We start from the raw sequence: 55,337 nt of genomic DNA on the forward strand, positions 1-55,337 counted from the left end.
TCACCTTTCCGCCCTTACGGCGGGTCACTTTTTGTCAAACGCGACAAAAAGTAACCAAAAAACGCTGGCTCCTATCATCCGGCCCCTACGCTACGCTCCGGGGTTCCCTCGCTACGGGCCTGCTCCCGGGAGTACGCGCTGCAGGCCCCATCCATGGGGCCTCAGCGCTTGACGGGCATCCATGCCCGTCACCTCCCTCCGCAGTCCCTCCGCTCGGCCTCCTGAAGTCGCAATCGGCAGCGCCTGAACTACCGCGCGCTTAAAAGCAAAAGCCCAAGCAAGAGCAAGAGCAAGAGCAAGAGCAAGAGCAAGAGCAAGAACAGCCAGGTTATGGCTGGGAGGCAATGGCCTTTTCAATGGCAGCCCGGAACGCTGGATCATCCGGCTTGGTCAGGCTGGAGAAATTGCCGATCACCTTGCCCTTGCGATCCACCACGTACTTGTAGAAATTCCACTTCGGCGCACTGCTCTGGCTGGCCAGCTCCGCGAACAGCGGTATCGCATCCGCGCCCCGAACCGCCTGTGTCTTGGTCATGGTAAAGGTCACGCCATAGTTGGCATAACAGACCTTGGCAGTCTTTTCGCTGTCAGCGTCCTCCTGCTTGAAGTCATTGGACGGCACACCAAGCATTTCCAGGCCTTGCTCGTGATATTCCTTGTATGTCGCCTCAAGCCCCTCGAACTGCGGCGCAAAACCGCAGTAACTGGCCGTGTTGACCACCACCAGCGGCTTGCCGGCAAAGCGCTCGCACAGGTCCACCTGCCCCTTGCCCCGCAACTCTGGAAGGCTACCCTGCAACAACGCTGGGCAATCGGCAGCCCAGCTCGATGCGCTGGCAAGCAGGGCCAGCACCGGCACCGTCAACCAATGTGCACGCATGACTCGTTTCTCCCGCAAGACAATTCCTGAACTTGCAGGGTAGCGTCTAACAAACACTCATGCCCAATTGCATCAACGCCATCCCGCCCTTGTGCCAACCCCACCAAACCAGCGCCAGCAGCAACAGGGCGGCAACGGCCAGTAGACCACGCGCCACGTAGCGGTTCATGCAGCCTGAGCCTGAAGCCGGGCAACCGGGCGTTCGCGCACGGGCCAGTTGAGGGCGGCAGCCAGAAGGCTGAGCAAGATAGAAATCTGCCAGACCAGGTCGTAGCTGCCAGTGCGGTCATACACCACCCCACCCAACCAGCCACCCAGGAAGGCGCCCAGCTGGTGGAACAGGAAGACGATACCGCCAAGCATTGACAGGTTGCGCACGCCGAACACCGTAGCCACGGTGCCGTTGGTCAGTGGCACCGTGGACAGCCATAGCAGGCCCATGGCAATACCGAACAGGTAAGCACTGAATTCAGTCACCGGCGCCCAGAGGAACAGCACGATCACTACCGCACGCAGCAGGTATAACCCGGTCAGCAGGCGCGGCTTGGACATGCGCCCGCCCAGCCAGCCAGCGGTGAAGGTACCGACGATATTGAACAGGCCTACCAGCGCCAGCACTGTTGTGCCGGTGGTCGCGGCCAAGTGTTGGTCGACCAGGTAGGCTGGCAGGTGCACGCCAATGAACACCACTTGAAAACCACAAACGAAAAAGCCCAGCGCCAGCAACCAGAAGCCGGAGTGCGAGCACGCCTCGCGCAAGGCCTGGCCCAGGGTCTGTTCGGCACCGTGAGTCGGCAGCGGCCGGTCGCGCAGCAGGCCGACGAAGGGCACGATCAGCGCCACCATCAGGCCGAGCACCAGCAACGCAGCGGACCAGCCCAGCCACTGGATCAGGCCGAGGGTGCCCGGCAACATGGCGAACTGGCCGAAAGAACCGGCAGCGCTGGCAATGCCCATGGCCATGCTGCGCTTTTCAGCCGGCACGGCACGCCCAACCACGCCGAGGATGACGGAGAACGAGGTGCCGGACAGACCGATGCCGATCAGCAAGCCGGCACTCAGCGACAACGACCAGGCCGAGTCGGCCATGCCCATCAGCACCAACCCGGCAGCGTAGAGAATACCGCCAATGATCACCACCCGCGCCGCGCCCATGCGGTCGGCCAGGGCGCCGGCGAACGGCTGCGCAAGCCCCCAGATCAAGTTCTGCAAGGCAATGGCGAAGGCGAACACCTCACGCCCCCAGCCGAAGTCCGCGCTCATCGGCGCCAGGAACAGGCCAAAGCCGTGCCGTACACCCAGGGATAGTGCCAGAATCAGCGCTGCCCCCACCAATACCCACCCGCTGGTTCGCCACACCGAAGTCATTGTCGTTATCTCCAGCACATCGCAAGGTTTTACGGGTATATACCCGCTTATAGTCGTATCAATTCAAGCCAGCTGGTTCAGCAAACGCACCAGTTCATCCCGCTGCCCTGCCCCCAGCCGCTCCACCAGTTCGGCCTGTGCCTGTTCCCAGGCTGGGTGGGCAGCGTGCAGCAGCTGGGTACCGGCCTCGGTCAGCAGCACCACACGGTTGCGCTGATCGTCACCATCGGCCAAGGCCACCAGCCCTTCAGCCTCCAGCACCCGCAGGTTGCGGCCCAGGGTACTACGCTCCAGGCCCATGGCCTCTGCCAACGTGGTGATACTAGGGCGATCGAGCCGCTGCAAATGACGCAACAGGGAAAACTGGGCGACATTGACCCCGAAGCCGGCAAGGGCCTCGTCGTAATGCCGGCTCACCCCACGGGCGGCACGACGCAGATGGGTGCAGATGCATTCACTGGTCAACATGAATACGTGTATATACCCGCGTCATGTGTGTTGCAAGAGATTTCACTATGTCCCTCTGCCCTAATGCCTGCCACATCGCATTAAGGGGGCTGCTACGCAGCCCATCGCCGGCAAGCCAGCTCCCACAGGTAAAGCGTTGCTCTCGAGGTTGTCGCTCTACCTGGGGAGCTGGCTTGCCGGCGATGGGCCGTAAAGCGGCCCCAATTACTCAACCAGGTTCAAGCGACGGCGAATCGGCTCGAACTCTACTGTAGCCTTGCGCGCCAGCGGGTCTGGAGCGCCCTGCTCGATTGCCTGCCAGTAGCGCCACGGCACCTTGGCCGAGCCCAGTTCGTAGTCCATGCCGTCCCAGTTATCTTCTCGGAAGCTGTAGAAGGCCCAGTGCAACCGGTGGCGATCCAGCACGCTGAGCACGTCTTCCAGGTATTGCCGGCAGCCCGGCAGCCTGCGCATACAGCCGAACTCGCCCACCACCAACCGCGAGCGGGGCACGTTCATGGACTCGGCCCAGTTCAGCGGATGGCGCAGGTATTGCGCCACACGCTGGCCATCCCACTGCTGCGTCTGCCCCGCGAACGGTGCCGGGCCGGGATAGGCGATGGGTTGCTTGCGCGTCATGTTCGGTGCACTGGTCACCAGATAGGGCTCGTACATGTGCACGCTGTACAGCACCCGCAGGTCTTCCAGAGGTGCCGGCCAGTAACCGAAGGCGTCGGCGGCGGCGAACCAGCCGGCATCGAGCATAACCGGCGTATCCGCGTCCTCTTCACGAATGGCCGCTATCAACTGCCGATACAGGGCTGGCAGATCACGCGCACTGCCCTGCCGCCGTGCATACCACTGCTGCATTTGCCCTGGGTCGGCATGCTCGGCCAGGCCACCTTGCTTCTCCGGGGCGGGCTCGTTGACCAGGTTGTAGGCGGCGATAGCCGGGTGATCTTTCAGCTCACGGGCCAGATCCCGCCAGAAGGCCGCAGCCTGCAACCAGTAGCGTTTGTCCTGCCAAAGGCGGTCGTCGAACTGGCCCTGGTTGTTTTGCGACCAGCGCATGCCGGGTAGCGAGAGCGGTGCGATGACCACCTTGAGGCCGGCCTGATGGGCGCGATCGAGGGTGGCTCGCAGCGTGGCTAGGTCGGCCGCAGACAGGCCTTGATAGGCGTCGGCATCGCCGAGGAGGAAGTCGCGTTCCGCCGGCTGCCATTTGTCGTAGGACAGCCGCACCCAGGTCGCGCCGTAGCCGCTCAAGGCGTCGAAGTAGGCTTGATCAGGTGGCAGCCGGTTGAAGCTGTTGCCACCGTGGCGGGGGGTGTTCCAGAAAGCCATGAGATCGGCTGCCATGGCAGCAGGCCCCATGGCCAACAAAAACGCAGCGAGAATGACATGACGCATGGTGCCGACACTCCTCGACAGTTTGCGGGAGGGGCAAGCATACGCCAGTGAAAAGATGCCGGTTCTTGCTGATTTTTTCAGGAATTTACCGACACGTTAGGCTCAGAAACGCCCTACAGAAACATCCTGCTTGCGCGGTCACTTGCAGAAGCAAGGCTCAGAGGCCCAACGCCAACCCCAGCAACACGGCCAGCTCGAGCAACTCCAGCATTGCACCAGCGGTATCGCCGGTAGTCCCGCCCAGGCGCCGGCACATCAGTTGTCGCAACCAGGCAAACACCGCCAACGCCAGCACCACGACCCACCCGCCCAGGACCAGGCAAAAAAGCACACAGCCCAGCAGCACCCAGCCGGCCGCATGCCGGGGCAGGTGCTCGGCCAGCGCTTGCCCCAAACCACCCTGCCGTACATACGGCGTACTCAGGAACAACCCAAGCATCGCCGCCCGCCCGATCAACGGTGCCAGTAGCAACTGCGCGCCAGTACCCTGCTCGACCAGCACCCACAACGCGCAGAACTTCAGCAACAGCACCAGCACCAGCGTAACCACGGCAATCGGCCCGCTACGCGGGTCCTTCATGATCAGCAGGGTGCGTTCGCGGTCACCGAAACCACCCAGCCAGGCGTCGGCGCTGTCCGCCAGGCCATCCAGATGCAACGCGCCACTGAGCAACACCCACAAAGTCAGCAGCAGGGCCGCGTGCAGCGGCGTCGGTGTGCCCTGCAGCAGGTGGCTGGCCAGCCACAGCAACAGGCCGAACAGCAACCCGACCAGCGGGTAGCAGAGCAGCGAGCGCCCCACCTCACGCGGCGCCGGCATGCCCGGCAGACTCACCGGCAGGCTGCTGAGAAACTGCAAGGCAATCCACAACGGCAACATTTCAGCGCCCCTCGACCAACTGGCCGTCGTCACCCGAAACCAATCGCATCAGCGCAGCGTGGCCGACTTCGACCTGCAGCAACTGTGCCCTGGGCAAGCCACGAGCACGGGCCAGTAACAGCCGCATCACGCCGCCATGGGTGACCAGCAGCACACGCTTGCCAGCATGCTGACGGCTCAGGCGCTCGACTGCCGCCAGTACACGTTCGGCGAACGCCTCGACCGGCTCGCCATTGGGCGGTGTAAACGCGTAAGGGTCCGCCCAGAAGCGCCCCAGCGCGTCCGCCTGGTCTTCCATGATCTGCGCCGCGCTACGGCCCTCCCAGTCGCCAAAATGCAGCTCCTGCAACGCCGCTTCGCGCTGTACCGGCAGGTTCAGCCGCTCGCCCAGCTCCTCGGCAAAACGTGCGCAGCGCTGCAGCGGAGAACTGACCAACACCTCCCAAGGCCCGGCCTCGGCCACGGCGCCACGCATCTGCGCCCAGCCCTTGTCGGTCAAGGCATCATCAAGGCTGCCACGCAAGCCGCCCTGTTCCGTTTCGCCATGGCGCAGCAAGTCGAGGATCATGCCGGGCGGTCCGCCACTGCAGCCTCGGCGAAGGTCGCCATCTGCCCATGCAACGCACAGGCCAGGCGCAACAGCGGTACGGCCAGGGCAGCCCCACTGCCCTCGCCCAGACGCAGGCCCAGGGCCAGCAACGGCTCGGCCTGCAACGCGTCGAGCACAGCTTTGTGCCCAGGCTCTGCGCCTTGGTGGGCGAACAGCAGCCAGGCCCGGCACTGCGGGTTGAGGCGCACCGCCAGCAGCGCGGCGACGCTGCAAATGAAGCCGTCCACCAGCACCGCGACACCCGCCTGCGCACAACCAATGTAGGCACCGGCAAGGGCCGCGATCTCGAAACCACCGACACAGCCCAGTGCCTGCAATGGATCGTTGGCGTTCAGGCCATGCAGGCTCAGCGCCCGTTCGATGACCTCGGCCTTGTGCCGCACCCCGGCGTGGTCCAGGCCGGTACCCGGGCCACTCAACTCAGCCGGCGGGCAACCCAGCAAGACGCTGGCCAGGGCAGCGGCAGCCGTGGTGTTGCCAATACCCATCTCGCCACCGATGAACAGCTGCGCGCCCTGTTCGGCGGCGCGCAGGGCACTATCGCGGCCAGCCTGCAGGGCGGCCTGCAGCTGCCCCCCGGTCATCGCTGGCTGGCGGGCGAAGTTGGCGGTACCGGCACCCAGGCGCAGATGGCGCACGCCAGGCAGTTCCAGGTGCGGGTCGATGGTGCCCAGGTCGACCACTTCCAGGCTTGCCTGCAGCTGGCGCGCCAGCACGCTGATGGCCGCGCCACCACCGACGAAGTTGCGCAGCATCTGCCCGGTCACCGCTTGCGGGTAGGCCGAGATACCTTCCTCGACCACACCGTGGTCACCGGCAAAGATGCTGATTGCGGCGTGATCCAAGGTCGGCCTTTCACACCCCTGCAGGCCGGCCAGTTGTATGGCCAAACCTTCAAGCTGGCCGAGCGAACCGGCAGGTTTGGTCAGCTGCTGCTGACGGGCGCGGGCCTGGTCCATGGCGGCGTTGTCGAGGGGTTGGCAGGCGTCACGCCACCAGGCTTGGGTCATAGTGCAGGTCCTTTGAGCATTAGGGGCAGGCCGGCCACGGTCAGCACCACACGCTGACAGCGTTCGGCCACGGCCTGGTGCAGCCAGCCAGCCAGGTCGACATAGCGCCGGGTCAGCTCGCCCATGGGCACGACGCCCAGGCCGGTTTCGTTACTGACCAGAATGACCGTGCCCGGCAACTGTTCCAGGCAGGCCAGCAGCGCATCGCGCTCCTCGGCCAGGCGCTGGTCGTCTTCGAGCATCAGCAGGTTGGTCAGCCACAGGGTCAGGCAATCCACCAGAAGGCAGCGCCCTTCGGCCGCTTCGCCGCGCAGTGCCGCGGCCAGGGCCAGAGGTTCTTCGATCAACCCCCAGTCATCGGGGCGACGCTGGCGGTGCAGCAGCACGCGTTCGTTCATTTCACCATCCAGCGGCTGGCTGGTGGCGATGTAGGTCACCGGCAGGCCACTGGCGCTGGCCAACTGTTCGGCCAGGCGGCTCTTGCCCGAGCGGGCGCCGCCGAGGATCAGGTTGAGCATGTCAGGCCACCCCACAGAGCTGGCGCAGGCGCGCGGTGTCCAGGTGCTTTTCCACCAGGTCGGCCAGGCGCTCGATATCGCGTTCGCGCAGGGCCTGGTAATCGACGGCCTGCACATCCTCCAGACCCGCCCAGCGCAGCAGCGCCGCACACGACTGGCTGCCTTCGAACAGGCCGTGCAGGTAGGTAGCAAGTATCTGGCCATCAGCGCTGACAGCACCATCGCAACGGCCATCGGCAAGTTGCACGGCTGGCTGCTCCAGGGCAGGCCCGGTGGTGACGCCGGCATGAATTTCATACCCGGCAACCGGGGCTGCTTCCAGGTTCAGCGTGCCGGCAACGTTGCGCAGTTGCTTCTCGGCTTCGAGCACCGTGGCGTAATCGAGCAGGCCAAGCCCCGGGCTGGAGCCGGCGGCCCCTTCGAGACCAAGCGGGTCATGTACTTCGCGGCCCAGCATCTGCAGGCCACCGCAGATCCCGATCAGCTTGCCGCCATAGCGCAGGTGCCGGTCGATGGCCTTGTCCCAACCGCGCTCACGAAGTTGCGCCAGGTCGCCGCGCACACTCTTGGACCCGGGCAGGATGATCAGGTCGGCGGCCGGTATCGGCTGGCCCGGGCCAATGAACTGCAGGTCCACCTGGGGGTGCAGGCGCAGTGGGTCGAAGTCGGTATGGTTGCTGATACGCGGCAGCACCGGGACGATCACCTTGAGCACGCGCTCGGCCTTTGCCCCCTGGCGTGCGTCGATGCCGTCTTCGGCTTCCAGATGCAGGTCGTTAACATACGGCAGCACGCCCAGTACCGGCTTGCCGGTGCGCTGCTCCAGCCAGTCCAGCCCCGGCTGCAGCAAGGCGATGTCGCCGCGGAAGCGGTTGATGACAAAGCCCTTTACCCGCGCCTGCTCACTGGGTGACAGCAGTTCCAGAGTGCCGACCAGATGGGCGAAAACACCACCACGATTGATGTCGGCAACCAGGATCACCGGGCAGTCCACCGCTTCGGCAAAGCCCATGTTGGCAATGTCCCCGGCACGCAGGTTGATCTCCGCTGGCGAGCCCGCACCTTCGACCATGACCACCGGCCAGGCAGCACTCAGGCGCTGGTGGGAAGCCAGCACCGCCTGCATGGCGATAGCCTTGTAGTCGTGGTAGGCCACCGCGTTCATGCTAGTGACGGCGCGGCCATGGATGATCACCTGGGCGCCGGTATCGCTGTTGGGCTTGAGCAGCACCGGGTTCATGTCGGTATGCGGTTGCAGGCGGCAGGCCTGGGCCTGCACCGCCTGGGCCCGGCCGATTTCACCGCCGTCGGCGGTCACCGCGCTGTTCAGCGCCATGTTCTGCGGCTTGAACGGCACCACGCCAACGCCCTGGCGCAACAGCCAGCGGCACAGCGCGGTCACCAGCGTGCTTTTGCCGGCGTCGGAGGTGGTGCCTTGCACCATGAGGGTGGTCATGCCATTTCCTTCTGATAGGCCGCCAGGGCCTGGGCCAGGCGCTGTTCGTCGGCCGCACAGGCTGGCAGCCCCAGGCGTATTGCCGGCGGGTGCTCGAACAGCCGCACCAGGATGCCGTGGCGGGCGAGAAAGTCATGCAGTTGCGCAGCCTGCTCGCTGCGCACGTACTGGAACAGGTCGCAACCGCCGCTGGGCGCCAGGCCGGCGCTACGCAACAGCACCGCCAGCCGCCGGCTGGCTGCAGCGCAGCGTTCGACCTGCACACGCTGGGCGTCGTGGTCGGCCAGGCTGGCCTGGGCCAGCACTCGGGTCGGGCCATTGACGGTCCACGGCCCAAGCAACTCGGCCAGGTGCAGCAGCAGGCTGCGTTCGGCGGCAACGAACCCCAGGCGCACGCCGGCCAGGCCGAAGAACTTGCCGAACGAGCGCAGCACTATCAGCCCCGGGCGCTCGGCACAATCGACCACGCTTTGCGCCGGGGTGTTGTCCATGAACGCTTCGTCGACCAGCAGCCAACCACCGCGGGCTGCCAGGCGGGCGTGCCAATCCAGCAGGCGTTCACGCGGCACCCGGCGGCCGGTGGGGTTGTTGGGGTTGACCAGCACCAGTACGTCGAGGCTGTCGAGCGTCGCCTCGACTTGCGCTTCGTCCAGCTCCAGCAACTGATGCCCCGCCCGTTGCCAGGCGTATGGGTGCTCGGCATAGCAAGGTGTCAACACCCCTACCCGGCCGGCTGCGCGCAACAGCGGCAAGGCCTGGATCGCGGCCTGGGAACCGGCCACTGCCAGCAATTGGCGTGCGCCGTAATACGCACGCGCGGCGTCCTCCAGGCCGTCCTCGGTCTCCGGCAGGCGCGCCCAGGCCTCCATGGGAATCGGTGGAATCGGGAAAGGCCATGGCGCAATGCCGCTGGACAGGTCGAGCCACTGCTCGCGAGCGATGCCGTATTGCCGTACCGCCCGCAGCAGGCGGCCTCCGTGTTCAAGCATTGATATAGGCCCCCAGGCAGATCACCAGCAGCCACAGCCATACGCCGCGCTGCACCAGGCCCCAACCGCGTTCGATGGCGTCGGCGTCGGCCATTGGCCCGTCACCCAGGCGTGGCCGCTCATGCAGTTCGCCGTGGTACACCGCCGGGCCACCGAGTTCCACACCTAACGCACCAGCACCGGCGGCCATCACCGGCCCGGCATTGGGGCTGTCCCACAGCGGGCCCTGCTTGCGCCAGCAGGCCAGGGCCAGGCGGGTCTTGCCCAGCAGCGCGTAGGTCAACGCCACCAGCCTGGCAGGAATATAGTTGAGCACATCGTCGACGCGCGCCGCGCACCAGCCGAAGCGTTCGAAGCGCTCGTTGCGATAGCCCCACATGGCATCCAGGGTGTTGCTCAGGCGGTACAGCACCACGCCCGGCGCGCCTGCGACCACGAACCAGAACAGCGCGGCGAATACCGCATCGCTGCCATTCTCCAGCACCGATTCGGTGGCCGCCCGGGCCACCGCAGGTTCGTCCAGTTCGCGGGTTTCGCGGCTGACCAGGTAGCCCACACGGCGCCGTGCTTCTTGCAAGTCACCCTGGCGCAAGGCACTGGCCACCGGCAACACGTGCTCGCCCAGGCTGCGCAGCCCGACGGCGCAGTACAGCGCCAGCACGTCGACCAGCCAGCCGATGTACGGCAGCCAAGACAGGATCAGTGCCACCAGGGTAAGCGGCACCACGGCCAGGAACCATGCGCTTACCCCGTGGCTGCGCCAGCCGCGCCCTCCGGCATTCAGGCGGCGCTCGAGGTTACCGGCCATGTTGCCGAAGGCCACCAGCGGGTGGCGCCGCTGCGGTTCGCCCAGCAGGGCATCCAGGGCCACCCCTGCCACGGTCAGCAAGGCCACGCTCATTGGCGCTCTCCCCATTGGTTCTCAAAGAGCATTTCACTCAAGGGCCGTTCCTCGGCCCAGTTTTCCAGCACCAGCATCGGTGCCGGGTAGAACTCGGTCACCGGCCCCAGGCACAGCACCGCGACCGGCTTGGCCCCGGTCGGCATTCCCAGCAGCGTCGCCAGCGCCTGCGGGTCGAACAGCGACACCCAGCCCATGCCCAGGCCTTCGCCACGGGCTGCCAGCCACAGGTTCTGGATGGCGCAGGCCAGCGAGGCCAGGTCCATTTCCGGCAGGGTGCGGCGGCCGAAGATATGCGGCTCGCGGTTGTCCATCAGGGCGGCCACCAGCAGCTCGGCGCAGTCGTTGATGCCTTCCACCTTCAGCTTCATGAAGGCGTCGGAACGTTCGCCCAAAGCTTCGGCGGTAAGCACCCGCTCTGCTTCCACCAAGGCCTGGATGCGCGCACGCAGGTCGCGCCGGGTGATGCGGATGAAACGCCAGGGCTGCATCAGCCCGACGCTGGGCGCCTGGTGCGCGGCAGCCAACAGGCGGCCCAGCACTTCCGGGGCCACTTCGCCACCGGCGAAATGGCGCATGTCACGGCGTTCGCCGATGGCCCGGTAGATCGCGGCGCGCTCGGCGTCGCTGTAGGCGTGTTCGCTCATGGTCGCAATAGCGCCGCCGCCGCGTCCGGGTTGGAGGGGAAGTAGAAGTGCACGTAGGACGCCGTCAGCCGACCCAGGCGGTAAACCGCTTCGTTGCCACGCCCGCCGTTGGGGCTCAGGCCACGCGCAATCGGCTGCAGTGCGGTATTGGTCAGCGAATGGTGATAGGTGTGCCCGCGCAAGGTGCCTTCCGGCAGCTCCACCGCCTGCAGGGCCAAGGCAGCCAGGCGCTTCTGCATGGTTGCCTCGCCAGGCAGCAGGCCAAGCAGTTCGGCACGCTCGCCGGCCACGTCGGTCAGGGCATCGAGCAGGTACAACATGCCGCCGCACTCGGCCAGCAACGGTTTGCCCTGGGCGTGGTGGGCGCGTATAGCCTCGCTCATCGGCGCATTGGCGGCCAGGGCGTGGTGGTGCAGCTCGGGATAACCGCCCGGCAGATACAGGCTGTCCACTGCCGGCAGTTCGCGGTCGTGCAGCGGCGAGAAGAACTCGAGCTGTGCGCCCAGGTTGCGCAGCAGGTCGAGGTTGGCGCCATAGGTGAAGGCGAAGGCCTCGTCCCGCGCCACGCCAATGCGCACACCGGCCAACGAGGCAGTACTGGCTTGCGGCTCGGGTTCGGCAAAGCTCACTGGCGGCGGCAAGGCAGCATCGCAACTGGCGCCAAGCGCCTCGGCAGCGGCATCCAGGCGCATGTCCAGGTCGTTCAGCTCGCTGGCCTGGACCAGCCCCAGGTGGCGGCTGGGCAGCTCTATACCACGCTCGCGGGACAAGCCGCCGTACCAGCGCAGGCCCTCGGTCAGGCTACCTTCCAGCAGTTGCGCGTGGCGCAGGCTACCCACCCGGTTGGCCAGCACACCGGCAAACGGCAGGTCAGCCTGGTAACGTGCCAGGCCCAGGGCCAGGGCGCCGAATGTCTGGGCCATGGCCGTGCCGTCGATCACCGCCAGCACCGGCACCCCGAAGTGGCGCGCCAGGTCGGCGCTGGACGGCGTGCCGTCGAACAGCCCCATCACCCCTTCGATCAGGATCAGGTCGGCCTCGCCGGCGGCTTCCCACAGCAGGCGGCGGCTTTCCTCGGCGCCGATCATCCACAGGTCGAGCTGGTACACCGGCGCGCCGCTGGCCCGCTCGAGGATCATCGGGTCGAGAAAGTCGGGCCCGCACTTGAACACCCGCACCTTGCGCCCGAGGTTGCGGTGCAGGCGGGCCAGGGCGGCGGTGACGGTGGTCTTGCCCTGGCCAGAGGCCGGTGCCGCGATCAGCACGGCGGGGCAATGGCGCTGACTCACAGTTCCACGCCCTTCTGTGCACGGATGCCAGCCTGGAACGCGTGCTTGAGCATGCCCATCTCGGTCACGGTGTCGGCCAGTTCGATCATCTCGGGTTTCGCGGCACGGCCAGTGACGATCACATGCTGCATTGGTGGGCGGGCCTGGATGTCCGACAGCACCTGGTCAAGGTCGAGGTAGCCGTGCTTGAGGGCGATGTTCAGTTCATCGAGCACCACGAACTGCACGCTCGGGTCTTGTAGCAACTGGCGCGACACGGCCCAGGCAGCTTCGGCGGCAGCGATATCGCGCTGGCGGTCCTGGGTTTCCCAGGTAAAGCCCTCGCCCATCACGTGGTAGCGCACCTGCTCGGGGAAGCGGCGGAAGAACAGCTCCTCGCCGGTGCTGTTGCGGCCTTTGATGAACTGCACCACACCGCACTGCATGCCATGGCCCAGGGCGCGTGCGAGCATACCGAAAGCCGAGCTGCTCTTGCCCTTGCCATTGCCGGTCAGCACCAGCAGCAGGCCGCATTCGTTTGGGGAATTGGCGATGCGTTCGTCGATGATCGCCTTCTTGCGCTGCATGCGCGCCAGGTGGCGTTCGTCGCGTTCGGTGGATTCGCTCATCAGGGTTCTCCGCTGGCTGGCGCCACGGCAACGCGCGGCGACAGGTAAAAGGCGGGCACACGGAGAACGCGCAGGGGCCGTGGCCGTACGCCACGGTGCACCGCGCATCACCCTCCGTGATGCCGTTGGCAGTATCAGGCCGGTCTCCGGGCTTGTGAGCGGGTCTTGGCCCAAGCCTGCGCGCCTTCCCGGGTGCTGACACCCAGTGGCCCTGCGCGGCCGCGACTCACCTACCGTTGCGGGGGCAGCGCCGGAATCGCGCCATGCTGGCACCCACCGGCTTCCCAGTTTCACCCTGCCCAGTCGGGGCTGGCAGGGCACCTGAAACACGCGCGAAGGTTAGAGGGTTGCACCGGGAGCGTCAATCGAAGCAGGCCGCTTTGCAGTCGAACAGGCACGGCCTGGGTAATGGCCAATTCACCTGGTTGTGCCACACTTGAGACAGTGATATCACATAGCCATCATTTTCGGCTGAACGCGATTACAACGATAACAGGAGAGCGCAGCATGCGAGGCCAGATCATCAACAACCCGCGCCTGGAGTTTCTCGCCCCGGTGCTGGAGCGCTGGGGCGACTGCATCGACCGCTTCAACCGGTTTGCTGGCGATGCGGAAGCACCTTACTGGCATGGCGCCGCCGCCAATACCGGGCTGCTTGCCGCAGCGGCGTGGCAGGCTGAACTGGCGGCGCTGCAGCAGTTTGCCGGCAAGAAGCAGCGCGACGAAGGCGAACACGAAGGGCGCTGCGATCTGTCGATCAGCAGTGCCGATGAAGCGCTGTACCTCAGTGTCAGCCAGCGCTGGCCAAAAATCGCCCGGCTGGACATGGCCGAAGCCCTGCAGCAGACCGCTGCCCTCGCGCGCCAGGTGGCCTACCCCAGCCAGTTGAAGGCCGGGGCGCTGTTCATCAGCCCGTGGAAGGCTGGCCAGCATGCCAGCCCAGAGGAACTGCAGGACCTGGTCGACGATCTGCAAAAACATACCGCCTGTGCCATCGCCTGGTACTTCCCGTATGCCTATCGCAAGTTGCACAACGAGCTGGGGCAGTATTTCCCGGGGGTGGCGTTGTTGCTCAAGCAGGCTTGAATCAACTCCGGCTCGGGCCGGGCGACGTGGCTTCTGTGGGAGCGGGCGTGCCCGCGAAGAATCCAGCGCGGTGGCTGGCACCGGCTGCGCCGGTGTTCGCGGGCGCGCCCGCTCCCACAGAGCCCCATTTAAGTTTCCTGTCGTAGTGAAGCGAGCCACCGCAGGTGCCCCACCCACAGCCATCATGAGGAGTCAATCCCGATTACTGGTATTACACGGCTGCGGTTTCTGACGATTTTTGCTCTCGCACTTGCTCTTGCTCTTGATCTTGATCTTCGCGACTTCAGGAGGCCGAGCAGAGGTCTTGCGGAGGGAGGTGACGGGCATGGATGCCCGTCAAGCGCTGAGGCCCCATGGATGGGGCCTGCAGCGCGTACTCCCGGGAGCAAGACCGGCGCGAGGGAACCCCGGAGCGCAGCGGAGGGGCCGGATGATGGGAGCGCAGCGTTTTTTGGTTACTTTTTGTCGCGTTTGACAAAAAGTGACTCGCCGTAAGGGCGAAAAGGTGAGTAAGCGTCGCCATCGTAAATGGACTATGCGCGAGATCAAAACCAGCACTTTCCGCTCTTCGCTCTTCGCTCTTCGCTTTCAAGCGTGGGCATCAACAACAGGGTCAACATTCATTTTCGAAGGTGGCGCTTATTCACCTTTCCGCCCTTACGGCGGGTCACTTTTTGTCAAACGCGACAAAAAGTAACCAAAAAACGCTGGCTCCTATCATCCGGCCCCTACGCTACGCTCCGGGGTTCCCTCGCTACGAGCCTGCTCCCGGGAGTACGCGCTGCAGGCCCCATCCATGGGGCCTCAGCGCTTGACGGGCATCCATGCCCGTCACCTCCCTCCGCAGGCCCTCCGCTCGGCCTCCTGAAGTCGCAATCGGCGGCGCCTGAACTATTGCGCGCTTAAAAGCAAAAGCAAAAGCAACGGCAAGGCAAGGCAAGGCAAGGCAAGGCAAGGCAAGGCAAGACAGTTGGATGGTTCCGGGAACCTGGCGAATGTCACCGACCTCTCAATTCATAGGCCCTGTTAGGAGGTCGCCGCCCATGAAACACCTGACGCCTTGGTTATTGGCCGCCAGCCTGACGGCCTGCGGCGAAACCGCACTGCTGAATGTACTCGAAGGCAGTGGTCCAACGCCCCAGTTGCCCGCTCCAGTCAAGACCACCCTCCCAACGGTGAATATCGCCCCAGCAGTGGGCTGGCCCAAGGACGTCAAGCCCGAAGCAGCACCAGGCACTGAGGTGAAAGCGTTCGCCAGCGGGCTCGACCACCCTCGCTGGCTATACCTGCTACCCAACGGCGACGTACTGGTGGCCGAAACCAATGCCCCGCCCAAGCCCGAAGATGGCAAGGGCCTGCGCGGTTGGGTAATGAAGAAGGTGATGAAGCGGGCAGGTGCAAGCGTGCCCAGCGCCAACCGCATTACCCTGCTGCGTGATGCCGACCACGACGGCGTCGCCGAAATCCGAACGACCTTCATCGAAGAGCTCAACTCACCGTTCGGCATGGCCCTGGTCGGCAAGGACCTCTACGTGGCCAACACCGACAGGTTGCTGCGCTTTCACTATGAGCCCGGTGCCATGCAAATTCGCAATGAAGGCCAACCGGTGGTCGAGTTGCCAGGCGGGCCGCTCAATCACCACTGGACCAAGAACGTGATCGCCAGCCCTGATGGCAGGAAGCTTTTCGTGACAGTAGGCTCCAACAGCAACGTAGGCGAAAACGGTATGGACAAGGAACAGGGACGCGCCGCGATCTGGGAAGTGGACCCCGCCAGCGGCCAGCACCGCCTGTTCGCCACCGGCCTGCGCAACCCTAACGGCCTGGCCTGGGAGCCGCACAGCGGTGCGTTGTGGACGGCAGTCAACGAGCGTGACGAGATCGGCAGCGATCTGGTACCGGATTACATCACTTCCGTCAAGGACGGCGGTTTCTATGGCTGGCCCTACAGCTACTATGGCAGCCACGTGGACGAGCGAGTGCAACCGCCAGCGCCTGAAAAAGTGGCCCAGGCGCTGGTGCCCGACTACGCAGTGGGTCCACACACGGCATCGCTGGGGCTGGCATTCGCCGAACCGAACGGGCTACCACCGCCCTTCGAACAAGGGGCATTCGTGGGCCAGCACGGGTCGTGGAACCGCAAGCCACACAGTGGCTACAAGGTGATTTTCGTACCGTTCGACCCGTCAGGAAAACCCTCGGGCAAGCCGGTGGACCTGCTTACCGGGTTTCTTGATGAGCATGGCAAGGCCCAAGGGCGCCCGGTCGGCGTAATCACCGACGGGCGTGGCGGCGTGCTGGTGGCCGATGATGTCGGCAATGTGGTCTGGCGAGTGAGCAAAGCCCCGCCTGTCCTCAGGGGTTCTGCGCCAGATGCCCTTGCGGAATGACGCGCTTGGCCTGCAGGTAAGCCCTGGCCCAGTAGCTGTTGGACAGGTAGTCCAGGCGCACCGTGCCACCGCTGGAAGGTGCATGCACGAAGCGCCCCTCCCCCACATATATGCCGGCATGGCTGACCTGCGAGCCGCCATTGGTGGCGAAGAACACCAGGTCGCCGGACTGCAGCGACTTGGCATCCACGGTTGGCGCGCGCATGACGATCATCTCACGCGTAGAACGCGGCAGGCTTATGCCCGCAGCATCACGGTAGACGTACTTGATCAAGCCACTGCAATCGAAACCGGAATCCGGCGTGTTGCCGCCCCAGCGATAAGGCGTACCCACCAGGCCGATAGCACGCATCAGCACGTCATCGGCAATCGGCGAAGGGCTGGGCTGGCTATAGGTTACCTGCGGCTGTACCACAGGGGCCGGCGCAGGCGCACGGCTGGAGCAGGCAGCCAGCAAGGCTGCCAAGGAGAGAAATGCGAAGCGCGCCATCTTTACCATGGCCAGAACATCCTGTCTGAGTCCGCTGGGCCGCAGCCGAAAAGAATTGAGAATTTAGATTAGACGCTTTCTATAAATGCGCACGGCGGCGAGCTTTTTTCAAAGCATCGCCGCCGCGGCAGGATATATCATTTTGCTATCAGTTGCGCGCGATATTGGTGGTCGGCGCCATGGCCAAGGCACGCTTGGCTTCGATGAAGGTCTTGCTCCAGTAGCGGTCACCGAGGCTGTCGATACGCACGCCACCACTGCGGCGGCTGCTGGAGTGGATGAACTGGTTGTCACCCAGGTAGATACCGGCATGGCTGACGCGGCCGCGCCCGTTGGTGCTGAAGAACAGCAGGTCACCCGGCTTGAGCTTGTTGCGGGCCACCTTCGGGGCATCGACGTTGATCATTTCACGCGTGGAACGCGGCAGGGTAACGCCCGCCTCTTCGCGGAACAGGTAGCCGATGAAACCACTGCAGTCGAAGCCGGACTTCTCCGAGGTACCACCGAAGCGGTAGCGGGTACCGATAAGCGACATGCCGCGCTCGAGAATGCTGTCAGCCAGCGCTGGCAGTTGGTAAGGCTTGCTGCTGGAGAAGGCCTCCAGGTCATCTTCGGTGGCCAGTTCTTCCGGCTCGCCGAATACCGACGAGGAAGAGGCTTTGGCCTTGAACGCCGATTGTGCGGCGATCGGGGTGTGATCCTGGGACTGCGCCTCTGGATTAGAAGCTGGGCCTTGGGCCGCGCAGCCAAAAAGCAGGGTCACGAGTGCGAGTGGCACGAGGGGTGCGAAGCGCTTCAGCATGGGCACGACCGTGTCTGTAATCCTTTAGAAGGGTGAAACTATGCCCTCTATCATGGCCATTTGCAAATTTTATCGAAAAAGATGTGACTTTTTTGTTTTGCCGCTCTGGCCCAGCGTTTTCGGGGTTACCAGCCCAGGGTTTCCTTGAGGAAAGGGATGGTGAGCTTGCGTTGTGCCTGCAACGAGGCCTGATCGAGGCGTTCGAGCAGGTCGAACAACGCACTCATGCTGCGCGCACCGCGGGTGAGAATGAAGTGGCCGACTTCGTCGGTAAGGTGCAGGCCGCGGCGCGAAGCACGCAGTTGCAGGGCTCGCAGCTTGTCTTCGTCGGACAGGCCACGCATCTGGAACACCAGGGCCAGGGTCAGCCGCGACTTCAGGTCGGGTAGCTTGATCGGCAGTTCGCGCGGCGATGCCGAGGCAGCCAGCAGCAGGCGCCTGCCGCTGTCACGCAGGCGGTTGAACAGGTGGAACATGGCCTCTTCCCAGTCAGCCTTGCCGGCGATCACGTGCAGGTCGTCGATGCACACCAGTTCGTACTGGGCCAGGTAGTCGAGCAGCCCTACGCCACGATCGAGCAATTGCGCCAGCGGCAGGTAGACGGCTGGCTCGCCGCGTTGCTGGAAGCGGTGGGTAGCGGCCTGTAGCAGGTGGGTACGGCCAACACCTTGCTTGCCCCACAGGTAGATAAGGCTCTCGGTCCAGCCGGCGTCGGCTTCGCATAGCCGCTCGACGTAGCCCAACGCCGCGGCATTGGCGCCCGGATAGTAGTTGATGAAGGTGGCGTCATCGCGCAGGCGCACACCCAGGGGCAACTGGATCGGTGGTTTCATGCTCGCGGGCGGTCGACAGGACCGCAGGGGGCCTTTGGTGAACAATGTGCAAAGTCTATACCCGCAGCGCGGGGTGCACAATCACGGCTGCGGATAGCACAAGTAAAATCAACAGGTTGCGCCATTATGGGGCTGCGTTGCAGCCCCCAGGATCACAACTCCGGGTCGATATCCCCGGCATACATGTCCGATTCCTTGTACAGGTCATGCACATGCCGCAGCAGCACCATGATCACCGCCGCCACCGGTAACGCCAGCAACACCCCGGTAAAGCCGAACAGCTCACCGCCAGCCAGGATCGCGAAAATCACCGCCACCGGGTGAAGGCCGATACGGTCGCCGACCAGCAGCGGGGTCAGCACCATGCCTTCCAGCGCCTGCCCGACCATGAACACCGCGACGATGCCCAGCATCGGGTACAGGTCGCCGCCGAACTGGAACAGGCCAGCCACCAAGGCAGCACCGATGCCGATGATGAAGCCCATGTACGGCACGATGGCAGCCAACCCGGCGAGCATGCCGATCAGCAGCCCCAGTTCCAGTCCCACCAGCATCAGCCCGGCCGAATAGATGATGCCCAGGGCCACCATCACCATCAATTGCCCGCGCACGAACGCCCCCAGCACCTCATGACATTCGCCCGCCAGGCCCATCACTTGCGGCTCACGCTGGCGCGGCAGCAGACCACGCAGCTTGGCCATCATCAGGTCCCAATCGCGCAGCAGATAGAAACCCACCACCGGGATCAGCACCATGTTGGCCAGCCAGGCCATCAGCGCCAGGCCCGAGGCGGTGGCATGGGACAACAGCACGCCGACGATATCGGTGGTCTGGCCCATGTGGGTGCCGATCGCGGCCTTGATCTTGTCGAACTTCCAGAAACCGTCAGCCAGGCCCAAGCGGCTCTGCACCCAGGGCAGCGCCACGTGCTCGAGCCAGTCGAGCATCTGCGGCGCCAGTTCGTACAGGCGCACCAGCTGCTTTGCCAGCAGCGGCACCAACACCAGCAGCAACGCCAGCAACAGCAAGGTGAACAGGCCGAAAACCACCACCACGCCCCAGGTGCGCGACAGCCCCAGGCGCTCTAGGCGGTCGACCAGCGGGTCGGCCAGGTAGGCCAGCAGGATGCCGACCAGGAACGGGGTAAGAATGTTGTGCAGGCTGTAAAGCAGCACAGCGACCAGCAGGGCAACGCCCAGCCAGATCCAACGACGTACGTCGGTCACGGTGTGCTCCCCTTACCAGCGAAAACGCAAACCGTCGAACGGCTTGGGTGCTGGCTGGGCCGGCACTGGTTGCCCGGCGCCGGCAGCGTCTGCCGGAGCTGGAGGGGGCTGCACAGCGGGCGCCTGCTCTACCGGCACTTCCTGCAGCTTGGCCAGGCCAAGCTGGGCGCGCAGCTGCTCGCGGTTGGCGGTCACGCCGTAGGTCAAGGTGCTGCCTTCAGCGACTTGCAGGCGCGGGCCAAAGGGTTCGAGCACGCGGGCCAGTTCGGCGTAGCGCTGCAGGTTCATCCCTTGCACTTGCACCTGCAACTGGCTGCTGGCGCCCGGGCGGGTGACGTAGCGCGGGGCCAGGCGGCTGCTGAGCGCCAGCATCACGGCGTCGGCCAACGCTGCCGGGTCGGCACCCTCGGCAGTACCTTGTTCACGCTGGTCGCCCAGCCACAGCTGCCATTTGCCTTGCCACTTACCGTCGGCTTCCCGGGCATGCACTGCCAGCAAGGCATCCGCGCCGTAGCGCCCTGAGGCTTCGCGCAGCGCCGCAGGGTCGCTGCCTTCGATCTGCTCGGCATTGGCCACCAGTTGCTCCTGCAGGTCGGCCAGCGGCAGGCGCAATGGCAGGCCGCGGTGCTGGGCGGCACGGCGCAGGGGTTGGGCACTGGCCTGGCCGTCACCGACCAGGTTGCTGCCTTCGACACTGTCGTTCAGCCACCAGCCAAGGATCGAGGGGCGGTTGCTGCCCCACAAGGCCAGGCCGGCCTTGCGCAAGGCCCGTTCGGTACTGCCAGGGTCGAACTCGACCAGCACCGACTCGGGTGGCCCGGCTTCGCTGGCGACCTGGTTGATGATTTGCTGCGGGTCCTTGCGCAGCCCGGCCAATGCCGGGCTTTGCGCTGCCTTGGGGTCGCCGGTAAGGCGCGTTACCAGGGTATCGAGGGCCTGGGCGGTAGCCGCGGCACGGGCTTCGGCGCCCTGCCCGGATACCGGTTCCCGCACCTGGTACAGGCCGGAGACGCTTTCAGCCTGGGCAGTGGCCGAGATCATGGCCAGGCAACCGACTGCCAGAATATTGAAGAGACGCATGGAGGATTCCTGTCCACTTACCGCAATGCCTATACCTTATACATGGGGGCGCAAGGTAACCAGTCGCGAGCATGAAAGATTGGTTGCGGAAATTGCCGGGGAGATGTGATGGGTCTGACAGGTGTTCGCCGCAACAGGTTCAGCACCTGCGCGTGCATGGCGCAGCCCTTGTGGCGTACACCCCCGACTTTTTACCTATTTTCATGCCCTGCCCGTCGGCCTGAGGATGGCCGCTGCCCGGCAACCCTGATAAAATCGCGCGCCTTCACAGACCACTGACGTTTCAGGCAGCCGCCGCTTACCAGCCGGCCTTGGCCGTCATGGTCGTTTTTAAGAATCCCTCCCTCCTAAAGGCCTGGATCAATGAGCAAGCAACCCTCCCTGAGCTACAAGGACGCCGGTGTAGACATCGACGCCGGCGAAGCACTGGTCGAACGCATCAAGGGCGTGGCAAAACGCACCGCACGCCCTGAAGTCATGGGTGGCCTGGGCGGCTTCGGCGCCCTCTGCGAGATCCCGGCCGGCTACAAGCAGCCGGTGCTGGTCTCCGGCACCGACGGCGTCGGCACCAAGCTGCGCCTGGCACTGAACCTGAACAAGCACGACAGCATCGGCCAGGACCTGGTCGCCATGTGCGTCAACGACCTGGTAGTGTGCGGCGCCGAGCCGCTGTTCTTCCTCGACTACTATGCCACCGGCAAACTGAACGTCGACGTGGCCGCCACCGTGGTTACCGGCATCGGTGCCGGTTGCGAACTGGCCGGCTGCTCGCTGGTCGGCGGTGAAACCGCCGAAATGCCTGGCATGTACGAAGGCGAAGACTACGACCTGGCCGGCTTCTGCGTCGGCGTGGTGGAAAAGGCCGAGATCATCGACGGCTCCAAGGTTGCCACTGGTGACGCACTGATCGCCCTGCCGTCCTCTGGCCCGCATTCCAACGGCTACTCGCTGATCCGCAAGATCCTCGAAGTGTCCGCCACCGACATCGAGAACACCCAGCTGGACGGCAAGCCGCTGACCGACCTGCTGATGGCGCCGACCCGCATCTACGTCAAGCCGCTGCTGCAGCTGATCAAGAACACCGGCGCGGTCAAGGCCATGGCCCACATCACTGGCGGCGGCCTGCTGGACAACATCCCGCGCGTACTGCCGGCCAACGCCCAGGCGGTCATCGACGTGGCCAGCTGGCAGCGTCCGGCGGTGTTCGACTTCCTGCAGGAAAAAGGCAACGTCGACGAGCATGAAATGCACCGCGTGCTGAACTGCGGCGTCGGTATGGTCATCTGCGTGGCCCAGGATCAGGTAGAAGCTGCCCTGAACGAACTGCGCGCCGCTGGCGAGCAGCCATGGGTGATCGGCCACATCGCCGAAGCCGCCGAGGGCGCCGCCCAGGTCGACCTGCAGAACCTCAAGGCACACTGATGCCAAGCAATACCTGCAATGTAGTGGTACTGCTGTCGGGCTCCGGCAGCAACCTGCAAGCCCTGATCGACAGTTGCCAAGGCCAGGAAAGCCCAGTGCGCATCCGTGCGGTGGTTTCCAACCGCGCCGATGCCTACGGCCTGCAACGCGCCGCGGCGGCCGGCATCGACAGCGTCGTGCTCGAGCACACCCAGTTCGACGGGCGTGAAGCCTTCGATGCCGCGCTGATGGCGCGCATCGACGCTTTCGCCCCGGACCTGGTGGTGCTGGCCGGTTTCATGCGCATCCTAAGTGGCGACTTCGTGCGCCACTACCAGGGCCGCCTGCTCAACATCCACCCGTCGCTGCTGCCCAAATACAAGGGCCTGCATACCCACCGCCGGGCGCTGGAGGCAGGCGACGCCGAGCACGGCTGCAGCGTACACTTCGTTACTGAGGAACTCGATGGCGGCCCACTGGTCGTACAGGCTGTGGTACCGGTGGCGCCAGACGACACCGTTGAAAGCCTGGCCCAGCGGGTACACCGCCAGGAACACCTGATTTACCCGCTGGCGGTGCGCTGGTTCGCCGAAGGGCGCTTGCGCCTTGGCGAACAGGGTGCATTACTGGATGGCCAGCCCCTGGCGGCCAGCGGTCACTTGATTCGATCCTAGGAGAACTTATGCGTCGCGCCCTGCTCTTGGCTCTCGCCGTGCTCGCCCTGCCCCTCCAGGCAGCTGATCTGAAGCCTTTCTCGGCCAGCTATACCGCAGACTGGAAGCAACTGCCCATGAGCGGCACCGCCGAGCGCAGCCTGGTCAAGAATGCCAACGGTACCTGGGACCTTAACTTCAAGGCTTCCATGATGATCGCCAGCCTGACCGAGCAAAGCACCCTGCGTCTGGACAACGACACCCTGCTGCCGCAGAAATACCACTTCGAGCGTGGCGGCCTGGGCAAGGCCAAGAAAGTCGACCTGAGCTTCGACTGGAACAACAAGAAGGTCACCGGCAGCGACCGTGGCGATGCCATCAGCCTGCCGCTGAACCGCGGCGTGCTGGACAAGTCGTCCTACCAGCTGGCCCTGCAGCATGACGTGGCCGCCGGCAAGAAGAGCATGACTTATCAGGTGGTCGACGGTGACGAGATCGACACCTACGACTTCCGCGTGCTGGGCACCGAAAAGGTCACTACCAAGACCGGCCAGGTCGATGCGGTGAAGGTCGAGCGCGTGCGCGACCCAAGCCAGAGCAAGCGCATCACCGAGCTGTGGTTCGCCAAGAACTGGGACTACCTGCTGGTGCAACTGCGCCAGGTCGAGACCGATGGCAAGGAATACGTGATCGTGTTGCAGGATGGCACGGTCGATGGCAAGCCGGTGAAGGGCAACTGAGCCAGCGCTGCCAGCATTACCCGAAGCCCCGCCTTGTGCGGGGCTTTTTTCTGCCTGACGTTTCTGTCCTGTCTGTACCGGCGATAGGGCCAGCCGAGGCAATACACCTTCCAGCTTCATGAAACTTGTTTCATGCCCGTTTTATTTACTTAGCCTGCTAACAAACTCTATAAAGAGGTTGTGCGACACAGTGTCGCAGCCAACTGAAGCAGTGGAGTTTGACGATGACAGTCCAAGTAACCGAACGCGACGAATCGAAAATGTCCCACGAAGGCCTGGCCGCTGGTGTGCGGATCTGGGATGTGCACCAACAGGGCCAGCTGGTGGGGATGTTCCACAATGAACATGAAGCGCACCAGTACCGTACAGAGCTGGAAAACCTGGAAAACCAGCGCGCCTCGCAATGACCCACCTTCAAATGAAAAACCCCGCCAAGGCGGGGTTTTTCGTGCTTACCACATCAGATCATCAGGGATCTTGTAGGCCGCATACGGGTCGTCCTCGTCCGCTTCCTCGACATGGGTATTCAGCAACAGGATACGGCTGGGATCGCGCTCCTGGATCTTTACCGCCGCCTCACGAGGGATCACCTCGTAACCGCCGCCAAACGACACCACGGCCAGCGCGCCATTGCTCAGCTTGGTCCGCATCAGGGCATTGACGGCAATGCGCTTGACCTTCTTGTCGTCGACGAAGTTGTAGTAGTCCTCGGTGTTCAACTTCGGCAGGCGAGTCGCTTCGATCAACTGCTTGATCTGCGCGGCGCGGGCCTTCTGCTCGGCTTTTTCCTGCTGCTGGCGGTTCAGTTCCTGGTCACGCTTGGCTTTCTCGGCCATGGCTTCCTTGGCCATGCGCTTCTGGCTGTCGTCCACCTCGACCTGGCCTTTGTGCTCCAGGCGTTTCTGTTTCTTCTCGGCCTTGTTGGCCTGGGAAACCTGTTTCTGGTTGACCAGACCGGCTTTGAGCAGTTGGTCGCGAAGGGAAAGGCTCATGAATGTTCACTCACTTATGCAACAGCTCAGCCGCAGCTGGGCAGGTTCTTTTCCTGACGTTTGGCTTCACCCCAAAGGGCATCCAGTTCGTCAAGGTTACAATCTTCGATGGGTCGGCCACTGTCGCGCAATGCCTGTTCGATGAAGCGGAAACGCCGCTCGAACTTGCGGTTGGCACGGCGCAGGGCGTGTTCCGGGTCATGCTTGAGGTGGCGGGCCAGGTTCACGGCGGCAAACAGCAGGTCGCCGATTTCATCCTCGAGCGCATCAGCATCGCCGTCGGCCATGGCCTGCAGCACTTCGTCCAGCTCTTCGCGAACCTTGTCCAGCACCGGCAAAGCCGCAGGCCAGTCGAAACCGACCGTGGCTGCGCGCTTTTGCAGTTTGGCTGCCCGCGACAATGCCGGCAATGCCGCCGGCACGTCGTCGAGCAACGAGAGCTGTTCGGGCTGGCTCTTTTCCGCGCGTTCTTCGGCCTTGATCTCTTCCCAGCGCGACTTGACCTGGGCCTCGCTCAGGCTGGGAGTGTCCACCGGCGCATACAGCTCGCCGGTGGGGAATACATGCGGGTGACGGCGAATGAGCTTGCGGGTGATGCTGTCGACCACGCCGTCGAACTCGAAACGCCCTTCCTCACGTGCCAGCTGGCTGTAGTAGACCACCTGAAACAGCAGGTCACCCAGCTCGCCTTGCAGGTGCTCGAAGTCACCACGCTCGATGGTGTCGGCAACCTCGTAGGCCTCTTCGATGGTGTGAGGGACGATGCTCGCGTAGTTCTGCTTCAGGTCCCACGGGCAGCCGTACTGCGGGTCACGCAGCCGGGCCATGAGGTGCAGCAGGTCTTCGAGGGTGTAGGTCATGGTCAGCTATTCCTTGGCGGGGGCTTTGCCCCCGATCGCCGGCAAGCCAGCTCCCACAGGTATTGCACAGGACTTGAGACCTGCGGGGTACCTGTAGGAGCTGGCGTGCCAGCGATGGGCCGCACAGCGGCCCCAATCCAGTTTATCAAGGGGTACGATTACGCCGCGTCTCGATGATGTTCGGCAACTGCGAGATCCGCCCCAGCAGGCGCCCCAGCGCATCCAGGCCTGGAATCTCGATGGTCAGCGACATCAGCGCGGTATTGTCTTCCTTGTTGGAGCGGGTGTTCACCGCCAGCACGTTGATCTTCTCGTTCAGCAGCACCTGCGATACATCTCGCAGCAAACCCGGGCGGTCGTAGGCACGGATGACGATGTCGACCGGGTAGGTCTGCACCGGGATCGGCCCCCAGCTGACCTGGATCATGCGCTCCGGCTCCTTGCCCGCCAACTGCAGCACCGAGGCGCAGTCCTGGCGGTGGATGCTCACGCCGCGGCCCTGGGTGATGTAGCCGACGATGGCGTCACCCGGCAGCGGCTGGCAGCAGCCGGCCATCTGCGTCAGCAGGTTGCCGACACCCTGGATCTGGATGTCACCACGCTTGCCGGTACGCGGCCCGGTAGGCTTGCGTGGTACCAGTTCGATCTGCTCGATGCGCTCGGGCTCAAGCAGCTGCTGGGCGGCGTTGACCAGGTGCGCCAGGCGCAGGTCGCCGGCACCGAGCGAGGCGAACATGTCTTCCGCGGTCTTGACGTTGGTCTTCTCGGCCAAGCGCTCGAAATCCACCTGCGGCAGGCCCAGGCGACTGAGCTCGCGCTCGAGCAAGGTCTTGCCGGCAGCGACGTTCTGGTCGCGTGCCTGCAGCTTGAACCAGTGCACGATCTTGGCCCGCGCCCGCGAGGTGGTGACATAGCCCAGGTTGGAGTTCAACCAGTCACGGCTGGGGTTGCCGTGCTTGCTGGTGATGATTTCGACCTGCTCGCCGGTCTGCAGGCTGTAGTTGAGGGGCACGATGCGCCCGTTGATCTTGGCGCCGCGGCAGTTGTGGCCGATTTCGGTGTGCACGCGGTAGGCGAAGTCCAGCGGCGTGGCACCCTTGGGCAGGTCGATGGCATGACCGTCCGGGGTGAACACGTAGACCCGGTCCGGCTCGATGTCGACCCGCAACTGCTCGGCCAGGCCACCGATGTCGCCCAGCTCTTCGTGCCACTCCAGCACCTGGCGCAGCCAGGAAATCTTCTCTTCGTAATGGTTGGAACTGGACTTGACGTCGGTGCCCTTGTAGCGCCAGTGGGCGCAAACACCCAGCTCGGCTTCCTCGTGCATGCCGTGGGTACGGATCTGCACTTCCAGCACCTTGCCCTCGGGGCCGATCACCGCGGTGTGCAGCGAGCGATAGCCGTTCTCCTTGGGGTTGGCGATGTAGTCGTCGAACTCCTTGGGGATATGCCGCCACAGGGTGTGCACGATGCCCAGCGCGGTGTAGCAGTCGCGGATTTCCGGCACCAGCACGCGTACCGCGCGCACATCGTAGATCTGGCTGAATTCCAGGCCTTTGCGCTGCATCTTGCGCCAGATCGAATAGATATGTTTCGCCCGGCCGCTGATGTCGGCCTTGACGCCAGTGGCCAGCAGCTCGTTCTGCAGCTGGTTCATCACCTCGCTGATGAAGCGCTCGCGGTCCAGCCGGCGCTCGTGCAGCAGCTTGGCAATCTGTTTGTACTGGTCGGGCTCAAGGTAGCGGAAGGACAGGTCTTCCAGCTCCCACTTGATGTGGCCGATACCCAGGCGGTGGGCCAGTGGCGCATAGATGTCGAACACTTCGCGCGCGACGCGCAGGCGTTTCTCGTCGTCGGCGGCCTTGACCGCTCGGATCGCGCAGGTGCGCTCGGCCAACTTGATCAGCGCCACGCGCACGTCGTCGACCATGGCCACGAGCATCTTGCGCAGGTTCTCGACCTGCGCCTGCGAACCCAGCACCAGCGATTGGCGCGGGCTGAGGCTGGCGCTGATCGCAGCCATGCGCAGCACACCGTCGATCAGCTTGGACACCACCGGGCCGAAGCGCTGGCTGACCTCGGCCAGGGTCACCTTGCCCTCGCGCACCGAGCGGTAGATGACCGCCGCCACCAGGGAATCCTGGTCGAGCTTGAGGTCGGCGAGGATTTCGGCGATTTCCAGGCCCGCCTGGAAGCTGGACGTACCGTCCGCCCAGGAATGCTTGGCCGGGTTGCCCTTTTTCTCGACTTCATGGGCAAACTCGCAGGCCTCTTTCAGCGCTGCGCGATCCAGTGCCGAATCGACGCTTACCACATGGTCCAACCATGCTTCGAGATTGATACTGCCGTCGGTATTGACCGGCTGGTGCACTCTCACCTGTACCATCTTTGTTTTACCTTTCCATACAGCGCACCACGCGGGTGCGCTGGCGATCACCGTGCGGCCACCCTTCCGTGAAAGCCGCACCAAGGGGCCAGTCAGCTAGCCCGCTTCGAATAACGCCATGGCCTCGACATGCGCCGTCTGAGGAAACATGTCGAGAATCCCGGCCCTTTTTAACCGGTACCCCTGGCCGACCAGCACCTGGGCGTCTCGCGCCAGCGTGGCCGGGTTGCACGATACATAGACCAGTCTTCTGGCCTTGAGGCGGGCGATGCCTTGCACCACCTCGAAAGCACCGTCGCGCGGTGGATCCAAGAGTACCGCAGAAAAGCCCTCGGCGGCCCATCCGGCGCCCGCCAAAGGCTGCGATAAATCGGCCTGAAAAAACCGTGCGTTATGCACATTGTTGTTCCGGGCATTGGCTGCGGCCCGATCGACCATGGCCTGCACACCTTCGACTGCAACCACCTCACGCGCCTGCCGGGCCAGGGGCAGGGCGAAGTTGCCCAGGCCGCAGAACAGGTCCAGCACGCGCTCATCGGCCTGAGGTGCGAGCCAGGCCAGGGCCTGCTCGATCATCGCCGTGTTGACCTGGGCATTTACCTGCACGAAGTCACCTGGGCGCCAGGCCAGTTCCAGCTGCCAGGGCGCCAGGGCAAAGCCCAGTTGAGCGGCCGGGTCCACTGGCGCCGGCTCACCTTCGCCCTGCAGCCACAGCTGGGCATTGGCTTGCTGGCAGAACGCCTGGAGCCTGGCCTGGTCTTCAGCCGGCAACGGCGCAACATGGCGCACCAGCAGCGCTTCGGCAGTGCCGCTGAACAGCTCCACATGGCCCAGCGCCTGCGGCTTGCTCAGCGAGCGCAGCACGGTCGGCAAGTGGCGCAGAATCGATTGCAAGGGCTGTACCAGCACCGCGCAATCGTCGATGGCAATGATGTCCTGGCTGGCTTCGGCACGGAAGCCGACCTCCAGCTGACGCGCCTTGGCGTCCCAGCGCACGGCCACGCGGGCACGGCGCCGGTAGCCGAACTCCGGCCCGCTCAGCGGTGCAGCCCATTCCTCGGGCTGCACGCCGGCCACCCGCTGCAGTTGCTCGGCCAGGGTGCGCTGCTTGAGCGCCAGCTGCGCTTCGTGGGGCAGGTGCTGCAGGTTGCAGCCACCGCAGCGCTCGTAATACCGGCACGGTGCCTGACGGCGCTCGGGGCTGGCCTGCAGCAGGCGCTCCAGGCGAGCCTCGACCACTTTGCCACGGGCATTGAGCACCCGCGCTTCCACGGCCTCGCCGGCCAGGGCGCCACTGACGAACCAGGTGCGCCCTTCGTGGAAGGCAATGCCCCGCCCGTCACCGGCCAGGCGCTCGATTTCCAGGCGCTGCTTCTTGCCGACCGGGACCTGGGGGCTGCGGTTGCCGCCGGCCGGCTGGAAGCGCAGGCCGCTGTTGCTTTTCTTCTTGGACATTTAGCTCGGGTCGAACAGGCCGGTGGACAGGTAACGGTCGCCGCGGTCGCAGATGATCGCGACCATCGTGGCATTTTCCACCTCACGGGACAGGCGCAGCATGGCCGCGACTGCACCACCGGAAGACACGCCGCAGAAAATGCCCTCTTCACGGGCAAGGCGGCGGGTGGTTTCCTCGGCTTCCTGCTGCGACATGTCGACCACGCGGTCGACACGGCTGGCGTCGAAGATTTTCGGCAGGTATTCCTCCGGCCAGCGGCGGATGCCCGGAATGGCCGAGCCTTCCATGGGTTGCAGGCCGATGATCTGCACCGCCGGGTTCTGTTCCTTGAGGTACTGCGAGCAGCCCATGATGGTACCGGTGGTACCCATGGAGCTGACGAAATGGGTGATGGTGCCCTGGGTCTGCTGCCAGATCTCGGGGCCGGTACTGTTGTAATGGGCGATGGGGTTGTCGCCGTTGGCAAACTGGTCCAGCACCAGGCCGCGGCCTTCGGCCTGCAGCTTCTCGGCCAGGTCACGGGCACCTTCCATGCCCTCTTCCTTGGTCACCAGGATCAGCTCGGCACCGTAGGCGGTCATGGCGGCCTTGCGCTCGGCGGTGGAGTTGTCGGGCATGATCAGGATCATCTTGTAGCCCTTGATCGCCGCAGCCATCGCCAGGGCGATGCCGGTGTTGCCGGAGGTGGCTTCGATCAGGGTGTCGCCGGGCTTGATCTGGCCGCGCAGTTCGGCGCGGGTGATCATCGACAGTGCCGGGCGGTCCTTCACCGAGCCGGCGGGATTGTTACCTTCGAGCTTGAGCAGAAGGGTATTGCTGGTTTCGCCAGCGATACGCTGCAGGCGAACCAGGGGCGTATTGCCGACGCAATCGGCGATGGTTGGGTACTGCAAGGTCATGGCGTATTTCACAATCCGGACGGCAGGGGTGCCTATCATACCGGCAAACCCTTCCCGGCCATATCACGCAATCTGTGGTGGATATAGCTACAAGCTATATCAATAGCCTGTACGGCCCTTTCGCGGGTGAACCTGTTCCCACAACGACTTCACTGTCCTCAAGAGTAGTGATGAACTTGTGGGAGCGGGTTCACCCGCGAAGGGGCCGGCACATGTAATGGCAAGCGCATCCACAACCGCAGCCCGCGTTTGCCATTCTGCGCCCACAAGGTGCCCCCCTGGCGCTGGATGGCACTGCGGGCGATGCTCAGCCCCAGCCCGAACCCGCCGTCCCCGGGCCGCGAACCGTCCAGCCGCGAGAACGGTGCGAAGATCCGCTCCAGGTCTTCTTCAGCCACGCCACCGCCTTCGTCTTCCAGCCACAACCGCCAGTACCCGCCGTCACGCTGCCCACCGAGGCGCACCACACCATCGGCCGGCGAATGTCGAATGGCATTGCGTAACAGGTTCTCCAGCGCCTGGGCCAGGTGGTTCAGATTGCCCAGCACCCAGCAGTTGGCCGGCACTTCGCAGCGCAGCCGCGCGAGCGACCAGCCGCTTTCATAGCTGGCATTCTCGGCCAGCAGCTCCCACAACGCCTGCACCTCGATCGGCTCCAGGTTCATCGGCGCACGCTCGGCGTCCTGCCAGGCCAGTTGCAGGGTGTCCTCCACCAGTTGCTGCATGCAGTCCACCTCCCGTGTCAGGCGTTCACGCAAGCGCTGCAGGTCGGCTTCGCCATCACAGGCCACCCGCAGCCGGCTGAGTGGCGTACGCATTTCGTGGGACAGGTCACGCAACAACTGCTGCTGCATGGATACCGTGCCCTGCAGCCGCTCGGCCATCTGGTCGAAAGCTCGGGCCAGCTCGCCCAGCTCGTCATGCCGGGCGATGGTGCGTGGGTCGAGGCGAGCCGACAACTGGTCGGCGCGCCAGGCATTTGCCTGCTCGCGCAACTGATTCAACGGCACGATCAGCATGCGGTAAAGGCCCACGCACAAAAGCAGGGTGAACAGGCCGGGGATGATGCCGTTGGTGACGATGCGCCACAGCATGCGGTACTGGCCGGGGTTGAAGCGCTGCGGCAGTTCGATCACCAGCATGCCCTGCTCCGGAGCCCCCGGAAACGGTATGCGCAGCCACGGCTGCTCGACGCTGCGCCGACTCATCGGCCAGTCGACACCGCGCAGGCGGGTCAGCCGCTGCATGATCTGCGGGTCGAGGCTGGCGCTGTCCAGCGGCCGCAGGTTGAGGTCGAGCACGCCAACCCAGCCGCGTTCGCGCTGGTGCATCACTGCCACCCAACGGTCCAGCCCTGCCCGCCCACCACTGCGCCAGGCCTGCTCGGCCTCGGCAGCATAGCCACGCAAGGCCTGCCGCGCGGGTTCCGAGAGGAAGGCGTTCTGAGTTTCCATGTGGCGGCCCCAGGTGTAGCTGAGGCCGATCATCAGCAGGCAGAAGCCCACCAACAGGAACGCCAGCTTCCAGAACAGCGAATGGCGGTCGAGCATGGGTCACTCCGCCTCGCTGGCGCTGAGCACGTAGCCCTTGCCCCACACGGTACGGATCTGCCGTTCGTGATAGCCGATGCCCTTGAGCTTGCGGCGGATCTGGCTGACGTGCATGTCCAGGCTGCGGTCGTGCCGCGAATAGCCTCGCTGCAGCACTTGCTGGTAGAGGAACGGCTTGCTCAGCACTTCGTCGAGGTTGCGATTGAGGATGTCGAGCAGGCGGTATTCACTGGGAGTCAGGCCGGCCAGGCGACCATCCAGGCGCACATCGTACAGTGCCTCGTCGTATTGCAATTCGCCGCTGCCGGCACGCACCTGCGGGGTTTGATGGCGCCGCTCGAGCGCCACGCGGCGCAGGATGGCCTCGATGCGTACCTGCAGCTCGGCCATGCTGAACGGCTTGGGCAGGTAGTCGTCGGCGCCGCGCTGGAAACCGCTGATGCGGTCGGCCTCGGCGCCCAGCGCCGACATCAGGATCACCGGCGTGGCGCTGCGCTTGCGCAACTGCGCGAGGGCATCCAGACCGTTGAGCCCTGGCAGCAGGATGTCCATGAGCACCACGTCGAAAGCCTGGCGCCCCGCCGTTTCCAGGCCCTCCAGGCCATTGCGGCACCAGGTCACCTGGAAACCGCCGCGCTGCAGCTCTTCGTGCAGGTAGGCACCCAGGACCGGGTCATCCTCGATGGCAAGAATATTGGAGTTGTGAATAGCTACAGGATTCATTGGCAACTGCCATGTATTCTCAATTGCGCAATTATTGAGTATCCAGCGCCTGCCAGGCAACCGCCCTGCGACCAATGCCCCTGCAAGGGCGCAAAACACGTACTAAAGAGGTGCAATAGCGCGGCAGGCGGAGTAACTTCCCGGCTTGGCCGTCATCGCTTGACGGCGTCCAGGCACATCACAGGAGGCGAGTGTGCTCGATCGCTTGGGAATTCGCAGCCGGGTCCTGCTGCTGGCCCTGCTGCCGGCCGGCCTGATGGCCCTGGTGCTGGGTAGTTACTTTACCTGGCTGCAACAGAACGACCTGCGCACCCAGCTGCTGCAACGCGGCAAGATGATCGCCGAGCAACTGGCGCCGCTGGCCGCGCCCGCCATGGCCAAGCTGGCACCGGCGCAACTTGAGCGCATTGCCGCACAAACCCTGGAGCAGGCCGATGTGCGCGCAGTCGCCTTCCTGGCCCCGGACCGCACGCGCCTGGCCCACGCCGGCCCGAGCATGCTCAACCAGCCGCCCAGCGGCGGTACCGGCACCCAGCTGCTGCAACGCAGCGGCAATGACGCCACCCGCTACCTGATGCCGGTGTTCGGCCACCATCGCGACCTGGCCACCGATGCCGTGCCGGCCGAAGCCGAACGCCTGCTGGGCTGGGTCGAAATCGAGCTGTCCCACGACGGCACCCTGCTGCGCGGCTATCGCAACCTGTTCACCAGCCTGCTGCTGATCCTCGCCTGCCTGGTGCTCAGCGGCCTGCTGGCACTGCGCATGAGCCGCACCATCAACGACCCGATCAAGCGCATCAAGCACGCAGTCAACCAGCTAAAGGACGGCCACCTCGAGGAACGCCTGCCCGCCATGGGCAGCCATGAGCTGGACGAACTGGCGCGCGGCATCAACCGCATGGCCGAAACCCTGCACAATGCCCACGAAGAGCTGCAGCACAGCATCGACCAGGCCACCGAGGACGTGCGCCAGAACCTGGAAACCATCGAGATCCAGAACATCGAGCTGGACATGGCGCGCAAGGAAGCCCTGGAGGCCAGCCGCATCAAGTCGGAATTCCTGGCCAACATGAGCCACGAAATCCGCACCCCGCTCAACGGCATCCTCGGTTTCACCCACCTGCTGCAGAAAAGCGAGCTGACACCGCGCCAGCTGGACTACCTGAGCACCATCGAGAAGTCCGCCGACAACCTGCTGGGGATCATCAACGAGATCCTCGACTTCTCCAAGATCGAGGCCGGCAAGCTGGTGCTCGACAGCATCCCGTTCAACCTGCGCGATCTGATCCAGGACACCCTGACCATCCTCGCCCCGGCTGCCCACGCCAAGCAGCTGGAGCTGCTCAGCCTGATCTACCGCGATACTCCATCGTCGCTGATCGGCGACCCGTTGCGCCTCAAGCAGATCCTTACCAACCTGGTCAGCAACGCCATCAAGTTCACCCGCGAAGGCACCATCGTCGTGCGCGCCATGCTCGAAGACGAGCACGAAGACAGTGCGCAGCTGCGCATCAGCGTACAGGACACCGGCATCGGTCTGTCGCCGCAGGATGTGCGGACACTGTTCCAGGCCTTCAGCCAGGCCGACAACTCGCTGGCCCGACAGCCCGGAGGCACAGGCCTGGGGCTGGTGATTTCCAAGCGCCTGATCGAGCAGATGGGCGGCGAAATCGGCGTCGACAGCACCCCGGGCGAGGGTTCGCAGTTCTGGATCAGCCTCAACCTGCCCAAGGCCGACGACGGTGTCGAGGAACTACCGCTGCAACCGCTGCTGGGCCGCCGCGCAGCCATCGTCGATGGCCACGAACTGGCGCGCCAGGCGTTGGAACACCAGCTGGAAGACTGCGGCCTCAGCGTCAGCCTGTTCGCCTCCTACGACCAGCTGCTGCAGGGCGTGCAGGCCGCCAACCAGGCCGGCCTGCCGTTCGAGTTCGCCGTGCTCGGGGCCAACCTTGGCAACCTGTCGCCCGAGCAGCTGGGCCATTACCACCAGCAGCTCGAGCGCTACCATTGCCAGTGCGTGGTGCTGTGCCCGACCACCGAGCAAGCGCTGTACCACCCTTACCTGCCCAACGGCCATGGCCAGTTGCTGTCCAAGCCGACCTGCACGCGCAAACTGCGCCGCCTGTTGCTGGAGCTGGTGCAACCGCGCCGTCCGCAGGGCGAGGTGAACAGCGTCAACGGCCAGCGCCAGCCGAAGATCCTCTGCGTCGACGACAACCCCGCCAACCTGCTGCTGGTCCAGACCCTGCTCGAAGACCTGGGCGCCGAGGTGCTGGCCGTCGACAATGGCTATGCGGCTGTGCAGGCGGTGCAGGACGAGCCGTTCGATCTGGTGCTTATGGATGTGCAGATGCCCGGCATGGACGGCCGCGCCTGCACCGAGCAGATCCGCCTGTGGGAAAACACCCAAAGCGGCAACCCGCTGCCGATCGTCGCCCTCACCGCCCACGCCATGGCCAACGAGAAGCGCGCGTTGCTGCACGGTGGCATGGACGACTACCTGACCAAGCCGATCAGTGAACGGCAGTTGGCCCAGGTGGTGATGAAATGGACCGGCCTGAGCCTGGGCGCGCCGCAGCAGGAACGCCTGGCCGAGCAACTGGCCAATGGTGATGACCTGAAGGTGCTGGACCCCGAGGAAGGCCTGCGCCTGGCCGCCGGCAAGGCGGACCTGGCGGCGGATATGCTGAGCATGCTGCTGACATCGCTGGAAGCCGACCGCGAAGCCATACGCGCTGCCCGCGAGGCCAACGACCGCAACGGCCTTATCGAACAGGTGCACCGCCTGAATGGCGCCTCGCGTTATTGCGGAGTACCGCAGTTGCGGGCCGCGTGTCAGCGCAGCGAAACCTTGCTCAAGCAGGAAAACCCGCTGGCTCAGCAGGCACTGGACGAACTGGATGCGGCAATCAACCGCTTGGCGGCGCAGGCCAGATTGAGCGCTTGAAGCCCGAGTACATTCTTTGTAGGAGCAGCCTTGTGCTGCGAAGAGGCCAGTACAGGCGATACATTAACGGCCGCCTCCACCGACCTCTTCGCAGCACAAGGCTGCTCCTACAAAGAAATTACCTGGCCGGCATGGATCAATATCGGGCAAACATCGCTGGCTACAATCCCCAGACCACTGCATAGGAAGCCCCACCATGCGCGCCCTGTTGTTCAGCAGCCAGCACTACGACCAGGAAAGCTTCACCCGGGCCGCCAGCGGCACCACCCTGGACCTGCACTTCCAGCCCGCCCGCCTGACCCTCGAAACCGCTGCCCTGGCCGATGGCTACGAGGTGGTCTGCGCCTTCATCAACGACGAACTCGACGCCCAGGTGCTGCAACGCCTGGCCGCGGGCGGCACACGCCTGGTCGCCCTGCGTTCGGCCGGCTACAACCACGTCGACCTGGCCGCCGCCCAGCGCCTGGGCCTGACCGTAGTGCGAGTGCCGGCCTACTCGCCGCACGCCGTGGCCGAACATGCCGTGGCGCTGATCCTGGCCCTGAACCGGCGCCTGCACCGGGCCTACAACCGCACTCGCGAGGGTGACTTCACCCTGCACGGGCTGACCGGCTTCGACCTGCACGGCAAGACCGTCGGCGTGGTCGGTACCGGCCAGATCGGCACCGCCTTTGCCCGTATCATGGCCGGTTTCGGCTGCCAGTTGCTGGCCTATGACCCTTACCCCAACCCCGAGCTGCTGGCCTTGGGCGCGCGCTACCTGCCATTGCCCGAGTTGCTGCGCGAAGCCCGCATCATCAGCCTGCACTGCCCGCTGACCGAACACACCCGGCACCTGATCAATGCACAAAGCCTGGCCCAATTGCAGCCCGGCGCCATGCTGATCAACACCGGCCGCGGCGCGCTGGTCGACACCCCGGCGCTGATCGACGCGCTGAAGAGCGGCCAGCTCGGCTACCTGGGCCTGGACGTCTACGAAGAAGAAGCCCAGCTGTTCTTCGAAGACCGCTCCGACCTGCCGCTGCAGGACGACGTACTGGCCCGCCTGCTGACCTTCCCAAACGTGATCATCACCGCCCACCAGGCGTTCCTTACCCGCGAGGCGCTGGATGCCATCGCCGCCACCACGCTGGACAACATCAATCGCTGGGCGGCAGGCGATCCACAGAATCTGGTGACGGGTTAGTGCTAGGATACGCGGCATTTCTGGAGGACCCATGGTCGAGCACGATTTCCGCTACACCCTTTTCAACCCGCAACACACCCTGATCGAGTGCCGCGCACTGGTGCCTGGCCGCTACCAGGTCACCGGCAACGGCGGCTCGATGCACAAAGGCGACACCCTGCTGGTTACCCTCAAAGGCAGCAAGGACTTGTCCATGCGCCTGACAGTGGAGAGCGTGCGTCACTTGATCAACCCGCGCGGCCAGTGGGTTGCCGTGGCCAGCGGCCCGGTGTTCCACGAGCTGGAAATCCTCACCTGGCAGGTTGCGTGCGACAGCTGCGACGCCGTGCTGGACTTCGAGTTCGCGGTGGACGCCAAGCTGGGCAAGAAAGCCCGCCAGACTGCCGCCAACGCGCGTGTTACCGAGCTGGGCTGGGCCAGCCGTGGCGAAAAACACCTGTGTCCGCGTTGCCAGGAGAGCGCCGAGTGAAGAACCTGCTGACCGGCGTGCTTGTTGCCACCGCCCTGCTCGGCTGCGCCGCTGAACCTTCGAAGCTTCAGCAGGAGCGCAGCTACGTGCTGGAGTGGATTGGCGAGCGGCCGCTGATCGATTACAGCCACCTCACCCTGACCCTGGCCAGCGATGGCCGTGCCTATGGCAACGGCGGCTGCAACCATTGGTTTGCGCCGTACACACTGGACGGCGAGCATCTGAGCTTCGGCAAGGTCGGCAAAACCCGCAAGCTCTGCGCACCGGCGTTGATGGAGCAGGAAAAGCGCTTCCTGCAGGCGCTGGAAACAGTTCAGCGCTGGGATGTGTCGCCTATCGAGCAGATGCGTTTCTGGCCGGCCGAAGGCAAGCCGCTGCGCTTCTGGCCTGAGGAAGGCTGAATCGCTATTGCCTGTACCGGCCCTATCGCCGGCAAGCCAGCTCCCACAGGTACTGCACAGCATATGAACCCTGTGCAGTACCTGTGGGAGCTGGCTTGCCGGCGATAGGGCCGGTACAGGCTGACTTCAGGCGCCCTTCAGGGCCTTGATCTTGGCCTGCAGCCCTTCCCGGGTCTGCTCGCCCATCAACTGTTCCCGCACCTTGCCCTTGTCATCGATGATGTAGGTCACCGGCAATGCCTCGCTGCGTGGCAGGTCATAGCGCTCGGCCGGGTCCTGTGCCAATACGGTGAAAGCAATGCCCAGGGTTTCGGCAGCCTGCTTCAGTTCCTGCCCCTGCAAGCCATCGAAGTTCACCCCCACCACCTTGATACCATCGGCCGCCCATTGCTTGGCTGCCGCGTTCAGTTCAGGGATTTCGGTACGGCACGGCCCGCACCATTCGGCCCAGTAGTTGAGCACCAGCCAGTGCCCATCAATCTGTTCGGCCTTAACCGTATTACCGTGTTGGTCCACGCCATAATCGGCACCGCAACCACCGAGCAACAGGCTCGCGGTGATGGCCAGTACTGCTGCCAGACGCCTTGCCATGGGTCAATCCTTCTCGAGTTTTAAAGCAAATTGGTCAGTCGCTGCGGTTAGAATAGCCGCCACAACCTGCTGGATGCGACCCGACATGACCGACCTTACGCTCTATCATAACCCGCGCTGCTCGAAATCCCGCGGTGCCCTGGAACTGCTCGAAGCTCGCGGCCTGGCGCCGACCATCGTGCGCTACCTCGAGACACCGCCCGACGCTGCTACCCTGAAGGCCCTGCTCGGCAAGCTGGGCATCGCCCCGCGCCAGCTGCTGCGTACCGGCGAGGACGAGTACAAGGAGCTGAACCTGGCCGACCCGGCGCTGACCGACGCACAACTGATCGAGGCCATGGCCCGGCACCCCAAGCTGATCGAGCGGCCGATCCTGGTCGCCGGTGACAAGGCCGTGGTCGGACGACCGCCCGAGAAAGTACTGGAGATTCTACCGTGAGCCAGCCCTACATCCTGGTGCTGTATTACAGCCGCTATGGTTCGACCAGCGAGATGGCCCGGCACATCGCCCGCGGCATCGAACTGGCCGGCATGGAGGCCCGCCTGCGCACGGTGCCGGCGATTTCCACCGAGTGCGAAGCAGTGGCCCCGGACATCCCGGCCAGTGGCGCGCTGTACGCCACCTTGGACGACTTGCGCCACTGCGCCGGCCTGGTATTGGGTAGTCCGACCCGCTTCGGCAACATGGCGGCGCCGCTCAAGTACTTCCTGGATGGCACCAGCAGCCTGTGGTTGGGCGGTGAACTGGTCGGCAAGCCGGCGGGTGTTTTCACCTCTACCGCCAGCCTGCACGGCGGGCAGGAAACCACCCTGCTGTCGATGATGCTGCCGCTGATGCACCACGGCATGCTGGTAATGGGCTTGCCGTACAGCGAATCGGCATTGCTCGAGACCCGTGGCGGCGGCACCCCGTATGGCGCCAGCCATCATGCTGGCGCCGATGGCAAGCGCGAGCTCGACCAGCACGAGATAGCCCTGTGCCGCGCACTTGGCCAACGCCTGGCGACCACTGCCAAGGCACTGGAGGCCGCACGTGGCTAAGAAGCCCAAGGTATTGCCGGCGCTGGAATGGCTGGCACCGCGTCTGCGCCTGACGCGGGCCTTGAGCCTGGCGTTCTTCTTCGGCCTGATCGCTCTGCTGGTGGTGAACAACCTGTGGTTCGCCAACCTGCACGGGGCGCGGGTCGAGGTGATCCTGGCGATCGAACTGGTGCCGTTGCTGCTGTTGCTGCCGGGCATGCTGACAGGCAGCGCCCGGGCACATGCCTGGACCTGCTTCGTGGTGAATATCTATTTCATCAAGGGCGTGCTGGCGGCGTTCGACCCGGCACGGGCGGTATTTGGCTGGGTAGAAGTGCTGGTGAGCCTGGGGCTGTTCATTACCGGGCTGCTGTATGTGCGCTGGAAGTTCCAGCATGAGCGGCGCATGGCGGGCGAAGGCAGTTGATATCCCGGGGCCGCTTAGCGGCCCCAGCAATTTCAATGGTTGACGGTATGCGCCAGCATCACCGACAACTGGCACAGCGGCCGCCCACTCTCGGCATGCCACTGGTTGAACGCCTGCTGCACCAAGGCCAGGTCCCGCTGGCTGGTCGGCGGTTTGTCGATCACCTTCTGCGCAATCAACGCCGCAGCCATGTCATCGGTAGGAATGAACGTATCCTTGCCGACCATGCGCAAGAAGCGCGGTGCCGACAACCCGCCCAGCTGGTTGCCGTGCTTGGCCAGGTACTTCCACAAACCGACGATGTCGGTCACCGGCCAGTCGGCGATGAAGGCGCCGAAACTGCCCTTCTCCTTGGCCACGTCAAGAACCATCTGCGCATTGCGCGGCACGCTCTTGAGCTTGCCCAGGTGGCGGATGATGCGCTCGTCGTGCATCAGCCGCTCGAGGTGCTCGGCGCCCATCAATACCACCTTCTCCGGGTCGAAGCCGAAGAACACCTGCTCGAACGCCGGCCACTTGGCATCCACCAGGCTGTGCTTGAGCCCGGCGCGGAATACGCGCAGGGCCAAGGTCGACAGGTAGCGGTCGTCGCTGATATCACGCAGCTGCGCCGGTGTGCGCGGCTGCGGCAGGAAGGCCTCCAGGGCCTGGCCCGAGCCGAAGCGGTTCAGGCAGTACTCGTGCAACCACTGGTAATCGCGCATGGGCTCAGATGTTCAGCACGTCAAGAAAACGCGGGGTGGCGTTTTCGTCGATCTTCAGGCTGGTGAAGTCGAACAGGTTGCGGTCGGCCAGCTGCGACGGTGCTACGTTCTGCAGGGCGCGGAAGATGCTCTCGGTACGGCCCGGGTGCTTGCGCTCCCATTCCACCAGCATGTCCTTGACCACCTGGCGCTGCAGGTTTTCCTGCGAACCGCACAGGTTGCACGGGATGATCGGGAATTCCTTCATGTCCGAATAGGCCTGGATATCCTTCTCGCTGCAGTAGGCCAGCGGACGGATCACCACGTTGCGGCCATCGTCGGCACGCAGCTTCGGCGGCATGCCCTTGAGCGCGCCGTTGAAGAACATGTTGAGGAAGAAGGTTTCGACGATATCGTCGCGGTGGTGTCCCAGCGCCATCTTGGTCGCGCCGATCTCGTCGGCGAAGGTGTAGAGGGTGCCACGGCGCAGGCGCGAACACAGCGAGCAGGTGGTCTTGCCCTCGGGGACCAGCTCCTTGACCACCGAGTAGGTGTCCTTCTCGACGATGTGATACTCGACGCCCAGTTCCTTGAGGTAGGCCGGCAGCACGTGCTCGGGGAACCCCGGCTGCTTCTGGTCCATGTTCACCGCCACGATCTCGAACTTGATCGGTGCCACCTTCTGCAGGTGCAACAGAACGTCGAGCATGGTGTAGCTGTCCTTGCCGCCGGACAGGCAGACCATGACCTTGTCGCCATCCTCGATCATGTTGTAGTCGGTGATGGCTTCGCCGGCGAGACGACGCAGGCGTTTTTGCAGTTTGTTCTGGTTGACCGAGAGGGTGCCCATAGCGCTTGGATCCGCGAGGTGTGACAAAAGCGGGCTATTTTACGCACAAACGCGGCGGTGCTGTAGGCATTCCGATAAAGACTTCATTGTAATCAACAGCGCGCGTTACAGCGCAATTTGCTCTAAAAAGCGCGGTTTATGCGGGTAACGGCTTCCTATACTGCGACATAAGGCCACATTACCGCTTGCTTAGGTGTTCGGGCCTCGGGCCGCTTGCGCTCCATCTGGGGGGCGTTTGGCAACATTGAGAGGAGTGATCGGCATGATTCATCACGTTGTGGGGCTGTTTACCCATCCCGACCAGGAATGGCGGGAAATTCGTGGCGAAGAAGAAACCATCAGCCACATGTACCTGACGCACACCCTGATCCTGGCTGCGATCCCCGCCGTTTCGGCGTTCATCGGTACCACCCAGGTCGGCTGGGTGATCGGCGACCGGCCAGCGGTGATGCTGACCATGGAAAGCGCCATCTGGATGAGCATCATGTCGTACCTGGCGATGCTTGCCGGGGTGGCGGTAATGGGGGCGTTCATCCATTGGATGGCCCGCACCTACGATGCCAACCCGTCCATGGCACAGTGCATCGCCTTTGCAACCTATACCGCCACACCGCTGTTCATCGGCGGCCTGGCGGCGCTGTACCCGCACCTTTGGCTGGGCATGCTGATCGGCACCGCCGCCATCTGCTACACGGTGTACCTGTTGTACGTCGGTTTGCCGACGTTCATGAACATACCATCCGACGAAGGCTTCCTGTTCTCCAGCTCGGTGCTGGCGGTAGGCCTTGTGGTACTGGTGGCGATCATGGCCGCCACTGTGATCATCTGGGGACTGGGCGTGGGGCCCGTCTACACCAACTAGAACAGACTCGACCAACACTGGGGCATCAAACCTGGGGCCGCCGCAAGGCGGCCTCTGGCTGTGCGCTGACCGGTGGCTCGGCAGGCTGCCCGGGGTTGCGGCATAATGCCCGGTCAGGAGAACCACCCCGCCATGCCCGAGCTGCTCAGACAACGCGTCGAAACCTGTTACCAGCAAGCTGAAACCTTCTTCAAACGCCCCTTCCCGCGCCCGGAAGTCAGCTTCAAGCTGCGCGGGCAAAAAGCCGGTGTCGCTCACCTGCACGAGAACCTGCTGCGCTTCAACCTGCAGCTTTACCGCGAAAACCAGGAAGACTTCCTGCGCCAGACCGTGGCCCATGAAGTGGCGCACCTGGTGGCACACCAGCTGTTCGGCGACCGTATCCAAGCCCATGGCGAGGAGTGGCAGCTGATCATGCGCGGGGTGTATGAACTGCCGCCCAACCGTTGCCACAACTACGAAGTGCAGCGGCGCGTGGCCACTCGCTACATCTACCGCTGCCCGTGCCCGCAGAGCGACTTCCCGTTTACCGCGCAGCGGCACAAGCTGGTTCGCCAGGGGCGGCGCTACCTGTGCAAGCGGTGTCGGGAAATATTGGTGTATAGCGGCGAGACGCGCGTCGAGTAGATTGTGCCTTGCCTGTTCCGGCCTCTTCGCGGGTAAACCCGCTCCCACAGGGGTACCACTGACCTCAGGGCTTGAGATATCCCTGTGGGAGCGGGTTTACCCGCGAAGAGGCCGGTGCTGGCGATACATGATTCACAGGCACAAGAAAGGCGACCCAAGGGTCGCCTTCTTTGCCTCAGCCTGTGCCTTACTTCTCGACGAAGGCACGCTCGATCAGGTAATCACCCGGCTCGCGCATGCGCGGGGAGATCTTCAGGCCGAAGCTGTCCAGCACTTCGCTGGTCTCGTCGAGCATGCTCGGGCTGCCGCAGATCATTGCGCGGTCGTCCTGCGGGTTGATCGGTGGCAGGCCGATGTCGCTGAACAGCTTGCCGCTGCGCATGAGGTCGGTCAGACGGCCCTGGTTCTCGAACGGTTCACGGGTCACGGTCGGGTAGTAGATCAGCTTGTCGCGAACCGCTTCACCGAAGAATTCGTTCTGCGGCAGGTGCTCGGTGATGAACTCTCGGTAGGCCACTTCGTTCACGTAGCGCACGCCATGAACCAGGATCACCTTCTCGAAGCGCTCGTAGGTTTCAGGGTCCTGGATGACACTCATGAACGGTGCCAGGCCAGTGCCGGTGCTCAGCAGGTACAGGTGCTTGCCCGGGTTCAGGTCGTCGAGTACCAAGGTACCGGTAGGCTTCTTGCTGATGATGATCTCGTCGCCTTCCTTCAGGTGCTGCAGCTGGGAGGTCAGCGGACCGTCCGGCACCTTGATGCTGAAGAACTCCAGGTGCTCTTCCCAGTTCGGCGAAGCGATGGAATAGGCGCGCATGAGCGGACGGCCGCTTTCTTGTTGCAGGCCGATCATCACGAACTGACCGTTCTCGAAGCGCAGGCCCGGGTCGCGAGTGCACTTGAAGCTGAACAGAGTGTCGTTCCAGTGGTGCACACTGAGGACACGTTCGTGGTTCATGTTGCTCATTTAATGGGGCTCCTGAAGAAAGACGCGGCGCGCGCAAGACGCGCAGTTGCGCGATAGTTTAGGGGCAGCGACAATATCTGTTAACTGGATTATCAAGATATGTGTTATCGGTTATATCGATATGCGATTTACACTTCGTCAGCTGCAAGTCTTCGTTGCCGTGGCCCAGCACCAGAGCGTTTCGCGCGCCGCCAGTGTGCTGGCCTTGTCGCAGTCGGCCGCCAGCACCTCGATCACCGAGCTTGAGCGCCAGTCCAGCTGCCAGCTGTTCGACCGCGCCGGCAAGCGCCTGAGCCTCAACGCCCTGGGCCAGCAACTGTTGCCGCAGGCCGTGGCCCTGCTCGACCAGGCCAAGGAAATAGAAGACCTGCTCAACGGCAAGTCCGGTTTCGGCTCGCTCGCAGTCGGCGCCACGTTGACCATCGGCAACTACCTGGCCACCTTGCTGATCGGCAGCTTCATGCAGGTGCACCCGGAAAGCCAGGTGAAGCTGCATGTGCAGAACACTGCGCATATCGTGCAACAGGTGGCGCATTACGAAATTGATCTGGGTCTGATCGAAGGCGATTGCAACCACCCGGACCTGGAAGTGCAGCCCTGGGTCGAGGACGAGCTGGTGGTGTTCTGCGCGCCGCAGCACCCGCTGGCCAAGATGGGCCGCGCCGATGTACAGACCTTGTCCCAGGAAGCGTGGATCTTGCGTGAACAGGGCTCGGGCACGCGCCTGACCTTCGACCAGGCCATGCGCCACCACCGCACCAACCTCAATATCCGCCTGGAACTGGAACACACCGAAGCGATCAAGCGCGCGGTGGAATCAGGCCTGGGCATCGGCTGCATCTCGCGCCTGGCCCTGCGTGACGCCTTCCGCCGCGGCAGCCTGGTAGCGGTGGAAACCCCTGAGCTGGACCTGATGCGCCAGTTCTACTTCATCTGGCACAAACAGAAGTACCAGACCTCGGCCATGCGCGAATTTCTCGAACTGTGCCGCAACTTCACCGCGGGCTTCACCCGCAGTGACGAGATCGTGTTGCCACCGATCGCCTAAAGCAGGATCACACCCCACACCAGCGCCACCATGGTCAGTGCCACCAATTGCGCGGCGCTGCCCATGTCCTTGGCGTTTTTCGACAGCGGGTGGCGCTCCAGCGAAATGCGGTCGATGGCAGCTTCCACCGCCGAGTTGAACAATTCGACGATTAAGCCCAACAGACACACGGCGATCATGATCGCCCGCTCCGCACGGCTGACCGGCAACCAGAAGGCGACAGGGACCAGCAGCACGTTGAGCAGTACCAGCTGGCGAAACGCGGCCTCGCCCTTGAAGGCGGTGCGCAGGCCGTCCAGCGAATAGCCGGCGGCGTTGAGGATACGTTTGAGGCCGGTCTGGCCCTTGAATGGCGATGTCATGTGAGTCACTTCACAACGGAAAGGCCGGCAGACTAGACCGGCTCGGGTCAAAAAAGCGTGAAGCCACGCGCACTCAGCTGCTGGCAACCGATTCAAGTTGTTGCAGCAGCAACGCCGCCTGGGTGCGGGTACGCACACCCAGCTTGCGGAAGATCGCGGTCACGTGGGCCTTGATGGTCGCTTCCGACACGTTCAGCTCATAGGCGATCTGCTTGTTCAGCAAGCCTTCGCAGACCATGGTCAGCACGCGGAACTGCTGCGGCGTGAGGCTGGCAAGGCCTTCGCTGGCGGCCTTGGCCTCGGCCGAGACATCGACCTTTTCGAACGCCTGCGGCGGCCACCAGACCTCGCCGTCGAGCACCTTGCGCACCGCATCCTGGATCACTTCCAGGGTGCTGGACTTGGGAATGAAGCCACTGGCGCCAAACTCGCGGGACTTGACCACCACTGCGGCCTCTTCCTGCGCCGATACCATCACCACGGGGATCTGCGGGTATTGCCCGCGCAGCAGCACCAGCCCGGAAAAACCGTAGGCACCCGGCATGTTCAAGTCCAGCAACACCAGGTCCCAGTCGGCTTTTTCGCTCAGACGGGTTTCCAGTTCGGCAATGCTGGCGACTTCAACCAGGCGTACATCCGGGCCCAGGCCGAGGGTAACGGCCTGGCGCAAGGCGCCACGGAACAGCGGGTGGTCATCGGCAATCAGGATTTCGTAAGTGGCCATCGATCTGGGGATCCTGTTCTGTGTCGGGCACTCGGGTAAGGGTCATTATGAACCAAAGCAGGGGTTGTGCCCCTTGGACTATAGGAAGGTATGCAAACGCTGGTGGGTGTCGTCCTGCTCGTCCAGCGGCAGGCGCCGCTTGCCGCTCAGGTAATGCAGGCTGAACACATCCAGGTAGGCGTCCAGCGCTTGCGAGGCCTGGGTATCACCGGCCAGGTCCAGGCACATGGCGGCGACTTCCGCGGTGCAGAAATGATCGTCGCGCTTGGAGCGCCGCAGGCGGTAGCGGGACATCTGCTCGGCCTGCAGGCTCAACACCGGGAAGCGGTCAAGGTACGGGCTTTTGCGGAACATCTTGCGCGCTTCGGTCCAGGTGGCATCCAGCAAGATGAACAGCGGGCGCTTGCCAGGCTCGCGCACTACCTCGCTGACCACCCGCTCCTGGGCAACGAACTCGCCGGGGAAGACGATGTAGGGCTGCCAACGCGGGTCGTCCAGCAATGCCAGCAAGCGTTCGTCGACAGAAGTGCGCAGCCAGCCGAAAGCCGAGGTGTCCTCTATCAGGTCGGCGATCAGCCAACCAGTATTGGTGGGCTTCAGCGGCTCGGTGTCATGCATCAGCAGGCACACCCCGGAATCGGCCTGCACCCGGGGCTTCCAGGCGCACAGGCAATGAGTGGCGATGACCCGGCAATCGGGGCAGCGTTCGGCACGCGAACCACGAGCGATGAAGGGCTTGTTGCTGCGGGCCAGCCGTTCGGCACGCAGGCGCGCTACCGCATGGCTCATGCCGGCAGGCCTCTGGACAGGTTGGGAATGGACACAAGGATGACTCGGAAAAAACTAAGGGCGCCAGTCTACCAGAACAGGGGGCAATTGCTGTGCAGGTGGCGGCGCGGTCCCTATAATCGCTGTTTTTACCGTACCCCGGCCTCGCGCCTGCGCGATTTCAGGGAACGCCGTCGACCCGCGCATGTCAAAGCGCCAGTCATCGAACCAGGAGAGATTCATGCTGCGCCGTATCGTCCCCGCCCTGAGCCTGTTGCTCGCCCTGCCTCTGGCATCCCAGGCGGCTTCCAAGCAGGAATACGACCTGAACAACATGCTGCAGAAGGTTGCCAAAGAGAGCAGTGTCGGCACCCCGCGAGCCATCAACGAGGACATCCTCGACCAGGGTTACACCGTGGAAGGCAAGGCACTGGTCAACCACCTGAGCGTGCGCCAGGACCATGCCGCGCGCATGCAGGCCAACCCCGAACAAGTACGCAGCCAGCTGGGTGACAGCGTCTGCCGCAACAGCGGTTTCCGCAACCTGATGTCAAAAGGCGCGGTCATGGTCTACCGCTTCACGGTCTACAAGACCAACCAGCCGATCATGGACCAGGCTTTCGACAATGCCAGCTGCGTGGCCGGCAACAAGAAGAAGTAACCCACTTCGATAGCTACGCCTTCTCATCTTCACGGGCGCACCAACGCCCTTCAGCGGCATCGGCGCGCATATCTGCCAGCAGCGCCTGCAGGTAGCGCGACTGGCATTCCAGCCCCGACAGCCTGCGCCGGCACTCGGCTTCCAGGCTCAGGTGATGCACCTGGGCCGCATTCTCCAGCTGCTGGTAAAGCTGCCGGTCCACTTCGATGATCAAGCGATGCATACCGCCACCTCCTGCATCGACACGTTTCGCTTTACCCAGTTAACCAAACCCACATCCCCCGTGGCCGCATGCCGACGGGCGGCTGTACCGAAGACCCTCGGCACAATTGAGCGCAAGGGTCTAGATTGAGGTCAGAGGTATTGGTGCAGAAGGAGACGTTGCATGCCTTACCAATCGAGTGAACTGCTGTTCAGCCACTTCCGCGACAACAACATCGACCTGAGCAACATCGACGCACAACTGCAACTGGTAGCACCGAACAGCCCCAACCTGCCGCTGTACCGCGACATGATGCTGACCATCCTGCGCATGGCCCATGACGACACCGACCGCTGGAGCGCCAAGATCACCCTGCAGGCCCTGCGCGAACTGGACCATTCGTTCCGCACCCTGGAACGCTACAAGGGACGGCGCAAGGTGACCGTGTTCGGCTCGGCGCGCACCCCGCTGGAACACCCGATGTACGCCCTGGCACGCGAACTGGGCGCAACCCTGGCACGCTCCGACCTGATGGTCATCACCGGTGCCGGCGGCGGCATCATGGCAGCTGCCCACGAAGGCGCCGGCAGCGACCACAGCCTGGGGTTCAACATCACCCTGCCCTTCGAACAACACGCCAACCCCACGGTGGATGGCACCGACAAGCTGCTGCCGTTCCATTTCTTCTTCATCCGCAAGCTGTTCTTCGTCAAGGAGGCCGATGCCCTGGTGCTGTGCCCGGGTGGTTTCGGCACTCTGGATGAAGCGCTGGAGGTGCTGACCCTGATACAGACCGGCAAGAGCCCGCTGGTACCGGTGGTGCTGCTGGATTCGCCAGGCGGCAGCTTCTGGCGCGATTGCCTGGACTTCATCAGCCGCCAACTTGAGGAAAACCGCTACATCCTGCCCAGCGACCTGAAACTGCTGCGCCTGGTGCACAGCGCTGACGAGGCAGTGGAAGAAATCAACCAGTTCTACAGCAATTACCACTCCAGCCGCTGGCTGAAGAGCCAGTTCGTGATCCGCATGCATCACCCGCTCAGCGAGGCGGCGCTGTATGACATCCAGGAAGGATTTGCCGACTTGCGCCTGAGTGGCAAGTATCACCAGCAACCTGATAGCAGCGCCGAGCACGAAGTGGGCAATTTCAGCCACCTGACCCGTTTGTCATTTGCCTTCAATGGTCGGGACCAGGGCAGGCTGCGCGAGCTGGTGGACTTCATCAACCTGCCGGAGAACTGGGCCAAGCCGCAACCCATGCATACCACACAGCGGGCCAGGGAGGCGTTGAAGGTCAGTTGATTCCGTGTCCAACGTCAGGGGCGCAATTCACCCTGTGGGAGCGGGTTCATCGAGGCGTCGAACCGCCGCGAAGAATCCGGCGTGGTGCATGGCACCGGCTACGCCGGTGTTCGCGGGTAAACCCGCTCCCACAGAGTCCGTGCCTTCAGTAATCGTCAAGATCACGCCCACTGAGCAGGCGGCCGATCATGTCCATGGGGAAACCCCGGTAAGCCAGAAACCGGGTCTGCTGGGCACGGCTGCGCGGATCCTGCGGGCGCTGCCCGGCAAACTTGCGCTGCCATACGTCACGCATGCGCTCGCCCCAGTCCACCTCGCTCTCGCGAAGCGCCTGCTCGATATCAGCACGCGCCAAACCGCGCTGGCCTAGCTCTTCGCGAATACGCGCAGGGCCGTAACCGGAGCTGGAACGGTACCGGATGAAACTTTCCAGGTAGCGGGCTTCGCTAAGCAGCCCTTCTTCGGCGAGCCGGTCGAGTTCAGGCTCGATAAGCTCGTCCGAAGCGCCGCGCTGACGCAATTTGCGCGTCAGCTCGACGCGACCGTGCTCACGTCGCGCGAGCAGGTCCATGGCTGTCCGCCGGATGGCGACGGGGGTGTCGAGTACGGCGGACATGTTCGGCTATCTACCGCGCAATCAATAACCGGCGTCAGCGTCGGCCATATCATCGGCATCGGCTTCGGCAGCAGCAGCCTTACCAGCAGCCGCAACAGCCCCCGAGGTCAGCAGCTTCTCGCGAATCTGCTTCTCGATCTCGGCACCAATAGCCGGGTTTTCAGCCAGGTACTTGGCAGCGTTTGCCTTGCCTTGACCGATCTTGTTGCCCTGGTAGGCGTACCAGGCACCGGACTTCTCGACCAGGCCTTGGGAAACACCCAGGTCAATGATCTCGCCGTTACGGTAGATACCCTTGCCGTAAAGGATCTGGAACTCGGCCTGACGGAATGGCGGCGAAACCTTGTTCTTGACGATCTTGACGCGGGTTTCGCTACCGACCACCTCGTCGCCTTCCTTGACCGCGCCGGTACGGCGGATATCCAGACGCACCGAGGCGTAGAACTTCAGAGCGTTACCACCGGTGGTGGTTTCCGGGCTGCCGAACATCACGCCGATCTTCATACGGATCTGGTTGATGAAGATGACCAGGCAGTTGGCGTTCTTGATGTTACCGGTGATCTTGCGTAGCGCCTGGGACATCAGGCGCGCCTGCAGGCCCACGTGCATGTCACCCATCTCGCCTTCGATCTCGGCCTTAGGTACCAGAGCAGCCACGGAGTCGACGATGATCACATCAACAGCGTTGGAACGCACCAGCATGTCGGTGATTTCCAGGGCCTGTTCGCCGGTGTCCGGCTGCGAAACCAGCAGGTCGTCGACGTTGACGCCCAGCTTGCCGGCGTACTCCGGGTCGAGGGCGTGTTCGGCGTCGACGAAGGCGCAGGTGGCGCCGTTTTTCTGGGCTTCGGCGATGACCGACAAGGTCAGCGTGGTCTTACCCGACGATTCCGGGCCGTAGATCTCGACGATACGGCCTTTTGGCAGGCCGCCGATGCCCAGGGCAATGTCCAGGCCCAGCGAGCCGGTGGAGATGGCAGGGATAGCCTGGCGCTCGTGGTCGCCCATGCGCATGACGGCGCCCTTGCCGAATTGGCGTTCGATCTGACCCAGGGCCGCAGCCAAGGCGCGCTTCTTGTTGTCGTCCATTGAAATCCTCACGTGTTCGACTTGGCCCTGACGGCCGGAATACCTGTATAAGTAGCCAGTATTATTCCACAGGCAAGCGCCCGCGCAAACCCCTGTCTTCGATTTACTCGGCACCAAGCTGTAACAAGCCGTCTAACGCGGCGATCACCGTCTGTCGGCGCACCGCCTCGCGGTCGCCGTCGAACTGGCGCCGCTCGCTGAACACGTGGTTGCCGTCGGCCCAGGCCAGCCACACGGTGCCCACCGGTTTGGCCGGCGAACCACCGTCCGGCCCGGCCACGCCGCTCACCGCCACGGCAAAGCGCGCGCCGCTGGCGGCCTGGGCACCACGGGCCATCGCTTCGACCACTTCCTGGCTGACCGCGCCAACCTGGCCGAACAATGCCGCGGGCACTCCCAGCTGACGGGTTTTCTGGGCGTTGGAATAGGTCACGTACCCAGCCTCGAACCAGGCCGAGCTGCCGGGCACACGGGTGATAGCCTCGGCGATGCCGCCACCGGTGCAGGATTCGGCGGTGGTCACCTGCGCGTTGAAGCGGCGCAGGTGTTCACCCAGGCGGGTGGCAAGCGTGGTGATCGGGTCCATGTCGGGCTCCTTGAGGGCTGCCCTCTACCCTAGCATTTCAGGGATGAGAAGTTCGCCATCGGATTTTTGGCGCTCGATCTCGCAAGCGGCAAACCTCTCAAGGCATGCACCTGAAGCCCACACCGATCAGAAATTCAGCCGAAGCACAGTCCGCCAGATGTTCTTCATCGGTGAACGACGATGCTTGGCCCAGTTGCGCTCCCACCACTCATCCTCGTTGCGCACCACCTGTTCCAGGTCGCTACCAGCCACTGCGGCGGCGTGCTGGCGGAACATCATGGGGAACACGCAGTGCTGGCGTAGCCGGTGCTTGACCACCACATCCACCGGGGTGCCATCGTAGGGCGTCTCTGCCAGGATCCGGCAGCCCTCGCGCGACAGTACATAAGCATGCAGCGCCACCACCCGCCCGCGGGCGATGAACGGGAACCAGGTCAGCCAGGTTCGCCCCATGGAATAGCCCAGGTGCAACGCCTCGAAGGGCCGTTTCTGCATGAAGCGGTTCACCCAGCGCACTTGCGAAGGCTTGAACTCATAGGCCTTGGCATCGTCTTCGAAGATCAGGATTCGATCGAGGCCATTGTCCAGCGCATGCCGGGCCAGTTGCTGATGGGACTCGTAGCAACCGCGCTTGGGGTCGCTGTTTTTCTCGACAACATGAAAGTGCACTTCGTTGTCGAGCTGTCGCCCAATGGTTTCGCTGAACAGCGTGCGCCGGTCAGCGCGGGTATCGAGGGAAATACAAAAAACCGCATCTACATCAAAACGAATTGTGCTCACTGCACTGATCAACCTGTTGCAATAATTTTTTACTGGGCCGCAGGCCACCGCAAACGCGTCAGGCAAGCCATCCCTGATAGGCGAAGGCAGGCAATTCTCCACGGAGGCACCATGATGTCAACCTGCCTTCAGCGCATCCCTGTGCACTCGCCGGACTTGCGGGTACAGCCTGCCGGGTAGCCGTGTTAACCTATGCGGCTTGAAAATCCGGTGGGTCTCGGCGTCGCGCATGCAACACAGAACGCCCCAATTTGCCCCACAATATTGAGACCTACTTTCTAAGCCCTTGATGAATAAAGCAATTTCCGATTTCTCCGCACACACCCCGATGATGCAGCAGTACTGGAAGCTGAAGAACCAGCACCCGGACCAGCTGATGTTCTACCGCATGGGCGACTTCTACGAGATCTTCTACGAAGATGCGAAAAAAGCCGCAAAGCTGCTGGACATCACCCTGACCGCGCGCGGTCAGTCGGCCGGCCAGTCCATCCCCATGTGCGGGATTCCGTTCCATTCGCTGGAAGGCTACCTGGCCAAGCTGGTCAAGCTCGGCGAATCGGTGGTGATCTGCGAGCAGATTGGCGACCCCGCCACCAGCAAGGGCCCGGTGGAACGTCAGGTAGTGCGCATCATCACCCCGGGCACGGTCAGCGACGAGGCCCTGCTCGACGAGCGTCGCGACAACCTGATTGCCGCGCTGCTCGGTGACGAGCGTCTGTTCGGCCTGGCCGTACTGGACATCACCAGTGGCAACTTCAGCGTGCAGGAGATCAAGGGCTGGGAAAACCTGCTGGCCGAGCTCGAGCGCCTGAACCCGGTCGAGCTGCTGATCCCCGACGACTGGCCGCGCGACCTGCCTGCCGAGAAACGCCCGGGCGCCCGTCGCCGGGCGCCATGGGACTTCGACCGCGACTCAGCGCGCAAGGCCCTGTGCCAGCAGTTCGCGACCAAGGACCTCAAGGGCTTTGGCTGCGACAAGCTGACCCTCGCCATCGGCGCCGCCGGTTGCCTGCTGATCTACGCCAAGGAAACGCAGCGCACCGCCCTGCCGCACCTGCGCAGCCTGCGCCACGAACGCCTGGACGACACAGTCATCCTCGACGGCGCCAGCCGCCGCAACCTGGAGCTGGACATCAACCTGGCCGGCGGCCGTGACAACACCCTGCAGTCAGTGATCGACCGCTGCCAGACCGCCATGGCCAGCCGATTGCTGAGCCGCTGGTTGAACCGCCCGTTGCGCGACCTCAAGGTACTGCAGGCACGCCAGGACTCTATCCGTTGCCTGCTCGACAGCTACCGCTTCGAGAAGCTGCAGCCGCAGCTCAAGGAAATTGGCGATATCGAGCGGATTCTCGCCCGTATCGGCCTGCGCAACGCCCGCCCACGCGACCTGGCACGCCTGCGCGATGCCCTGGGCGCGCTGCCCGAGCTGCAGAACGCCATGGCCGAGCTGGAGGCGCCGCACCTGGCACGCCTGGCCGCCATTACCGGCACCTACCCTGAACTGGCCAGCCTGCTGGAGCGGGCGATCATCGACAACCCGCCGGCGGTGATCCGCGATGGAGGCGTGCTCAAGGCCGGCTATGACAACGAACTGGACGAGCTGCTGGCGATCAGCGAGAACGCCGGCCAGTTCCTGATCGACCTGGAAGCCCGGGAAAAGGCCCGCACCGGCCTGGCCAACCTCAAGGTCGGCTACAACCGGGTGCATGGCTACTTCATCGAGCTGCCGACCAAGCAGGCCGAGCAGGCCCCGGGCGACTACATCCGCCGCCAGACTCTGAAAGGCGCCGAGCGCTTCATCACTCCCGAGCTGAAGGCGTTCGAGGACAAGGCCCTGTCGGCCAAAAGCCGCGCCCTGGCCCGCGAAAAGATGCTCTACGACGCCCTGCTGGAAACCTTGATCAGCCACCTGGCACCGCTGCAGGACAGCGCCGCCGCCCTGGCCGAGCTGGACGTGCTCAGCAACCTGGCCGAACGTGCACTTAATCTGGACCTGAACTGCCCACGCTTCGTCGACGAGCCGTGCCTGCGCATCGAGCAGGGCCGCCACCCGGTGGTGGAACAGGTATTGACCACACCGTTCGTGGCCAACGACCTGGGCCTGGACAACAGCACACGCATGCTGATCATCACCGGCCCGAACATGGGCGGTAAGTCCACCTACATGCGCCAGACCGCCCTGATCGTGCTGCTGGCGCATATCGGTAGCTTCGTGCCGGCTGCCAGCTGCGAGCTGTCGCTGGTCGACCGCATCTTCACCCGCATCGGCTCCAGCGACGACCTGGCCGGCGGCCGCTCGACCTTCATGGTCGAGATGAGCGAAACCGCCAACATCCTGCACAACGCCACCGACCGCAGCCTGGTGCTGATGGACGAAGTGGGCCGTGGCACCAGTACCTTCGACGGCCTGTCGCTGGCCTGGGCCGCCGCCGAGCGCCTGGCCCAGCTGCGTGCCTACACGCTGTTCGCTACCCACTACTTCGAGCTCACCGTGCTGCCGGAAAGCGAGCCGCTGGTAGCCAACGTGCACCTGAACGCCACCGAGCACAACGAACGCATCGTGTTCCTGCACCACGTGCTGCCTGGCCCTGCCAGCCAGAGCTACGGCCTGGCCGTGGCGCAGCTGGCCGGCGTGCCGACGGCCGTCATCCAGCGTGCCCGTGAACACCTGGCAAGGCTGGAAACCACCAGCCTGCCGCATGAACAGCCCCCGGCCCATAAGGCCAAGGACGTGCCACAGGTCCCGCACCAGAGCGACCTGTTCGCCAGCCTGCCACACCCGGCCATCGAGAAGCTGGGCAAGCTGCAGCTGGACGACATGACCCCGCGTCAAGCTATCGAAATGCTATATCAACTAAAGAACCTGTTATAACGGCGCCCACTACAAGCTGGTAGAATCCGCCGCGGTTTGCTGGTGCTGCAGGTTATTAGCCTGGCCTGCAGCCACATGCCCGCAAACCGCGCGGCCCTGAGAGGAAGGGCCGCCGCCGTCGCCTGAGGAGAGAATTAGAAATGACCTTCGTCGTCACCGACAACTGCATCAAATGCAAATACACCGACTGCGTGGAAGTCTGCCCGGTGGACTGCTTCTACGAAGGCCCGAACTTCCTGGTCATCCACCCGGACGAGTGCATCGACTGCGCCCTGTGCGAGCCGGAATGCCCAGCGCAAGCCATCTTCTCGGAAGACGAAGTGCCTGCAGGCATGGAGAACTTCATCGAGCTGAACGCCGAACTGGCGGAAATCTGGCCGAACATCACCGAGCGTAAGGATGCCCTGCCGGACGCTGAAGAGTGGGATGGCAAGACTGGCAAGATTGCAGACCTGGAGCGCTGATAGCGTCCGGACACGAAAAAGGCCCCTTTGGGGCCTTTTTTGTTTTCTGCGGGCAAAAAAAGGGGCGGTTTGACCCGCCCACATTTTTTCCGTAGTCCCTGCTTGTCCCAAACATCATCCTGATGAAATCGCTTCTTGCGACGTCCCTGGCTTCCATCCTGAAAGCCTGTGCATGTCCCTGTGCACAGTTCGAATACTAGCGACTTGAGCCGGTCGGGCAACCGCGAAACCTCACAGAGTGTTGCAG

Annotated in this window: 59 protein-coding genes and 1 riboswitch; of the genes, 20 read left to right on the forward strand and 39 right to left on the reverse strand. The window is 63.8% G+C overall.

Annotated elements, in window-relative coordinates; all coding sequences use genetic code 11:
- Nucleotides 1-328 precede the first annotated feature (328 nt).
- The 15 genes from CAF92_RS23265 to cobO all read right to left on the reverse strand — a co-directional run bounded on the left by CAF92_RS23265 (nt 329) and on the right by cobO (nt 13,013).
- Nucleotides 329-880 (reverse strand): glutathione peroxidase, encoded by a 552-nt coding sequence (locus CAF92_RS23265; protein WP_085602047.1) that lies wholly within the window; start codon nt 878-880, stop codon nt 329-331.
- 46 nt (nt 881-926) lie between these two features.
- The gene (locus tag CAF92_RS27695) at nt 927-1,049 is read right to left on the reverse strand and encodes a hypothetical protein (protein ID WP_256573786.1); all 123 of its coding nucleotides are present in this window, start codon (nt 1,047-1,049) and stop codon (nt 927-929) included.
- Nucleotides 1,046-2,248 carry an MFS transporter gene (locus tag CAF92_RS23270; protein ID WP_085602048.1) on the reverse strand — a complete coding sequence of 401 codons (1,203 nt, stop codon included), beginning with the start codon at nt 2,246-2,248 and terminating at the stop codon, nt 1,046-1,048. The genes CAF92_RS27695 and CAF92_RS23270 overlap by 4 nt, the downstream gene beginning before the upstream one ends.
- A gap of 63 nt (nt 2,249-2,311) precedes the next feature.
- Nucleotides 2,312-2,716, reverse strand: a complete 405-nt coding sequence (locus CAF92_RS23275) for a MarR family winged helix-turn-helix transcriptional regulator (protein ID WP_046617187.1) — start codon at nt 2,714-2,716, stop codon at nt 2,312-2,314.
- A gap of 204 nt (nt 2,717-2,920) precedes the next feature.
- Entirely contained in the window at nt 2,921-4,039 is a 1,119-nt protein-coding gene (locus CAF92_RS23280) for a glycoside hydrolase family 5 protein (RefSeq protein WP_178081822.1), read from the reverse strand.
- Nucleotides 4,040-4,262: 223 nt separating this feature from the next.
- Entirely contained in the window at nt 4,263-4,985 is a 723-nt protein-coding gene (locus CAF92_RS23285; protein ID WP_085602050.1) for an adenosylcobinamide-GDP ribazoletransferase, read from the reverse strand.
- Nucleotide 4,986: 1 nt separating this feature from the next.
- On the reverse strand, nt 4,987-5,553 hold the full coding sequence (locus tag CAF92_RS23290) for a histidine phosphatase family protein (protein WP_046617184.1): 567 nt from the start codon (nt 5,551-5,553) through the stop codon (nt 4,987-4,989).
- Nucleotides 5,550-6,605, reverse strand: a complete 1,056-nt coding sequence (cobT, locus tag CAF92_RS23295) for a nicotinate-nucleotide--dimethylbenzimidazole phosphoribosyltransferase (RefSeq protein ID WP_085602051.1) — start codon at nt 6,603-6,605, stop codon at nt 5,550-5,552. Before cobT ends, CAF92_RS23290 begins: the two co-directional genes overlap by 4 nt.
- Nucleotides 6,602-7,123, reverse strand: a complete 522-nt coding sequence (gene cobU, locus CAF92_RS23300) for a bifunctional adenosylcobinamide kinase/adenosylcobinamide-phosphate guanylyltransferase (RefSeq protein ID WP_085602052.1) — start codon at nt 7,121-7,123, stop codon at nt 6,602-6,604. Before cobU ends, cobT begins: the two co-directional genes overlap by 4 nt.
- A 1-nt stretch (nt 7,124) precedes the next feature.
- On the reverse strand, nt 7,125-8,579 hold the full coding sequence (locus CAF92_RS23305) for a cobyric acid synthase (protein ID WP_085602053.1): 1,455 nt from the start codon (nt 8,577-8,579) through the stop codon (nt 7,125-7,127).
- Entirely contained in the window at nt 8,576-9,568 is a 993-nt protein-coding gene (gene cobD, locus CAF92_RS23310) for a threonine-phosphate decarboxylase CobD (protein WP_046617180.1), read from the reverse strand. Before cobD ends, CAF92_RS23305 begins: the two co-directional genes overlap by 4 nt.
- The gene (gene cbiB, locus CAF92_RS23315; RefSeq protein ID WP_085593447.1) at nt 9,561-10,469 is read right to left on the reverse strand and encodes an adenosylcobinamide-phosphate synthase CbiB; all 909 of its coding nucleotides are present in this window, start codon (nt 10,467-10,469) and stop codon (nt 9,561-9,563) included. The genes cobD and cbiB overlap by 8 nt, the downstream gene beginning before the upstream one ends.
- On the reverse strand, nt 10,466-11,116 hold the full coding sequence (gene bluB, locus CAF92_RS23320; RefSeq protein WP_085602054.1) for a 5,6-dimethylbenzimidazole synthase: 651 nt from the start codon (nt 11,114-11,116) through the stop codon (nt 10,466-10,468). Before bluB ends, cbiB begins: the two co-directional genes overlap by 4 nt.
- A complete protein-coding gene (locus CAF92_RS23325) occupies nt 11,113-12,405 on the reverse strand; it encodes a cobyrinate a,c-diamide synthase (protein WP_085602055.1) in 1,293 nt (430 codons plus the stop codon). Before CAF92_RS23325 ends, bluB begins: the two co-directional genes overlap by 4 nt.
- Nucleotides 12,402-13,013 carry a cob(I)yrinic acid a,c-diamide adenosyltransferase gene (cobO, locus tag CAF92_RS23330; protein WP_013971375.1) on the reverse strand — a complete coding sequence of 204 codons (612 nt, stop codon included), beginning with the start codon at nt 13,011-13,013 and terminating at the stop codon, nt 12,402-12,404. The genes CAF92_RS23325 and cobO overlap by 4 nt, the downstream gene beginning before the upstream one ends.
- A 119-nt stretch (nt 13,014-13,132) precedes the next feature.
- A riboswitch (cobalamin riboswitch) is annotated at nt 13,133-13,353 on the reverse strand.
- A 167-nt stretch (nt 13,354-13,520) separates the two neighbouring features.
- Between cobO and CAF92_RS23335 the strand changes: the two genes are divergently transcribed.
- Both CAF92_RS23335 and CAF92_RS23350 read left to right on the forward strand, forming a co-directional pair.
- Nucleotides 13,521-14,099, forward strand: coding sequence for a hypothetical protein (locus CAF92_RS23335; RefSeq protein ID WP_085602056.1), 579 nt, complete (start codon nt 13,521-13,523; stop codon nt 14,097-14,099).
- Between the two features lie 1,043 nt (nt 14,100-15,142).
- Entirely contained in the window at nt 15,143-16,489 is a 1,347-nt protein-coding gene (locus tag CAF92_RS23350; RefSeq protein WP_085602059.1) for a sorbosone dehydrogenase family protein, read from the forward strand.
- On the opposite strand, the gene CAF92_RS23355 is transcribed toward CAF92_RS23350, so the two are convergent.
- From CAF92_RS23355 to CAF92_RS23375, 5 genes are all read right to left on the reverse strand, one after another.
- Nucleotides 16,455-16,988, reverse strand: coding sequence for a C40 family peptidase (locus CAF92_RS23355; protein ID WP_085602060.1), 534 nt, complete (start codon nt 16,986-16,988; stop codon nt 16,455-16,457). The two genes, CAF92_RS23350 and CAF92_RS23355, sit on opposite strands and share 35 nt — an antisense overlap.
- Before the next feature lie 139 nt (nt 16,989-17,127).
- Nucleotides 17,128-17,781, reverse strand: a complete 654-nt coding sequence (locus tag CAF92_RS23360) for a C40 family peptidase (RefSeq protein ID WP_085602061.1) — start codon at nt 17,779-17,781, stop codon at nt 17,128-17,130.
- A 125-nt stretch (nt 17,782-17,906) separates the two neighbouring features.
- The gene (hda, locus tag CAF92_RS23365; protein WP_013971369.1) at nt 17,907-18,614 is read right to left on the reverse strand and encodes a DnaA regulatory inactivator Hda; all 708 of its coding nucleotides are present in this window, start codon (nt 18,612-18,614) and stop codon (nt 17,907-17,909) included.
- 152 nt (nt 18,615-18,766) lie between these two features.
- Nucleotides 18,767-19,840 (reverse strand): AI-2E family transporter, encoded by a 1,074-nt coding sequence (locus CAF92_RS23370; protein WP_046616663.1) that lies wholly within the window; start codon nt 19,838-19,840, stop codon nt 18,767-18,769.
- A gap of 12 nt (nt 19,841-19,852) precedes the next feature.
- Nucleotides 19,853-20,920: a DUF2066 domain-containing protein gene (locus CAF92_RS23375; protein ID WP_046616662.1), complete on the reverse strand. Its 1,068-nt coding sequence runs from the start codon at nt 20,918-20,920 to the stop codon at nt 19,853-19,855.
- Nucleotides 20,921-21,283: 363 nt separating this feature from the next.
- Between CAF92_RS23375 and purM the strand changes: the two genes are divergently transcribed.
- From purM to CAF92_RS23395, 4 genes are all read left to right on the forward strand, one after another.
- Nucleotides 21,284-22,342: a phosphoribosylformylglycinamidine cyclo-ligase gene (purM, locus tag CAF92_RS23380; RefSeq protein ID WP_046616661.1), complete on the forward strand. Its 1,059-nt coding sequence runs from the start codon at nt 21,284-21,286 to the stop codon at nt 22,340-22,342.
- Nucleotides 22,342-22,995: a phosphoribosylglycinamide formyltransferase gene (gene purN / locus CAF92_RS23385; protein WP_046616660.1), complete on the forward strand. Its 654-nt coding sequence runs from the start codon at nt 22,342-22,344 to the stop codon at nt 22,993-22,995. Before purM ends, purN begins: the two co-directional genes overlap by 1 nt.
- An 8-nt stretch (nt 22,996-23,003) precedes the next feature.
- Entirely contained in the window at nt 23,004-23,714 is a 711-nt protein-coding gene (locus tag CAF92_RS23390) for a DUF3108 domain-containing protein (protein WP_046616659.1), read from the forward strand.
- A gap of 224 nt (nt 23,715-23,938) precedes the next feature.
- Nucleotides 23,939-24,121 (forward strand): hypothetical protein, encoded by a 183-nt coding sequence (locus tag CAF92_RS23395; RefSeq protein ID WP_046616658.1) that lies wholly within the window; start codon nt 23,939-23,941, stop codon nt 24,119-24,121.
- Between the two features lie 45 nt (nt 24,122-24,166).
- On the opposite strand, the gene CAF92_RS23400 is transcribed toward CAF92_RS23395, so the two are convergent.
- The 7 genes from CAF92_RS23400 to CAF92_RS23430 all read right to left on the reverse strand — a co-directional run bounded on the left by CAF92_RS23400 (nt 24,167) and on the right by CAF92_RS23430 (nt 32,580).
- Complete coding sequence (locus CAF92_RS23400) at nt 24,167-24,706, reverse strand: DUF2058 domain-containing protein (RefSeq protein ID WP_085602062.1); 540 nt, start codon at nt 24,704-24,706, stop codon at nt 24,167-24,169.
- 26 nt (nt 24,707-24,732) lie between these two features.
- Nucleotides 24,733-25,566, reverse strand: coding sequence for a nucleoside triphosphate pyrophosphohydrolase (mazG, locus tag CAF92_RS23405; RefSeq protein ID WP_025338013.1), 834 nt, complete (start codon nt 25,564-25,566; stop codon nt 24,733-24,735).
- Between the two features lie 145 nt (nt 25,567-25,711).
- Nucleotides 25,712-27,952, reverse strand: coding sequence for a GTP diphosphokinase (gene relA, locus CAF92_RS23410; RefSeq protein WP_015269231.1), 2,241 nt, complete (start codon nt 27,950-27,952; stop codon nt 25,712-25,714).
- Nucleotides 27,953-28,048: 96 nt separating this feature from the next.
- Nucleotides 28,049-29,407, reverse strand: a complete 1,359-nt coding sequence (gene rlmD / locus CAF92_RS23415) for a 23S rRNA (uracil(1939)-C(5))-methyltransferase RlmD (RefSeq protein ID WP_046616656.1) — start codon at nt 29,405-29,407, stop codon at nt 28,049-28,051.
- The gene (gene cysM / locus CAF92_RS23420) at nt 29,408-30,307 is read right to left on the reverse strand and encodes a cysteine synthase CysM (protein WP_023662461.1); all 900 of its coding nucleotides are present in this window, start codon (nt 30,305-30,307) and stop codon (nt 29,408-29,410) included.
- A 158-nt stretch (nt 30,308-30,465) separates the two neighbouring features.
- Nucleotides 30,466-31,857, reverse strand: coding sequence for a sensor histidine kinase (locus CAF92_RS23425; protein WP_085602063.1), 1,392 nt, complete (start codon nt 31,855-31,857; stop codon nt 30,466-30,468).
- 3 nt (nt 31,858-31,860) lie between these two features.
- Nucleotides 31,861-32,580, reverse strand: coding sequence for a response regulator transcription factor (locus CAF92_RS23430; protein WP_085602064.1), 720 nt, complete (start codon nt 32,578-32,580; stop codon nt 31,861-31,863).
- A 193-nt stretch (nt 32,581-32,773) separates the two neighbouring features.
- Between CAF92_RS23430 and CAF92_RS23435 the strand changes: the two genes are divergently transcribed.
- The 4 genes from CAF92_RS23435 to CAF92_RS23450 all read left to right on the forward strand — a co-directional run bounded on the left by CAF92_RS23435 (nt 32,774) and on the right by CAF92_RS23450 (nt 37,586).
- A complete protein-coding gene (locus CAF92_RS23435) occupies nt 32,774-35,530 on the forward strand; it encodes a response regulator (protein WP_085602065.1) in 2,757 nt (918 codons plus the stop codon).
- Nucleotides 35,531-35,726: 196 nt separating this feature from the next.
- Entirely contained in the window at nt 35,727-36,716 is a 990-nt protein-coding gene (locus tag CAF92_RS23440; RefSeq protein WP_046616652.1) for a 2-hydroxyacid dehydrogenase, read from the forward strand.
- Nucleotides 36,717-36,747: 31 nt separating this feature from the next.
- Nucleotides 36,748-37,185, forward strand: coding sequence for a hypothetical protein (locus CAF92_RS23445; protein WP_085602066.1), 438 nt, complete (start codon nt 36,748-36,750; stop codon nt 37,183-37,185).
- Nucleotides 37,182-37,586, forward strand: a complete 405-nt coding sequence (locus CAF92_RS23450) for an META domain-containing protein (protein WP_085602067.1) — start codon at nt 37,182-37,184, stop codon at nt 37,584-37,586. Before CAF92_RS23445 ends, CAF92_RS23450 begins: the two co-directional genes overlap by 4 nt.
- Before the next feature lie 126 nt (nt 37,587-37,712).
- On the opposite strand, the gene CAF92_RS23455 is transcribed toward CAF92_RS23450, so the two are convergent.
- Nucleotides 37,713-38,177, reverse strand: a complete 465-nt coding sequence (locus CAF92_RS23455) for a TlpA disulfide reductase family protein (protein ID WP_085602068.1) — start codon at nt 38,175-38,177, stop codon at nt 37,713-37,715.
- 85 nt (nt 38,178-38,262) lie between these two features.
- Between CAF92_RS23455 and arsC the strand changes: the two genes are divergently transcribed.
- The 3 genes from arsC to CAF92_RS23470 are packed head-to-tail and all read left to right on the forward strand — an operon-like array spanning nt 38,263 to nt 39,624.
- Nucleotides 38,263-38,616, forward strand: a complete 354-nt coding sequence (gene arsC / locus CAF92_RS23460) for an arsenate reductase (glutaredoxin) (RefSeq protein ID WP_061551299.1) — start codon at nt 38,263-38,265, stop codon at nt 38,614-38,616.
- A complete protein-coding gene (wrbA, locus tag CAF92_RS23465) occupies nt 38,613-39,218 on the forward strand; it encodes an NAD(P)H:quinone oxidoreductase (protein WP_085602069.1) in 606 nt (201 codons plus the stop codon). The genes arsC and wrbA overlap by 4 nt, the downstream gene beginning before the upstream one ends.
- Nucleotides 39,211-39,624: a DUF2069 domain-containing protein gene (locus tag CAF92_RS23470; RefSeq protein WP_046616648.1), complete on the forward strand. Its 414-nt coding sequence runs from the start codon at nt 39,211-39,213 to the stop codon at nt 39,622-39,624. Before wrbA ends, CAF92_RS23470 begins: the two co-directional genes overlap by 8 nt.
- Nucleotides 39,625-39,656: 32 nt before the next feature.
- Here CAF92_RS23470 and CAF92_RS23475 read toward each other — a convergent pair whose 3' ends face one another.
- Nucleotides 39,657-40,328 carry a DNA-3-methyladenine glycosylase I gene (locus tag CAF92_RS23475; RefSeq protein WP_085602070.1) on the reverse strand — a complete coding sequence of 224 codons (672 nt, stop codon included), beginning with the start codon at nt 40,326-40,328 and terminating at the stop codon, nt 39,657-39,659.
- 4 nt (nt 40,329-40,332) lie between these two features.
- Complete coding sequence (gene ttcA / locus CAF92_RS23480) at nt 40,333-41,157, reverse strand: tRNA 2-thiocytidine(32) synthetase TtcA (protein ID WP_012270926.1); 825 nt, start codon at nt 41,155-41,157, stop codon at nt 40,333-40,335.
- Nucleotides 41,158-41,419: 262 nt separating this feature from the next.
- Here ttcA and CAF92_RS23485 point away from each other — a divergent pair, with 262 nt between their 5' ends.
- Nucleotides 41,420-42,019, forward strand: coding sequence for a Yip1 family protein (locus CAF92_RS23485; RefSeq protein WP_003252385.1), 600 nt, complete (start codon nt 41,420-41,422; stop codon nt 42,017-42,019).
- A gap of 132 nt (nt 42,020-42,151) precedes the next feature.
- Nucleotides 42,152-42,646, forward strand: coding sequence for a SprT family zinc-dependent metalloprotease (locus CAF92_RS23490; RefSeq protein ID WP_085602071.1), 495 nt, complete (start codon nt 42,152-42,154; stop codon nt 42,644-42,646).
- A 187-nt stretch (nt 42,647-42,833) separates the two neighbouring features.
- On the opposite strand, the gene fpr is transcribed toward CAF92_RS23490, so the two are convergent.
- Complete coding sequence (gene fpr / locus CAF92_RS23495) at nt 42,834-43,613, reverse strand: ferredoxin-NADP reductase (RefSeq protein ID WP_046616646.1); 780 nt, start codon at nt 43,611-43,613, stop codon at nt 42,834-42,836.
- A 121-nt stretch (nt 43,614-43,734) separates the two neighbouring features.
- Between fpr and finR the strand changes: the two genes are divergently transcribed.
- Nucleotides 43,735-44,661 carry a LysR family transcriptional regulator FinR gene (finR, locus tag CAF92_RS23500; protein ID WP_046616645.1) on the forward strand — a complete coding sequence of 309 codons (927 nt, stop codon included), beginning with the start codon at nt 43,735-43,737 and terminating at the stop codon, nt 44,659-44,661.
- On the opposite strand, the gene CAF92_RS23505 is transcribed toward finR, so the two are convergent.
- The 3 genes from CAF92_RS23505 to CAF92_RS23515 form a co-directional block, all read right to left on the reverse strand.
- Nucleotides 44,658-45,023, reverse strand: a complete 366-nt coding sequence (locus CAF92_RS23505; RefSeq protein WP_085602072.1) for a diacylglycerol kinase — start codon at nt 45,021-45,023, stop codon at nt 44,658-44,660. The genes finR and CAF92_RS23505 overlap by 4 nt on opposite strands.
- Before the next feature lie 73 nt (nt 45,024-45,096).
- Nucleotides 45,097-45,747 carry a response regulator transcription factor ErdR gene (erdR, locus tag CAF92_RS23510; protein WP_025338000.1) on the reverse strand — a complete coding sequence of 217 codons (651 nt, stop codon included), beginning with the start codon at nt 45,745-45,747 and terminating at the stop codon, nt 45,097-45,099.
- Nucleotides 45,748-45,825: 78 nt separating this feature from the next.
- Complete coding sequence (locus tag CAF92_RS23515; protein WP_085602073.1) at nt 45,826-46,536, reverse strand: tRNA-uridine aminocarboxypropyltransferase; 711 nt, start codon at nt 46,534-46,536, stop codon at nt 45,826-45,828.
- A 220-nt stretch (nt 46,537-46,756) separates the two neighbouring features.
- On the opposite strand from CAF92_RS23515, the gene CAF92_RS23520 reads away from it, so the two are divergent.
- A complete protein-coding gene (locus tag CAF92_RS23520; RefSeq protein WP_085602074.1) occupies nt 46,757-47,176 on the forward strand; it encodes a quorum-sensing-regulated virulence factor family protein in 420 nt (139 codons plus the stop codon).
- A gap of 13 nt (nt 47,177-47,189) precedes the next feature.
- Here CAF92_RS23520 and CAF92_RS23525 read toward each other — a convergent pair whose 3' ends face one another.
- The gene (locus CAF92_RS23525; protein ID WP_046616640.1) at nt 47,190-47,399 is read right to left on the reverse strand and encodes a hypothetical protein; all 210 of its coding nucleotides are present in this window, start codon (nt 47,397-47,399) and stop codon (nt 47,190-47,192) included.
- Nucleotides 47,400-47,561: 162 nt separating this feature from the next.
- On the opposite strand from CAF92_RS23525, the gene CAF92_RS23530 reads away from it, so the two are divergent.
- On the forward strand, nt 47,562-48,680 hold the full coding sequence (locus CAF92_RS23530; protein ID WP_025337997.1) for an LOG family protein: 1,119 nt from the start codon (nt 47,562-47,564) through the stop codon (nt 48,678-48,680).
- Nucleotides 48,681-48,825: 145 nt separating this feature from the next.
- Here the strand turns inward: CAF92_RS23530 and recX are convergent, their stop codons facing one another.
- The 4 genes from recX to CAF92_RS23550 all read right to left on the reverse strand — a co-directional run bounded on the left by recX (nt 48,826) and on the right by CAF92_RS23550 (nt 51,751).
- Nucleotides 48,826-49,296 carry a recombination regulator RecX gene (gene recX, locus CAF92_RS23535; protein WP_046616639.1) on the reverse strand — a complete coding sequence of 157 codons (471 nt, stop codon included), beginning with the start codon at nt 49,294-49,296 and terminating at the stop codon, nt 48,826-48,828.
- 21 nt (nt 49,297-49,317) lie between these two features.
- A complete protein-coding gene (recA, locus tag CAF92_RS23540; RefSeq protein ID WP_015269214.1) occupies nt 49,318-50,385 on the reverse strand; it encodes a recombinase RecA in 1,068 nt (355 codons plus the stop codon).
- Nucleotides 50,386-50,488: 103 nt separating this feature from the next.
- Complete coding sequence (locus tag CAF92_RS23545) at nt 50,489-50,971, reverse strand: CinA family protein (protein WP_046616638.1); 483 nt, start codon at nt 50,969-50,971, stop codon at nt 50,489-50,491.
- A gap of 126 nt (nt 50,972-51,097) precedes the next feature.
- Nucleotides 51,098-51,751: a hypothetical protein gene (locus CAF92_RS23550; protein ID WP_085602075.1), complete on the reverse strand. Its 654-nt coding sequence runs from the start codon at nt 51,749-51,751 to the stop codon at nt 51,098-51,100.
- Between the two features lie 301 nt (nt 51,752-52,052).
- On the opposite strand from CAF92_RS23550, the gene mutS reads away from it, so the two are divergent.
- Together mutS and fdxA are read left to right on the forward strand one after the other, a co-directional pair.
- The gene (gene mutS / locus CAF92_RS23555; RefSeq protein WP_046616667.1) at nt 52,053-54,626 is read left to right on the forward strand and encodes a DNA mismatch repair protein MutS; all 2,574 of its coding nucleotides are present in this window, start codon (nt 52,053-52,055) and stop codon (nt 54,624-54,626) included.
- A 140-nt stretch (nt 54,627-54,766) separates the two neighbouring features.
- Complete coding sequence (gene fdxA / locus CAF92_RS23560) at nt 54,767-55,090, forward strand: ferredoxin FdxA (protein ID WP_004375459.1); 324 nt, start codon at nt 54,767-54,769, stop codon at nt 55,088-55,090.
- Nucleotides 55,091-55,337 lie beyond the last annotated feature (247 nt).

The organism is Pseudomonas sp. B10(2017), from assembly GCF_002113295.1.
In the GTDB taxonomy this organism is placed as follows: Bacteria; Pseudomonadota; Gammaproteobacteria; order Pseudomonadales; family Pseudomonadaceae; genus Aquipseudomonas; species Aquipseudomonas pudica.

Coding starts and splice junctions, on each gene's coding strand:
- CAF92_RS23290 (WP_046617184.1), bottom strand. CDS start 5,553: ATGATCCTCGACTTGCTGCGCCATGGCGAAACGGAACAGGGCGGCTTG.
- CAF92_RS23515 (WP_085602073.1), bottom strand. CDS start 46,536: ATGAGCCATGCGGTAGCGCGCCTGCGTGCCGAACGGCTGGCCCGCAGC.
- CAF92_RS23490 (WP_085602071.1), top strand. CDS start 42,152: ATGCCCGAGCTGCTCAGACAACGCGTCGAAACCTGTTACCAGCAAGCT.
- CAF92_RS23360 (WP_085602061.1), bottom strand. CDS start 17,781: ATGCTGAAGCGCTTCGCACCCCTCGTGCCACTCGCACTCGTGACCCTG.
- cbiB (WP_085593447.1), bottom strand. CDS start 10,469: ATGAGCGTGGCCTTGCTGACCGTGGCAGGGGTGGCCCTGGATGCCCTG.
- CAF92_RS23335 (WP_085602056.1), top strand. CDS start 13,521: ATGCGAGGCCAGATCATCAACAACCCGCGCCTGGAGTTTCTCGCCCCG.
- purM (WP_046616661.1), top strand. CDS start 21,284: ATGAGCAAGCAACCCTCCCTGAGCTACAAGGACGCCGGTGTAGACATC.
- cysM (WP_023662461.1), bottom strand. CDS start 30,307: ATGACCTTGCAGTACCCAACCATCGCCGATTGCGTCGGCAATACGCCC.
- rlmD (WP_046616656.1), bottom strand. CDS start 29,407: ATGTCCAAGAAGAAAAGCAACAGCGGCCTGCGCTTCCAGCCGGCCGGC.
- fdxA (WP_004375459.1), top strand. CDS start 54,767: ATGACCTTCGTCGTCACCGACAACTGCATCAAATGCAAATACACCGAC.
- CAF92_RS23280 (WP_178081822.1), bottom strand. CDS start 4,039: ATGGCTTTCTGGAACACCCCCCGCCACGGTGGCAACAGCTTCAACCGG.
- fpr (WP_046616646.1), bottom strand. CDS start 43,613: ATGAGCAACATGAACCACGAACGTGTCCTCAGTGTGCACCACTGGAAC.
- CAF92_RS23265 (WP_085602047.1), bottom strand. CDS start 880: ATGCGTGCACATTGGTTGACGGTGCCGGTGCTGGCCCTGCTTGCCAGC.
- CAF92_RS23270 (WP_085602048.1), bottom strand. CDS start 2,248: ATGACTTCGGTGTGGCGAACCAGCGGGTGGGTATTGGTGGGGGCAGCG.
- CAF92_RS23395 (WP_046616658.1), top strand. CDS start 23,939: ATGACAGTCCAAGTAACCGAACGCGACGAATCGAAAATGTCCCACGAA.
- CAF92_RS23425 (WP_085602063.1), bottom strand. CDS start 31,857: ATGCTCGACCGCCATTCGCTGTTCTGGAAGCTGGCGTTCCTGTTGGTG.
- CAF92_RS23305 (WP_085602053.1), bottom strand. CDS start 8,579: ATGACCACCCTCATGGTGCAAGGCACCACCTCCGACGCCGGCAAAAGC.
- CAF92_RS23525 (WP_046616640.1), bottom strand. CDS start 47,399: ATGCATCGCTTGATCATCGAAGTGGACCGGCAGCTTTACCAGCAGCTG.
- cobD (WP_046617180.1), bottom strand. CDS start 9,568: ATGCTTGAACACGGAGGCCGCCTGCTGCGGGCGGTACGGCAATACGGC.
- CAF92_RS23355 (WP_085602060.1), bottom strand. CDS start 16,988: ATGGTAAAGATGGCGCGCTTCGCATTTCTCTCCTTGGCAGCCTTGCTG.
- CAF92_RS23530 (WP_025337997.1), top strand. CDS start 47,562: ATGCCTTACCAATCGAGTGAACTGCTGTTCAGCCACTTCCGCGACAAC.
- cobT (WP_085602051.1), bottom strand. CDS start 6,605: ATGACCCAAGCCTGGTGGCGTGACGCCTGCCAACCCCTCGACAACGCC.
- erdR (WP_025338000.1), bottom strand. CDS start 45,747: ATGGCCACTTACGAAATCCTGATTGCCGATGACCACCCGCTGTTCCGT.
- relA (WP_015269231.1), bottom strand. CDS start 27,952: ATGGTACAGGTGAGAGTGCACCAGCCGGTCAATACCGACGGCAGTATC.
- CAF92_RS23545 (WP_046616638.1), bottom strand. CDS start 50,971: ATGGACCCGATCACCACGCTTGCCACCCGCCTGGGTGAACACCTGCGC.
- CAF92_RS23400 (WP_085602062.1), bottom strand. CDS start 24,706: ATGAGCCTTTCCCTTCGCGACCAACTGCTCAAAGCCGGTCTGGTCAAC.
- CAF92_RS23445 (WP_085602066.1), top strand. CDS start 36,748: ATGGTCGAGCACGATTTCCGCTACACCCTTTTCAACCCGCAACACACC.
- CAF92_RS23285 (WP_085602050.1), bottom strand. CDS start 4,985: ATGTTGCCGTTGTGGATTGCCTTGCAGTTTCTCAGCAGCCTGCCGGTG.
- ttcA (WP_012270926.1), bottom strand. CDS start 41,157: ATGGGCACCCTCTCGGTCAACCAGAACAAACTGCAAAAACGCCTGCGT.
- CAF92_RS27695 (WP_256573786.1), bottom strand. CDS start 1,049: ATGAACCGCTACGTGGCGCGTGGTCTACTGGCCGTTGCCGCCCTGTTG.
- hda (WP_013971369.1), bottom strand. CDS start 18,614: ATGAAACCACCGATCCAGTTGCCCCTGGGTGTGCGCCTGCGCGATGAC.
- CAF92_RS23390 (WP_046616659.1), top strand. CDS start 23,004: ATGCGTCGCGCCCTGCTCTTGGCTCTCGCCGTGCTCGCCCTGCCCCTC.
- recA (WP_015269214.1), bottom strand. CDS start 50,385: ATGGACGACAACAAGAAGCGCGCCTTGGCTGCGGCCCTGGGTCAGATC.
- cobU (WP_085602052.1), bottom strand. CDS start 7,123: ATGCTCAACCTGATCCTCGGCGGCGCCCGCTCGGGCAAGAGCCGCCTG.
- CAF92_RS23275 (WP_046617187.1), bottom strand. CDS start 2,716: ATGTTGACCAGTGAATGCATCTGCACCCATCTGCGTCGTGCCGCCCGT.
- CAF92_RS23350 (WP_085602059.1), top strand. CDS start 15,143: ATGAAACACCTGACGCCTTGGTTATTGGCCGCCAGCCTGACGGCCTGC.
- CAF92_RS23520 (WP_085602074.1), top strand. CDS start 46,757: ATGCTGCGCCGTATCGTCCCCGCCCTGAGCCTGTTGCTCGCCCTGCCT.
- cobO (WP_013971375.1), bottom strand. CDS start 13,013: ATGAGCGAATCCACCGAACGCGACGAACGCCACCTGGCGCGCATGCAG.
- CAF92_RS23485 (WP_003252385.1), top strand. CDS start 41,420: ATGATTCATCACGTTGTGGGGCTGTTTACCCATCCCGACCAGGAATGG.
- bluB (WP_085602054.1), bottom strand. CDS start 11,116: ATGAGCGAACACGCCTACAGCGACGCCGAGCGCGCCGCGATCTACCGG.
- CAF92_RS23475 (WP_085602070.1), bottom strand. CDS start 40,328: ATGCGCGATTACCAGTGGTTGCACGAGTACTGCCTGAACCGCTTCGGC.
- CAF92_RS23430 (WP_085602064.1), bottom strand. CDS start 32,580: ATGAATCCTGTAGCTATTCACAACTCCAATATTCTTGCCATCGAGGAT.
- arsC (WP_061551299.1), top strand. CDS start 38,263: ATGACCGACCTTACGCTCTATCATAACCCGCGCTGCTCGAAATCCCGC.
- CAF92_RS23505 (WP_085602072.1), bottom strand. CDS start 45,023: ATGACATCGCCATTCAAGGGCCAGACCGGCCTCAAACGTATCCTCAAC.
- mazG (WP_025338013.1), bottom strand. CDS start 25,566: ATGACCTACACCCTCGAAGACCTGCTGCACCTCATGGCCCGGCTGCGT.
- CAF92_RS23440 (WP_046616652.1), top strand. CDS start 35,727: ATGCGCGCCCTGTTGTTCAGCAGCCAGCACTACGACCAGGAAAGCTTC.
- recX (WP_046616639.1), bottom strand. CDS start 49,296: ATGTCCGCCGTACTCGACACCCCCGTCGCCATCCGGCGGACAGCCATG.
- CAF92_RS23375 (WP_046616662.1), bottom strand. CDS start 20,920: ATGCGTCTCTTCAATATTCTGGCAGTCGGTTGCCTGGCCATGATCTCG.
- CAF92_RS23455 (WP_085602068.1), bottom strand. CDS start 38,177: ATGGCAAGGCGTCTGGCAGCAGTACTGGCCATCACCGCGAGCCTGTTG.
- finR (WP_046616645.1), top strand. CDS start 43,735: ATGCGATTTACACTTCGTCAGCTGCAAGTCTTCGTTGCCGTGGCCCAG.
- purN (WP_046616660.1), top strand. CDS start 22,342: ATGCCAAGCAATACCTGCAATGTAGTGGTACTGCTGTCGGGCTCCGGC.